We start from the raw sequence: 57,671 nt of genomic DNA, 5'->3' as shown, positions 1-57,671 counted from the left end.
ATGACCGGACTGGCAGCCGTGGGAGATCTGATTGCGATCGATATAGAGGGCGCGGAAACCGGCCAGGTCCTCACCCGTCGTCTCGTTCTGGCCACCGGTCGGTCCGGTTTGGGCGGTTTTGCCGTGCCCGATTTCCTCAGCGGCGTCGATCGCGCCTATTGGGCCCATTCTGCCGACGACATCGACTTCGACACGCTGAAAGGCAAGCGTGTCGCTGTCATCGGCGCTGGTGCCTCTTCCATGGACAATGCCGCAACGGCACTCGAGGCGGGAGCCGGCTCTGTTGACATGTTGATCCGGCGCAAGGAAATGCCGCGCATCAACAAGCTGACCGGCATTGGCAGCCCGGGTGTTGTACTCGGCATGCATCACTTGCCCGACGCCTGGAAGTGGAAATTCTTCGATTATACCGCCTCGACCCAGACACCGCCGCCGCGTTCATCGACACTCCGCGTGTCTCGCCACTCGAATGCTCGGTTCCTTCTCGACTGCGGCATAGCTGCAGTGAAGGAGGAGACAGGGACCCTGCTGGTGGAAACCACGCAGGGGCCGTTGCGCTACGACTTTCTGATCGCGGCAACCGGCTTTTCAAACGACTTCAGCGGCCGCCCGGAATTTGCGGCGATCGCCCCACATATCCGCACCTGGTCGGATGGCCGATATAGGCCGGATATGGGGCCGGCTCGTGCAGGCATGTCGGACGCGCCGGATCTCGGTCCGGCCTTCGAGTTTCACGAACGCGTCCCCGGCTCCTGCCCGATGCTGGCGCATATTCACTGCTTCAACGACGCCGCCATGCTGACCCATGGCAAGGTCTCCGGCGATATCCCGGCCGTCAGCGCCGGGGCTGACCGTCTGGTCCGCGGCATTGCCGCATCGCTGTTTGCCGAGGATGTCGAAACCCACTTCGCCAATCTGATCGCCTACGATACGCCCGAACTTCTGGGCGACGAATGGGTCGATTCAACACCCTTGCTGCAGAAGGAGGCCGCGTTGTGATCGACGCGATGGACAAGGCTGCCGGCCTTTCACCGGATGATACCCTTTTCGCCGTAAGGCGGTTTCGGCCCGAATTCGTGCAGGGGGCGGAAGAATGTCGCCTATCGGTGCTGCAGCCGGCAAACCATCAGGGGCTGGCGCCGAATTTGCGTGTTGCTCTTGCCCGTCGCATGGCCGCCCTGAACGCCGATCCGGCCCTGGTGGCCGAATATGATGTGCAGCTGGCTCAGCTTGGTCCGACCGAGCAGCTTCTGGCCTTGGCCCACGGCCAAACGGATTTGATTGAACCCCTGGCGACCATCGTCCGTCATGTTGACCTGATCACCCTGACGCCGAAAAAGGCGGAAGCGAGCCATATCACTCTCCTGGAGAAGGCTGGATTGAACAATCCTCAGATAGTCGCGCTCTCCGAGCTGATCGCCTTCATCAACTTCCAGACACGGGTGGCGACCGGCTTGCGCCTGATGAGGTCGGCATGATTTCCTCGGTGCGCCTGAAGCCGCTGAACTGGCAGCCATACATCGCGCCGGTCGAGCTATCCGAGGCCACGCCGGAACAGCTCAATGCGATGAAGGTTACACCCTCCGCCAAGAAAGTTTCGGAATATGTACGGACCCTTGTGCATGATCCGGAAAGCTATCTTGCCCGCACCATCTTGTTCAACGCGATCATGTACGTCGAGGGTGGGCTCGCCCGTCCCGATCGCGAGCTTGGCGCCTTGGGCGCCTCGATGGTCAATGGTTGCAAATTCTGTGCCGTTGTTCACGCCCGCCGACATGCGGAGTTGACCAAGAGCGACGATGTGGTCACCGCGCTGTACCTCGACGAACCCGAAAAGCTTGGGCCGCGCGATGCGGCAATCTACAGCTTTGCCCGCCGGCTGTCGGCGGCGCCTTCGGAAGCGACCGCAGACGATATCGCCACGCTGCGATCCGTCGGCATGAATGATGCCGAGATCATCGACCTTATCCACGCCATCTCGATCTTCGGCTGGGCAAACCGGCTGATGCACGTTCTCGGCCATGCGGAGACCGGGAAATGACATTGCGTATCATCACCACGCCCAGGCGTCTCCAATCAGAGCCAGCTGAACTGGTGGCTCATTAGGATAAGAGGGAACCAATGCAGATGAGTTCTTGGCTGCTCCGCAATCATCCAACTGTTCTGGCTGTTTGTCCCTCCTCTAGGAAATGAAGGACACCAATCAGAAATGCTCGAACTCAAAGACATAAGACTGTCCTATGGAACCACCCAGGTCCTGAACGGCGTCAATCTTTCGGTGAAACGCGGAGATGTGGTGTCGATCATCGGCCCTAGCGGCACCGGTAAGACCACGCTGCTGAAGTGCATCAACTACCTGGCCAGGCCCTCATCCGGGACCATCGCGTTCGATCAGATCCAGATGGACTATCAGCGAGCCGACAAGAATGCTGTCCAGGCGATCCGATTGCGGACAGCAATGGTCTTCCAGCAGTTCAACGTCTTCAAGAACATGACGGTCATTCAGAACGTCATGGATCCGCTCGTCGTGGTGCAGCGCAAATCCAAGGAAGAGGCTCAGGAAATCGCGCTCAGAGAGCTCGACCGGGTCGGCCTCTCCTCCAAGCGAGACAGCTATCCATCCCAGCTCTCGGGCGGCCAGTTGCAGCGTACAGGCATCGCACGTGCGCTGGCGGTTCGGCCGGATGTGATGCTCTTCGACGAGCCGACGTCATCGCTGGATCCTGAACTTGTTGGCGAAGTTCTGAAGGTGATTAGAGACGTCACGTCGTCTGGCATCACTTCGCTCCTTGTGACCCACGAGATGCAATTTGCAAAAAGCATCTCTAACCGCATCGTTTTCATGGATCGGGGCGTCGTTGCCGCCGATGGCAGCCCGGCTGAGATCTTCGATTCACCGTCCAGCCCAAGGCTTGCCCAGTTTCTCAGTTCTGAACACTCACTCCAATAAGAAGGGAACATAACAAATGTCTGCAATCAAATTCAGTTCTTCCCGTCGCCTCGCTCTAGCAGTAGCGGGCGGCATGGCAATCGCCCTCGTATGGGCGGGGTCCAGCTTTGGTGAGGGCGTCCGCACGATCAAGATCGCAACGTCGGCAGAATCCAAGCCGCTGGCGTGGGGGGCGATCGGCGTCGAACCACAAGGATATGAACCCGAACTCCTCAAAGCGATCAACGCAAAGCTGCCGCAGTACAAATTCGAAATGGAAGGTGTCTCGGACATCGCGCAGGAAACCGGCCTTGCCACCGGGAAGTACGACATCGCGGTCGGCGGCTACTACAAGTCGCCCGAGCGTGCCAAGCAGTTCATCATTCCGGAAAACCCGATGGGGGCCAGTCTGATGAAAATCTACAGCAAGAAAAACAGCGGCATCAAGGAAATGAAAGACCTGGTCGGCAAGAGGATCGTTCCGACCACGGCCGGCGGTGGAACCTACAAGTTCATTATGAATTGGCAGAAAGAGAACCCGCAATACAAACTTGACGTTACGGCATCGAGCGCCGGCATCCCTTATCCGAACCGCCTGGACGAAGTTCAGAACGGCAAGTTCGACGCATTGGTTCTACCGTCTAATCTCGGTGAACAGGCCGTCATCGACAACAAGAAGCTCGATATCGTCGCGTCCGATCCCGTTTACAGCAACAATACGTACATGCTGATTCACAAGTCGGATGAAAACAAGGTCCTGGCCGACGACGTCAACAAGGTGCTCAAGGAACTGAAGGACGACGGCACGATCGACAAGCTCTCGCAGAAGTGGTTCGGCGAGGACATCGTGAAATACATGAAATAACAGGACCGTCCTCACCGCATTTGGATAATCGGCGGCAAGGCTGAATTGCAAGAAGGAGTGTTTCAAAGTGGATGTTTCTGCTATGATTCCCGAGTTGCTCTCGGCATTGCCGCTGACGCTCGCCATCACGTTTACGGCCCTCATTGCTGGGTTCTGCCTAGCTCTCCTCGCGACAACTCTGCGGGTTCACAGGGTGCCAGTGATCAGCCACCTGGCGGACCTCTACGTATCGTATGCCCGCAGTGTTCCTGTCGTCCTCCAGTTGTTCGTCGCGTTCTACGGGCTTCCCTTGTTGGTGGTTCTGTTCGGCTCCGAAGATTTTTTCTCGCCGACGATCGCTGCGATCGTGGCATTGAGCTTTTACCACGGCGGCTACCTGTCGGAAGTCCTACGACCTGCATACCTGGCCGTCGATCGCGGCCAGCATGATGCGGCCGACAGTCTTGGATATACCTTCCGCCAGAAAATCACTCGCGTCGTCGGCCCGCAAGCAGTGCACTTTGCATTGCCCGGCTACGGGAACTCCGTGATCTACCTGATCCATAACGTCGCGCTGGTCATGTACATCGGGGCGGCGGACGTCATGGCGACTGCGCATTTGATCATGGAACGCGACTATAATCAGTACCAGTTCGAAACGTACCTCGTGCTGGCTGTCATCTATTCGGTGATGTGCCTGATTGCCTGGCTCATCGTGCGCTTCTTCGAGCTTCGCTCCCCCATGCAAGCACCAGAGGCAACGGCAAAAGCGCAGATCAAGAACGCGCTCATCGCGAGCGCCTGACGTAACGAGGGTATTCGATCATGTTTGATACCGACATTTTGCTCCAAGACTCGCAGGAAATTCTGGGCGCCGTACCCGTAACGCTTGCCATGGCGTTCACGATTTTCGTCCTGTCGACGATCGTCGGCAGCCTTTTTGCGCTCGTCGAATATAGGCGGATCCCGGTACTGAGGGAGCTTGTCGTGACCTATAAGGTCGTGTTCAAGGGCGTCCCGATGGTGATCGTTATTTTCCTCGCCTATTTCGGTCTTCCCCCGGCGCTCCAGTTTCTGTTTTCATTGGTCGGCATAGACTTCAACGCGCACGAAACGCCCAACTGGGTTATCCTTGTCATTGCGGTAACCGGCTGTGTCGCCGCGTTTCAGGCGGAGATCATCAAAGGAGCCCTCAACGCCTTTGACACCGGTCAGTCAGACGCGGCCTATTCGCTGGGCTATACGAAAGGCCAACTGTTTCGACGGGTGCTATTTCCCCAGGTGGCCCTAACGGCAATTCCCGACCTGACCACCTCGATGATGGTCATCATGAAGGCGCTTTCACTCGGATTTGCCATCGAGGTCGTCGATATATTCGCACAGTCCCAGCTGACCGCAGCGCTGAACTTCTACTACCTCGAAGCCTTCGTAATTGCCGTCGTGATCTACATGGTTATAGCCTATGTCGTCACACAGATCGCCGATCGGCTGGAGCAATCCCTCCGGGTGCGGACGTGAGGGCAATCATGTGGGACAGGATCGCCAAGCTTCGGATATCGAGCCGCACCTGGGAGGCAATTCTTTTGGGGATGAAAAGCTTGAGGCGAACCTCAAATAGCCGATGTAGGTACTGGTGATTTGACGCGATTCCGTGGATAGCGGTCCTCCGCCATCACCATCCCGCCCGACGACGCTACGATGTGCATGCTCGGACGGGTGGTCGGAATCGAACCGACACTCCTTTCGGAACTGGATTTTGAATCCAGCGCGTCTAGCAGTTTCACCACACCCGCAAGGTGCTATCTCATTGACCTCTTAACGCTCTCATACTGCACCTAGGTAGAAAGTGGCAGTTTGAGAATTAGGCGGCCGTCAACTCCTAACCTATTGAACTCTAATCCTATTGCCCTGCGTGCTGAAGCTAGACGCATCCTGATTTTGAGCGGCCAGTTGACGGCCGTCCAAAATGATTATTAAGTTCGGTCATAGAACGAATTAATCGGAGCTGCTGTTGAACGACTTGCCGCGCATTTCTCGTCAGTTCTCGCAGCGCTCCGTCATGGAGGCGATCGTGCAAGGCGGGCCGATCTCGCGCGCTTCAATCGCAAAGCAGACCGGCTTGTCCAAGCAGACAATCTCCGAGATCGTCAGGACACTCGAGCAGGAAGGCTGGGTGCAGGAGACAGGGCGCACGAGCGGACATGTCGGACGCACGGCTGTCACTTACGAACTCGTATTTGACGCGGCCTACATCGCGGCCGTCGACCTCGGCGGCGCCAAAGTCCGGGTCGCCCTCACCGATCTTGCCTGCCAGATATTTGCGGAGGAAACGGCGCCGACCGATCCTCGGGGCGGACAGTTCATCGTCGACCAGATCGTGGATCTCGCGTTTCAGGCGGCCGAGAGGCACCGAATCTCGCGCACAAAGATAAGGCTGGCGGTGATTGGTGTTCCCGGTGCGCCCGACAAGAAGACGGGCCGCGTCCTGCTTGCCCCGAATATTGCCGGCTTTGGCACGATGAATGTCGTTCGCGCTTTCGAGCAGGCATTCGGCTTTCATGTAGTGATCGAGAACGATGTCAATCTGGCGGTGCTCGGCGAGAACTGGCAGGGGTGCGGCCGCGGTATCGACAATCTCGCCTTCATAGCGCTGGGTACCGGTATCGGCAGCGGCCTCATGGTTGGAGGCAATCTGGTGCGGGGCGCCAGCAATGCAGCCGGCGAGATGGGCTTTTTGCCGATTGGCGCCGATCCTTTCGCGCCGACATCGTTGCGCGCCGGCGCTTTCGAGCGCGTGGTCGCAACCAACGCCATGGTTGAACGCTACGCAGCGCTGACGGGCAACATCGTCAACGTGCCGACGATTTTCCACAGTGCATTGGCGGGAGACAGGCATGCCGCGACGGTGCTCGACGAAACCGCGCGCTACCTCGCACAAGGCATCGTGGCCATAGCGGCAATTGCCAATCCGCAAAAGGTCGTCCTGGGCGGCTCGATCGGGCTGCGGCCGGAAATCCTGTTGCGCGTTAGGGACCTGCTGCCGCGCTGCTTCCCCTATCCTATCGCCGTTGAGGCCAGCGAACTCGGGTCGCGGGCAGCGCTCATCGGCGCTGCCGCGATCGGGCTCGGCCAGTTGCACAACACATTGTTCGGCGTCGACGCGCCCGACGGACGCATTTCGCTTCCCCCAGCCAGTTCGGCCGTGCTGCGCGAGGCCACGCTATGACCGCCCCAAACGACATCACCGCCCGCTTGCGCGCCGCCCTAGATTGCGACGCAGCGGTTGAGCTTCTGCTGGGGGCAATCGGCCGCGAAAGCATAACCGGTCACGAAGAAAACTTTGTCGCCTTCCTTGAAGACCGCATGCGCGTGCTTGGCTTGAGCGAAATTCGGCGTGCGGAATTCGCGCCCGGCCGGCCCAACGTCTGGGGTGAGCGCAAAAGTGCCGGCGCCGGCAAGCGGCTGCTCTTCATCGGCCACACCGATACGGTCCATGTCGAGGGCTGGCGCGAGCACTGGGCTGGCACCGCCAAGCAGGATCCGTTTGCCGCGCCAATGATCGACGGGCAGATCTGGGGCCGCGGCGCTGGCGACCTCAAGGCCGGCATCTGCTCCGCGCTGTCGGCACTCTCTCTGCTCGACACCGCCGACATCCAACTGGCCGGCGATGTTGCCTTTGCCTTCGTCGGCGACGAGGAGAGCGGCCAGCCTGGAACCGGCGTCTCCGCCGGCATCAAGGACTTCGTCGGCCGCATCGAGAGAGGCGAAGTCGTGGCGCCCGATTTCGTCGTCTATGTGGAGCCTACCCGCCTTTCGGTTTATCCGGCCCAAATTGGCTTCTTCATTAGCGACATCACCATCACCGGACGATCAGCCTATTTCGGCGTACCCGAACTCGGCAAGGATGCCTTGCGTGCAAGCCACGCCGTCATGAGCGCGCTGTGGAAGCATTCGGAAGATGTTGCAGCAAGAGCCGAGCACCCGCTGATTGGGCATGGCTTCCTGCTGATCACCGGCCTTGCGGGCGGCGGCTACATCGCGGTGCCCGAACGCTGCACGTTGTCGCTGATCCGCAAGCTGTTGCCCGGCGAGTCGCTGGACGAGGCCGCTGCCGAAATCGAGGCAGTGGTGCGCGGCGCCATCACAGATCCCGAAATCATGTTGGCGTTCGCCTATCCGGCAGGCCGCGATCATCCGCTTGGGGGTAACGCCGCCGAGATTGCAGCTGACAGGCCGGAGGTCGGCGCTCTTGCTGCCGCCATGGCCCGATCGATGGCTGGTCGCGGCGCCATCGAAGGCGCGCCATTCTGGTCAGAGTCATCATTTTTCACCAACCGGCTCGGCATCCCCGCCGTGTACTGCGCGCCAGGCGACATTCGCAACTGCCACACCTTCGACGAACACGTCGATGTCGAGGAATATCTGGCGGGCGTCGTAGGCTTCGCCCGGTTCATGGTGGAGTATTGCGGCGTTACGGAATGAAGGACAACTGAGAGCGAAAATGGGAGAACTATCATGCTGATAGACAGACTTGTTGCTACAGCACTTGCAGGCAGCCTGATGCTGTTGGCCGGCGGTGCCGGCGCACAGACAGTGGGACCAAGCGGCGAGACGGCGACACCCAGCGCCGAGGTTAGATTGTCGGATGCAGACCTGGCCGCAGTAAAGGAGAAGGGCTACAAGGCGGCGCTGCTGTGGCACACCTCCTCCGACTTCACCAATGCGGTCACGTCCGGTGCCAAGGATGAATTTGCCCGTGCCGGCATTCAAATCGTCGCCACCACCGACGCGGGCTTTGACGCCGCGCGCCAGCGCAGCGACATCGAAACCGCGCTCGCGGCGAAGCCAAACGTCATCCTGTCGCTGCCCCTCGATCCGGTCACTTCGGCCGAGGCGTTCCGTCAGGCGCTCACCGACGGCACCAAGCTGGTATTCCTTTCGAATCTGCCGAAAGGCTACAAGCACGGAGCCGACTATGCCGCCATCGTCACTGACGACCTGTTCCAGATGGGCAAGCAGGCGGCCGATGCACTGGCCAAGGCGCTCGATGGCAAGGGCAAGGTCGGCTACATCTTCCACGACGCCAGTTACTATGTGACGAACCAGCGCGACCAGGCTTTCAAGACAACGATCGAGAAGGATTATCCCGGTATCAAGATCGTCGCCGAGCAGGGGATCTCCGATCCGGCGCGGGCAGAAGAGCTGGCCAACGCGATGCTCGTGCAGCATCCCGATCTTGACGGCATCTACGTCACCTGGGCCGAACCGGCCGACGGGGTGCTGTCGGCCTTGCGGGCAAGCGGAAACACCAAGACCAAGATCGTCACGCTCGACCTCGCCGAACCGGTGGCGCTCGATATGGTCAAGGGCGGTAATGTGACCGCACTGGTGGCCGACAAGGCCTATGAGCTCGGTCGCGCCATGGCCGCTGTCGGCGTCAAGGCGCTGCTCGGCCAGGAGACCCCGGCCTTCGTCGTTGCCCCGGCGCTTACCGTGACCAAGCAGAACGTTGCGCAGGGCTGGAAGGATTCGTTGAACCGCGACGCGCCGCAATCGGTGCTCGACGCGGCCAAATGACAGGGCAATGCCCGGCGGCCAATCAGGGCCGCCGACATCCTAAAAACAAGGCGAACTGACATGCGCACAGCAATTGGAATGTTGTCGGCACTTGTAGCGCTCGTCGCCGCCAACGCCTTCGCAGCCGAGGGCACCACCACGGGACCGAACGGGGAAAAGCCGACGCCGGCAAAGAGCGTCGTGCTCACACCAGCTGAGGAGCAGCAGATCAAGGACGGCAAATACACCGCCGCGCTGGTCTGGCATGAGATGAGCGAATACACCAACGCGGTGAACAGCGGCGCCCAGGACGAGTTGAAGCGGCTCGGCATCACGGTCGTCGCTCAGACCGACGCCGGCTTTGATGCAGCCCGGCAGAAATCCGACGTCGAGACAGTACTCGCCAAAAGGCCCTCTATTATACTGTCCCTACCAGTCGATCCCGCAAGTGCGGCCACCGTCTATGATCCTGCGCGCCAGGCCGGCGTGAAATTGGGTTTCGTCGACAATTCGCCGGCAGGCTATGTTCACGACAAGGACTATGTGACCATCGTTTCGGACGACCTTTTCCAGATGGGCAACAAGGCCGGGATCGCAATGGCCGACGCGCTCGGCAAGCAGGGCAAGGTCGGCTACATCTTTCACGATGCCGATTTCTACGTCACCAACCAGCGTGACGGAGCATTCAAGCACACGATCGAGCAGGACTATCCCGACATGAAGATCGTGGCCGAGGCCGGAATGGCCGACCCCGCGCGCAGCGAGGAAATCGCGCAGGCGATGATCACACAGCACCCAGACCTCGACGGTATCTACGTTACCTGGGCTGAGCCGGCGCTTAGCGTGCTGTCCACATTGCGGGCGGCCGGCAACAGCCACACCAAAATCGTCACGCTCGACCTGAACGAACCGGCGGCACTGGACATGGTGAAAGGCGGCAACGTTGCGGCACTCATCGCAGACGAAGCCTACGATATCGGCGTGACGCTGGCGCGCGCCACGGCCGCCTCGTTGATCGGCAAGAAGGCCGCGCCGTTCATCGTGGTCGATTCCCTCGCCGTCACGAAGGACACTGTCAAGGACGGGTGGAAGCGGTCGCTCAACAAGGACGTGCCCGCGACCATCGCGGCCGCCATGAAATAGCGGCAGACAATGGCGGCCCGCCGGAGGAAGTGAGAATGTCGAGTATCAACACAAGCCCCGGCCGGGCAGCGAGCTTGGTCAGCCGCTTCAACCTGCAGCAATATGTCGTCTATCTCGGATTTCTGGCGATCTTTCTGTTCTTCGCGATCGTACTAAAGGACAGCGGTTTTCTCACCGTCCGCAACCTGTCGAACATCGTGCTGCAGACGGCACCCGTGACGATCATGGCGATCGGCCTTGTCTTTGTCATGTCGGCTGGCGAGATTGATCTTTCGATAGGTTCGATCGTTGCCGTGGCAGCCCTTGCCGCCGCGGTGGCGATAAACGCCTACGGCTTGTTGGCCGGGGTGCTGGCTGGCCTCGGCGCCGGCCTGCTGATCGGCCTGCTCAACGGCGCCCTCGTGGCTTACGTCAAGTTGCCTTCATTCCTGGTAACGCTGGCGACGCTCGGGCTGTTTGCCGGCGTATCTCGCTCGATGACCGATTTGCGGTCGATCCCGGTCATCAACAACGCCTTCACCGGTTTCTTCGGCTCGGGTTCTTTGCTGGGTGTTCCGTCTTTGATCTGGTGGACGGTAATTGCCGTTGCGATCGCGCATCTCATCTTTCGCGAGACGCGCTTCGGCGCCCATGTGCTGGCCACCGGCGACAACAGCCGTGCCGCCAGTGTTTCCGGCATCAGCGTGGCGCAGATAAGGCTTGCCGTTCTGACCATAAGCGGCGGGCTCGCCGGCCTTGCCGGGCTGCTCTATGCCGGCCGGCTGCAGGCCGCGAAATATACGCTCGGCGAAACCGACCTTATGACGGTGATAGCGGCCGTCATTGTCGGCGGAACCCTGCTTAACGGCGGCAAGGGATCGATTGTCGGTGCGCTGGTCGGCTCGCTGATGATGGGCATGCTGAACAACGGCCTCATCCTGATGGGCCTGTCCGTCTCCGACCAGATGATCGTGCGCGGCTTGATCATTCTTGCGGCGGTCGCCGTATCGCTGCGCGAAAAGTCCCGTTGAAGGAGTTTTGTCATGTTCCTCGATGTTCTGCGGCGCCGCAATCCGAGCTTTATAGAAAGCGCCATGCGCCTGCACCAGGAAGGAAAGCTGCCGGCTAATTCCTATGTGCTCGACCTCGATGCCGTCGAAAGCAACGCCCGGGTCCTGAAGCGCGAGGCCGACCGGTTCGGCCTGAAGATTTTCGCCATGACCAAGCAGGTCGGCCGCGCCAGTTCGTTCTGCCATGCGCTCAAGCGTGGCGGCATCGATCAGGCCGTTGCCGTCGACATGGCCTGCGCGCGGGCAACGCACAGAGCCGGCCTGAGGCTCGGTCATCTTGGCCACCTGCAGCAGATCGCAAGGCACGAGGCCAATGCGGCGGCCAAAACGTTCAGGCCGGACTATTGGACCGTCTTCAACGACACCAAGGCTGAAGAAGCCGCTGCCGGCGCAAGGCTCGCCGGGTACACGCAAAACCTGCTTGCCCGCATCCGCGCCGATGGTGACGTTTTCTACCGCGGCCACGAAGGTGGTTTTGAGGCGGCCGATATCGCCGCGGTCGCCGAAAAACTGGATGGTCTCGACGGCGCACGGTTCGCTGGCATCACCACCTTCCCGGCGCTGTTGTTCGACCAGGCCACGCGAACGGTCCTGCCGACACACAATCTGGCGACACTGGGCAGAGCTGCCGAAGCGCTCGCCAAGTCCGGCCGCAGCAACATAGAGGTGAACGCGCCCGGCACAACGTCGAGTGTCCTGCTTGGCGCGCTGGCCGAAGCCGGCGCCACGCAATGTGAACCGGGCAATGGCTTGGCCGGCACCACCGCGCTGCACGTCATGGAGGATCTGCCGGAGCTCCCTGCCGTTCTGTATTTGACCGAGGTCTCGCATTTGTCTGGGGGTAAAGCCTACTGCCTGGGTGGCGGCTTCTATATCGATCCGATCTTTCCGGACTACGAGGTGAAGGCAATCGTGTCCGCAGAACCCACCACGGCCGCTGCCGCGCTCAGAAGCGTCGAGGTGCCGCCGCCTGCGGCAATCGACTATTACGCAATGATCGACGCTAGCGGCGCCAATGCGCCACGCCCCGGCGACACGGCGGTGTTTGGCTTTCGCGGCCAGGCATTCGTGACCCGCGCCTACGTGGTCGGCATCTCCGGTGTCTCAAAGGGGGCGCCCCAAGTCGAAACGATCGAAAATGGTTTTGGCGAAACCGCTGCCTGGCCTGTCTAGGAGCAAGTGATGAACGCGACCACGACCGGCACGCCCCCTGTTTTGCAGCTGCGCGACATCCGCAAGAATTTCGGCGGCCTCACCGCAATCGAAAATTTCTCGCTCGAGCTCTATCCTGGCGAGATAATGGCGTTGGTCGGCGATAACGGTGCCGGCAAGTCGACGCTGGTCAAGATCGTGACGGGGGTGCATGCTCCGACATCCGGGACGATCATCATCGAGGGGCAGGCGGTGGCAATGTCGAGCGCCACCATGGCGCGCGCACACGGCGTTGAGGTGGTCTATCAGGACCTGGCGCTCGCCGATCAGCAGACCGTCTACATGAACATGTTTCTTGGCCGCGAGCCGGTGAACCGCTTCGGCCTGCTCGACCGACGCCGGATGATCGACGACACCGAAAAGCTGGTGAAGGATCTCGACGTTCGCATCCCATCGGCTCACGCCACCATCCGCGATCTTTCGGGCGGCCAGCGCCAGGGCGTGGCGATCGCGCGCGCCACGCACTGGGCAAGCAAGCTGATCCTGCTCGACGAGCCAACCGCCGCGCTCGGTGTTGCCGAGACCGCCAAGGTCGAGACGATTGTTCTGTCGCTGAAGCAGCGCAATATCGGCGTGCTGATCATCAGCCACAGCCTCGACCAGGTGTTCAGGCTCTCAGATCGGATCTGTGTTCTGCGACGTGGCAAACAGATCGGCGTGCGCAAGACCAGCGAGACCGACAAGAACGAGATCGTCGCCATGATCACCGGGCTTCAGCACTAGCCCGGTCCGACAAGCGCGCCGTTCAGATATTGCGTTACCCGAGCAGCGAGTGGCAAGACTTGAGATCCACGATCAGGCCTCGGCCACAGAATGTCGCCAGCATCAATCTAGGGCGCGCAGATGGCGGATGGGGCGGCCACCGGCAATCCGGTCGGCCGCTGTGGCAATGGAATTGGCGTCGATGCCGAAGTGGCGGTAAAGATCACCGATTGTCCCCGACTGGCCAAAATGCTCGACGCCGAGACTGCGCGTGCGATGGCCGTACACCGAACCCAGCCAGCCGAGTACCGCCGGATGGCCGTCGGTGACAGTGACGATCGCGCAATGCGCAGGGAGATCGGCAAACAGCCTTTCGATATGACTCCTGGCATGGACGAGGCCGCGTTCGCGTGCCCGGCTCGCGGCAGTCCAGCCTGCGTTCAAGCGATCGGCCGAAGTCACGGCCAAAAGACCGACATCGCGACGGTCCTCCGCCATCATGCCCACCGCCTCGATGGCCTCCGGCGCAACCGCGCCGGTATAGGCAACGATCACTTCGGCATTGGGACCCGGACGCCGCAGCCAATAGCCACCATCGACAATGTCCTGCTCGAGCTGTGGCATCATGGGACGAATGATCTGCTCGACCGGGCGCGTCGAGAGCCGCAGATAGACCGAACCGCCGGTCTCGTCGCGCAGCCAGGTGCGCTCCGACTGCACGGCGTCGCCGTCGCGCTGCATATAATCCAGCGCAAAGCGCATGATGACGCCCAACTCGTCGACGAAAGCCGGCTCGTAGGCGGCAAGCCCGTCTTGCGCTATGCCGATCAACGGAGTGGCGATCGACTGATGCGCCCCACCTTCCGGCGCCAATGTGACCCCGGATGGCGTCGCGACCAGCAGGAAGCGCGCATCCTGATAGCAGGCGTAATTGAGCGCATCGAGACCGCGCTGGATGAACGGATCGTAGAGCGTGCCGATCGGCAGCAGCCGTTTCCCGAAAATCGAATGCGACAGCCCAAGTGCCGACAGCAGAATGAACAAATTGTTCTCGGCGATGCCGAGTTCGATGTGCTGGCCGGAGGGGCCGAATTCCCATTTCTGCGCCGAGGCGATGCGTTCGCTGCGGAAAGTGTCGGCGAGTGACTGACGCGCGAACAGGCCGCGCCGGTTGACCCAGGGGCCGAGATTGGTCGAAACCGTGACATCGGGCGATGCCGTCACAATCGCGTCGGCGAGCGGTCCGCCAGCCCGCGCAATCTCGTCCAGAATTCTGCCGAAGCCGACCTGCGTGGAGACGCTGCCTTTGGCTTCCGCAACGAGACGACCAGGGATCACGATGCGCTTGGCGTGCCGGCGCCGCTGGCCCTTTGCCGCGAACGGAACGGCGTCGAGGAACCGTTGCAGCTCCAGATCCCCAACAGCCAATCCCTCGAAGGCGTCCCACTCCCGCCCGTCGCCGACCGACATCGAGGCACGAAGGACCGCCATCTGATCCCTGGTCATCAGGCCGGCGTGGTTGTCCTTGTGGCCGGCGAGCGGCAGGCCGAAGCCCTTGATCGTATATGCAATGAAGCATGTCGGTCGATCGTTGCCGCGTGCCGTCCCGAAGGCCTCGATCAGGCATGGCAGGTCGTGGCCGCCGAGATTGGTCATCAGCGCGGCGAGCTCGGCATCGGAGCGCCGGTCGAGAAGCGATGCCAGGCCCGGCTTGTCTCCGATGTCGGCGATCAGGCGCTTGCGCCAGGCGCCGCCGCCTTGAAACGTCAGCGCCGAATAGAGCTGGTTCGAGCAGCCCTCGATCCAGGCCTTTAGCGCCTCGCCGCCGGCCTCGGTGAAGGAGGCTTCGAGCAGCGAGCCATATTTCAGGATCACGACGTCCCAGCCGAAATTCCGGAAAATGTTTTCGAAGCGTTCCCAAAGGCCTTCGCGAACCACGGCATCGAGGCTCTGTCGGTTGTAGTCGACGATCCACCAGCAGTTGCGCAGGCCGTGTTTCCACCCTTCGAGCAGCGCCTCGAAGATGTTGCCTTCGTCCATCTCGGCATCGCCGATCAGCACCACCATGCGGCCTTCGGGCATGCTTTCGTCGCGGGTGCTGAGGTAATCCTGCACAAGGGAGGCAAACAGCGTCTGCGCGACGCCGAGGCCAACTGAGCCGGTGGAGAAATCGACGTCGTCGACATCCTTGGTCCGCGACGGATAGCTTTGTGCGCCACCGAAGGCGCGAAACCCTTCGAGCTTCTCCCTCGTCTGATTGCCCAGAAGATACTGGATGGCGTGAAACACTGGCGAGGCATGCGGCTTCACCGCGACCCGGTCGTGTGGCCTCAGCACCGAGAAATAGAGCGCGGTCATGATCGTCACCAGCGACGCCGAGGATGCCTGGTGTCCGCCAACCTTCAAGCCGTCCGTATTATCCCGCAGGTGATTGGCGTTATGGATCATCCATGTCGACAGCCAGAGCACCTTTTTCTCCAGTGCCGAAAGTGCCTCCAGTTTTTGTTTGTCCATGCTGCAAGACTCCCGTTTGCGATGTCGCAATCATAGGGCTGAGCAAGAACCGATTATCGCTAAACTTGCATGAGATTGGCAGCTGCGTTAGCTGGTTCCGCCAATATCAGCCAAATGGATTAACGTTCGATGCCAAAAAGTCGACTGGACACTATCGACCGAAAGATCATTGCCGCGCTGCAGGTCGATGGCAGGATGACGGCCCAGCAGCTTGCCGAGCGGGTCGGCCTTTCGGCCTCGCCCTGCGCCCGCCGGGTCCGCCTGATGGAGGATATGGGCGTGATCACCGGCTATGCCGCCCTGATTGACCAGGACATGGTCGATCTGCCGATCTCGGTGTTTGCCTCAATCAAGCTTGAGCGCCAGCGCGAGAACGAGCTGAAGCGGTTCAACGCGGCGATCGCGCGCTGGCCGGAGGTGGTCGATTGCTATCTGATGACCGGCCAGCGCGACTATCTGCTGCGTGTCGTGGTGCGCGACCTGCACGCCTATGAGCGCTTCCTGAAGGAAAAGCTGACCCGGCTCGACGGCGTCGCCTCCATCGAATCCAGCTTCGCGCTTGCCCAGATCAAGCGATCGAACCGGCTGCCGGTAGAGGCATGACCTTTGCGTGTTCGCAGGTCATTCACTCAATTGCATGGTTGCCGCACGTTCTGGGAGGCATGATTTCAGCCGGTCGCGAGTGGCGCTGTGGAGCCTTGATCAAAGTTTTGGCCGATAGAGATGGCTACGCCCCGGCGGATGATTTCCGGTGAGGCCAGCTGCCCGATTGCACTTTCGGCCCAAAGCACAGGCTCCGTTATGCGGTAGAATTGTCGCGTCGCGATCAAGGCTGACGGGCTGACATCAACCATCAGACCGATGATCGTCATATCATCATGTGCGAGCGCAGGCCCAAGCTGCTTCGGACTCCAGCCAATCGATGCGAGGCGGTCGAACCAGTACTCCTCGCACACGATTGTCAGATTGCTGATATGTCGCTGGATACAGAATTCCAAAATTCCGCAGTAGATCACGCCGGCTGCCTGGCAAGGTCGGCCGGGCTCACGAAGATCCCGCGCCACGAAGAACCTGGTCCATTCAAAGATATTGGGTCGGCGCGGAACGCCGCCCTGGGCGAGTTGCGGAAAGGTTTCGCTCATCAGATGAGGCCGAAGGCTCGGCACGAAACGGGATCCGGCAACGACGCCTCTTCCTGGCTGGATGCCGAGCAGATGAATCGCTTCTGGAGTATCAAACGCGTCGATCTCGCGACCGTCGGGGCGTCTCAGGTCCTGCCATCCACGTTCATCGACATAGATTTCATGCCGCAGGCGGAAGTAGCTGTCGAGATCCCCGCGATAGGCAAAGCTGTTTGACGCGTCGACGACATGGACCTGAATCATTGCGGTTCCTCGAGATGGAACCCCATCCGACCACGCGACGATTGCCCATGAAATACCCAGATCTGAGGATGGATCAAAGTTCGATTTCGTGCCTGCGAAATGCCTCGACGATCGCGTGCACAACATTGGCGGTGCTGAGCTTCTGCTTGATGTTGCGCAGGTGGGTAGTCACGGTGTTTTCCGAGATGCCAAGTATTCGGGAAACCTCCCATGCGGTCTTTCCTCCCGCGACCCACTGCAGGATTTCACGTTCTCGCTGGGAAAGCTTTTGTCTCGGCCGCCGGCGCGAGTTGCCAACGAGTCGTTCGGCAGCCGAGTAGGCATGGCGCGCAAGGGCATGAATGGTGCATCGCACCGCCGGCGCCAAGTCAATTTCGCTTCCAGCAACCGTTACGCAGGCCGGATCGCCAAACGCATCCTGGATTGGGATGCAGATTCCGTCGCAAAGCCCAAATTCTCTCGCCTCATCCATCACCTTCCTGGCATTGCTGTTCGTCAAGCCGTGATTGGCGTCCCTCCAAAGGAACGGCCCGATCGCGCCACGGCACAAAGCAACGCAAGGATCGTGGCGGTAGTGTCCGACAGCCCTGTAGTGGTCGTACCATTCCTGCGGCCAACCGTTGACAAGGATGTGTCCATCCAGCGATCCGGTGTCCTGGCGTGGCAATTCGGTGACGAGACAGGCTGCGTAGCCGTGACGTTCGATGCTCTTGCGCAGTTGCCGAATGATCTCGGAGGCGCTGGTTGCACGGTCAATCTGCGCGGTTGCTTCAAAGATTTGTATTAGCTGATCCTGTAAGACGCTCCCGTGAACCGCCGCCATTGTAGGCCCTTTCAATGTACTGAGACAAAGAAAACAATAAATAACTTAGGTCCGACCGCAACGTCCGGCATGACTTTTGACTACTATAGTAGGTGGCACTAAAGGGCGCATTCTGACTGCCTCGCTGCATGAGGCTGAGGTCGGTTTTTGCTCGCAATCTGAGGTTGCTGCGCCAAGGCACGGGCCTGTCGCAGGAGCAGCTCGCGGACCTTGCCGGCCTTGATCGCAACTATGTCGGCAAGCTCGAGCGGGAGGAAAACTCACCGACCGTCGATACGCTGGAGGTGCTGGCGCTGGCATTGCAAGTTGACGTGGAGCAGCTCATCCGTCGAAACTCGCCATGATTGCACCGGCCAGCAGGCCGCCGGGAGCATCAGCATTTCCTCTTGCGCCGCTCACGCGGCGCCACAGGACCATCGCCCCTTGGGGCTCGGGCGTTTTTGCCGGGCCGTTTCGTCAGCGCCTCGATGTCGACGCTCAATGCGGTGGCAAGCTTTGCGAGCGACAGGAGTGTGGGATTGCGACGGCCGGCCTCGAGACCACTCAGATAGGCGCGCGTGAATCCTGAACGGAACGACAGTTCCTCTTGAGAGAGGGCCTGTGCGCGCCGAATCCTCTGTACGTTGAGGCCGACAACCATCCGTAGGTCCATGACGGCATGGTCGTCGCTGCGTACACTTTAGGACGACACACTATAGTGAACATTCGTCATTGACAGGCGCTGCTATTGCTGCTTTTCTCATCATATTAAGGAACACCATTCCGAAATAAGGAACGCCAATGACAGGAAATCTTTCGTTGGAACGTGGGCTTGCGGTTCTCAATCTCCTCAAGGAAGCGGACGAGGCGGTCGGGGTGCGCGAACTCGCGCGCAGGCTTGAGCAAAGTGCTCCCGCCGTGCAGCGAATTCTGAACACGCTGGCAGAGCAGGGCTATGTCGAGCAGTCGCCAGACTCGCGGCGCTACCGCCTCGGACACTCTGTTCTGGCGCTTGCGCGGAAGGTCTTGGGTAGAGACCGCCTGGTTGGTTTGGCTGAAATCGAACTGCAGGCGTTGGCCGCCGAAGGTTGCTTCAATGCATTCCTGGGCATCAGGCGGGGCAGCTGCGGAATTTATCTCCTGACCGTGCAAAGCAAGAGTCCGGTCGTCATTCGCTCGTCACCCGGTGAAACTTTCCCCCTGCACTCCACCGCCTTGGGCAAGGCACTCCTGATGGAGCTGAGCGGCGAAGCAGTCATTGGGATTCTTGGACGCGGTCCGCTGGAGCAGGTTGCCATACGCACCGTCACGGACCCGCACAAGCTCGTGGCTCAGATCAGGGCGTCCGAGCCCATCGGTTACACAACATCCCTGGACGAGAATTTTACCGGGCTGATTGCGGTCGGCGCACCGCTTCGCGATGCATCAGGCACAATCATCGCGGCGATAAGTGCGGCCTACCCCCGGTCAGTGGGGCCGCATGTGGAGATCGCCGAGATTGGAGAGGCAGTAATGGCGGCTGCGGCGCGCATTTCCGCCGGCCTCGGCTTTCTGGAAGCAAACCAGGCTCGGGATTCCCATCATGCTGCTTAACGAAGCGCGCCTGAAACAATGCATGACGGCAGCCGGGCTTGATGCAGTTATAGCGACGGCGCCGGAAAACGTGACCTATATGAGCGGCTTCTGGGCTCTGCCGCAGTGGATCCGTCGTGGTCCGCAGGCCTATGTCGTGTGGCCGGCTCCTAACAACGGCGCGCCTGAAATCATCGCCAGCACCAGCACCCTTGACCTCGTTGCTGATCAGGAACTCTGGGTAAGCAAGGTGCGGCGCTATGGCGATTTTTATGCCGATGTCGCTCCGTCGACCAGCGCGGATCGCGCGAATATGCAACACCTCCAGCTTCGGGCGCTGCCGCGGCATAGCGATGCAATCGGGGCTTTGGTTGCCGCATTGGAGGAAGCCAAGCTCGCCCGTGGGCGGATCGGCATTGACGAGGCGGGACTCGCGCCAGGATATCAGGAAGCCCTCAAAGCCCATTTTCCCAATGCGTCGTGGATGCCAGCCACGGCGTTGCTTCGCGAGGTTCGTGCGGTAAAGACGACAGATGAAATCGAACGGCTTGGCCAAGTTGCCAAAATTGCCGAACGCTCCATTGAAGCAGCGCTCGCGGTTGCTCAAGAAGGTGCTACCGAAGCAGACGTGGCGCGCGCTTTCCATGTCAAAACGGTTGAGGAAGGCGCCCTGCCCGTATTGGGATGCATCGGCTTTGGCGAGCGCAGCGCGCTCATGAACGTCCAGCCGTCTGACCGCAGGTTGCGCGCTGGAGAAATCATCCGCTTCGACGTCGGTGGCCGGTTTCGGCACTACCGCGCCGACATTGCCCGCATCGCTACGCTGGGCGAGCCGCCGCCGCAGGCGCATCGGCTACAGCAGGCGCTGCTGCGCGGCGTTCAGCATGCCTGCGACATTATCCGGCCCGGCATGCCGGCAGCACAGCTCTTCGAGACGGTGGTGCGTGTGGTTCAGAGCGAAGGAATTGCCCACTACGAGCGCGATCACGTCGGCCATGGCATCGGCCTTGATGGTTACGATGCGCCGACGCTCTCGGCGCGCAGTACAGACATTCTTGAAGAAGGAATGGTGCTGTGCGTGGAGACCCCCTACTACGAAATCGGCCGCTGGGGACTCCAGGTGGAGGACATGGTAGTTGTTCGCCAGCGCGGAGTGGAGCGGCTGACGCACACGCACGATGCAATCACCCGGGTGCCGTTATGAGCCGCGCGGCCGGTTTTTCCTGTATTCGATGCGGCGCCTTGTTCCGGATCGATACCAAAATCGACTCACGCGGCTGCCCGATATGCTGTGCGGAAGCACCGGCCAATCTTAAGGTCATCTACGATCCATCCGGAGCTACATCGGCCGCTTCCGCAGCGGCTGCCGCCCTGCCCTCGCTCTGGCGCTATGCCGACATGCTTCCTTGTGGACTCAGCGATGCAATCTCCTTGGGCGAGGGCCTGACGCCGTTGCTGAGCGCCGAGAATCTGGGAAAGCAGCTCGGCGTCCCCAAGCTTCTTATCAAGGACGAGGGCGCAAACCCTACCTGGTCCCACAAGGACCGCTTCTCGACGGTGGCGGTGTCGATGGCACGTTCGAGTGGCGCACGCGTGGTGGCGACTGCTTCGTCGGGGAACGCCGGGGCCTCACTCGCCGCCTATGCTGCACGGGCGGGCCTGAAATGCGTCGTTGTCACATTCTCAGGCACCGCCGGCGCAATGCTGGCGCAGATCCGCAAATACGGCGCAAGCGTCGTATCCCTGGCCGACAAGTCCCATCGCTGGCCATTGCTTGCCGCTGGTACCGAGCGCCTCGGATGGTTTGCGACGTCGCCGTTTCACAGCCCCGTGGTGGGCAGTCATCCTGTCGGGATCGAGGGCTACAAGACCCTGGCCTACGAGATCGTCGAACAGATGCACGGAGGCGTGCCGGACTGGTGCGCCTTGCCTGTTTGCTATGGCGACGCGCTTGCCGGGCTCTGGGCGGGATTCAAGGATCTTCTCAGCCAAGGCAAGATCGATCGGTTGCCGAGACTCTTGGCGGCGGAAGTGCACGGATCTTTGGCCAAAGCGCTTGCCGGCAAGGCCGATCTGGTCGCCGAGGTTCCCGCGGGCTTCGACACGCTGGCCATCTCGATCGGGACCACGCGAAGCACGTTTCAGGCGCTCAATGCGCTGCGTGAATCTGGCGGCATGGCAATGCCGGTCGGCAACTTCGGCCTGATAGCCTTGCAGCAGCAGCTTGCGGCCACCGAGGGAGTGTTTGCCGAGCTTGCCTCGGTGACGCCATTTGCGGCTATTGAATCCTTGAGACGGGAGGGCATGATCGCGCGTTCGGACAGCGTCGTTGCCATCGTGACGGCGAGCGGCCTCAAGGATTTGGATCGTTCAACCGGCGCGGGCCAAGCACAACCATCGTTTCGGTCAGTTGCCGAAGCGTGGGAATACCTTGCCGAGGACAGCGACTATTTCACGCCCTCTCATGAACAACGCGCGACCAAGATGTCCTGAAGAGAAGATAGAGACGATCATGAACAGATGCGATTTCTGATCGACTGATGATCCCGTCCGCCACCGGACGACATTGCGACTTCCAAAAGCTTTCCACGAGAGGCAAATTCAACTCGCTTAGCGAGTGGAACCTCGATTCAAACATGAAAGGGGAATTTTCATGCTTCGCAAAACGCTCATCGGCTGGCTCGCAGCCATCGGTGTCGCAATGGCAACTCAGACGACGATGGCCGAGGAAACGCTCAGGGTCGGCGTCACGCCAACCGGGGTGCCGTTCACGTTTGTCGACACCGCAACCCGAAAGCCGACTGGCGCGATGGTCGATCTGGCAAGTGCGATTGCCGCAAACCTTGGTACGACCGCTGACTTCCAGGTAAACGCTTTTCCAGCCCTGATCCCGGCATTGACGACCGACAAGATCAATCTGATTTCCGCCAGCATGTTCATAACGGACAAACGAAAGCAGGTGATCGATTTCAGCACGCCGGTTTACGCCTATGGCGAGGCGATGTTTGTTGCTGCCGGCGATAGCAAAAACTACACGATCGAAGAGCTGAGAGGTGAGACCGTGGGGGCGCAGATCGGCTCGACCTACGCCGACGCCCTGGAAGCGCTTGGTGTCTTCGGTCAAGTCAAGCTCTACGACTCAATCGCTGACATGATGCGCGATGTGGTCCTGGGCCGCATCAAGGCCGGCTTTGGTGACGCCCCGATCGTCGCATATCAGCTTTCAAAGAACCCCGAACTGGGAGTTCGCCTCGTCGACGGCTATCGGCCGATGAAGCAAGGCGAAGTCGCGTTAGCGGTCGCCAAGGAAAATCCACTGCTTCTCGAAAAGGTGAATGCCTCCATCGCCAAGCTGAAGGAAAGCGGCGAATTAAGCCGAATATTTGCCAAATATGGCCTTTGAGGCCAACCCGCACTGACCTCGACAGAAGCGCCGGCTGGCAGGACCAAAGGATCGCATCGGAATGACCGGCTTTGACGGCCGGGGTACGTGCCAAGAGGAAGCCGGCCATGACCAAATTCATCGCGCATGCAACGGAATATCTGCCGCTTCTTCTTAACGGCGTTTGGCTGACCGTCATGATAACTCTTCTTGCGCTGTGTCTTGCGACGGCGCTCGGCCTTGTCTGGGCGCTGTTCAGGACATCGGGGATACGTTGTCTCGCCGTGCCGACGCGGCTCCTTGTCGACTTCGTGCGCGGCATACCACTGTTGGTGGTTCTCTTTTATATCTACTTTGTGGCGCCCGAGATCGGCATCAACCTGACTGCGCTCCAGGCTGGCACGATCGGGCTGGGGCTGGCTCACTCCTGCTATCTCGGGGAAACTTTCCGGGCTGGCATCGAGGCGGTCGATAAGGGTCAGGTCGAAGCGGCAAAATCGATCGGAATGAAGCGTCCGTTGATGATGCGCCGCGTCGTGCTGCCGCAGGCATTCAAGATTATCCTGCCGCCTTACGCCAACAACATGGTCATGCTGCTAAAGGACTCCTCGCTTGTGTCGGTGATTTCGGTTCAGGAGCTGACCATGCAGGGCAAGATGCTCGCGTCCTCCACATTCGACAACATGACAGTATTTACCTTGGTGGCACTGCTCTATCTGTGCCTGACGGTTCCGCTGAACCTGTTTATGCGTAGAGTCGAAAGCTATCTTGGGGCGGCGGGATGATCACCTTTGACAACGTGCACAAGTCCTTCGGTGCCCACGAAGTCCTCAAGGGGATCAACGCCGAGATCGCCAAAGGACAGGTCGTATGTCTGATTGGGCCGTCGGGTTCCGGCAAATCGACGCTTCTACGATGTGTGAACGGGCTTGAAAATTATCAGCGCGGTCGCATCAGTATCGATGGCACCGTGGTCGATGCCGATTCGCCCCAGGTTCACGCCATCTGCACCCGCGTTTCCATGGTTTTCCAACGTTTCAACCTGTTTCCGCACCGCACAGCCCTGGAAAATGTCATGGAAGGGCCGCTCTACGTGCTGAAGGAAAATAGGAACCAGGTCCGGGAGCGGGCCACGGCATTGCTCAATCGCGTCGGGTTGGCCGACAAGACGAATGCCTATCCCGCGTCATTGTCGGGGGGTCAACAGCAGCGCGTGGCCATCGCCCGTGCCCTGGCGATGCGCCCACAGGCCATTCTTTTCGACGAGCCCACCTCCGCACTTGACCCGGAAACGGTCGGCGAGGTCCTGCAGGTCATGCGCGCGCTCGCAGACGAGAACATGACCATGCTCGTGGTTACACACGAAATTCAGTTCGCCCGCGAGGTTTCCGATAGCGTCCTCTTTCTCGACGGCGGCCGGATTGTTGAGCAAGGCCCGGCCAAGGAGTTGCTTCGACATCCGAAACACGAACGCACTAGGGATTTTCTTCACCGGGTCATGCACCCTGTGTGACTGCTGGCCGATGTTGGTTGTCGCCTAGCCTGAGTTCGGACCTGTCACTGCGTAGGGGACAGGCCGTCCGCTCCCCGCGAGGACGGCGTTTAAAGTTCTGCGGTTCCAAGGGAATCTCGTCCATGCCGTCTCTTCGGCCGGACGAATTTGCGTGAGAACAGTTGGTTCAAGAGGAATGGAGATTGGCCAATCCTTCAAACCGGCGAGCCAGTCGGGGTTGTAGACTGTATCGGAATGACGATGCCCTTCATCTGGCATTATCACGACGGTGGAGGCTTCCGGATTTTGCCTGGCGAACCAGGCGCCGACCAAGGCTGCGGCGCCGCTGGTCGGCCCCATGAAGAGCCCGTGATCGCGAAACAGCCCATGCGCCATCGCGTAAGCCGGCAATGCGCCCACCCAATGAATATCGTCGATCATCTCATGACGAACATTGTCCGGCAAAACGCTGTTGCCGAGCCCGCGCAGCATGCGACGTCCGACAGGCTGGCCAAAGAGCATGCTTCTGTGGGTATCGACAGCAATCATCCTGAGATCAGGAAAGAGCTCACGAAGGAAGCCTCCGGTTCCACAAAGCGATCCCCCAGTGCCCACGCAGCCGACGAGGCAATCGATGCGGCCGAATGATCGAACAACGAGGTCCGCCAGGCGCGCGTAAGCAAGGCGGTTTTCCGGACTGTCGTATTGCTGAGGCCAATACGTGCCCGGGCTATCTTGCAGCGTCTGCTGAAGATACTGGAGCCGACCGCGCTGATTGCCGTCTCCTTGAGGATCGTCGATGGCCATGACTTTGGCACCAAGTTGTTCCAGTCGCCGCCTGAGTTTCAGGTCGATGAGGCTGGAGGCCGTGACAAGTGTAAGCGCATAGCCACGAGCCGCAGCCAGCATGGCGATGGCGAGGCCGAATGTGCCCGACGTCGTTTCGATGATGTGACCTTCCCGCCTGAGGCGCCCTGACGCTTCCGCCTGATCGACCATGAATCGGGCGGGCATCAGCTTCATAAGGGAAAAGCAGGCGGCGTTGAGGTTAGGTGCGAGTTGGGCAAAACGCGGCGTCTCGTAGGCGCGTAAATAGTCTTGCGCCGCGCTCACTGGATTAGCCCCGTTTCGGCGTTAAGGGCAAACGTATGGACGCCTTGGAGGCCTGCGCCGCTCACCTGCCTTGCGAGCTCAGCAGCGCGCATGGCCGCCCTGGGTGCGTTGGCATCCAGAAGGACGCCGATCAACGTGCCACTGTGGGCCACCTGCACACCGCACGCGTCATGCGCCCGCGCTATATCCAAAACGGTGTTGAACGATGCCTTCGGCAGGTGCTTTTGACTGATACTGGCGCTGATGGTTGCGACACGTCCAAGCAGGCGGGGATCTTGTTGCCGGATGGAGCGGTTCGCCAGTCCCCGCAGAACACGGAACAGCCCGATTTCCTCACAATCGTAGCGTGCCCGTGGCATGCTCAGCGTATCGATCGGCCGGGCACTGCCGTCCCTGAAACCCACCAAGAGAAGGGGCGGGAACTCGCCACCGAATTGTTCGATCGTACGGCCTTCCCGGTGGGCGAAGAGGATAGGTTGGTCGCCATAGGCAATGGCGTCGCTTGCGCCTTCGGCGGCCACCGCCAGTCGGGCAATCGTTGACTGGCGCAGCGTGAGGCCCGCTGCAGCTGCCACCGCACGAATCGCCGCAATGACGTCTGCGGTCGAGGACCCATAGCCATGCCCTATCATGATAGGGCTTTCGATCGTGAGTTCTCCACCTCCTTCAGCCATTCCGATATGCTCGAGCGTGAGGGCTGCCGCGCGAGCCGCCTTGGTCCGGTTTGCAGGCCGCGGTCGAATCCCATTTTGCTCATGCGGCCAGAAAGTCGCTAGCGACTCTTGCGACGTGAGCGGCAGGGTTACGAGTCCGCGACAAAGCCTTCCGTTTTCCCCTTCAAAGACGCCTTGGAGGAATTCCCCATGGTGGGCGTGCGCTCGTCCGACGCCTACCGCCAGAGGCAGCCTGATAGTCTCGTTGATGTTGTCCGAGCTTGTCCGATGGCCAGATCTCGTCATCCCCGTCTTTGTCACCACGTCATCTCCTCACCTGGAATTGACAGATGATGCGTATGACTGATCCATGCTGTCACTCGCCAAATCTTGGTAGTGCCAAAGGCAAGCGCATCATGCAAAGATAAGGGCAAGATCGCCCCACAAATTGCGCGTCCAATACTGGACTAGATACATCAGCACGCGCCGAGGGCGGTTGGCCATGCGGACAACCGTTCCGAAACAATTGCACCACGCACCGTGTCTTCATTATTGTTCTTATAAGGAGGTTGGACTGCTCACCCTGTGTCAATACTGAGATTTGGCGATAGCCCGCAGCGGCCAAAAGCGCACCGGGTTCAGAGTGCGTTGGGCTCTGGCAAAGCCTCTGTCGGCTGCCATGAACCGTGCCAGCATCGGTGCATCGGTGCGATCAGCTTTGCCGGATCAGTGATTGTCTCGCCGCTTTCACGGCCAAGCACATCGGCATTATCCAGACTCTATGAGGGTGGCCAAAATCCAACGCTCGGCACCTTTAATAAACTGCCGCTCAGAGGTGGACAGCGGCTGTTTGTCTTGTTCACCCGAACGGGCAAGGAGGGCCATTTCGCGACCTTTGCGGTCGGATAGCAGGAAGTCGCGATTTTGAAACAAAGCGGCCCTCCGGTATGTCGGGCACTGCGCCGGCAATGCCATGTTCAAGGTGTTCGTCGGCAGCAGCGAGGCACGGCAGCTCGGGGACCCTTGCGCCGACCGGTTCGTGCGCAGTTCCAGTCAGGTCACGGCTGGACATTGACGAAGAAGGTTGCGCCTGTGCCTGTCCTTGGTTGCGGGTCCTGATCCTGACGGCCATTGGCGCGGATGACCGTTACCGAATAGCGGTAGCCGGCGGCAACGGGCCGGTTCAAGATAACGGCGGTGATCGGATAATCAATCCGCACCTGGGCAGCGAGCGTATCGGCGTTCAATTCAGCCGTGCCGCCTGCCTCGAATTCCACGAGGATCGCGACGATGCGCTCGCTCTCACGTCCGGCGATCGGTTCGAACAAGCCAGCAACGGCCTTAGCCGTGACCAGCCGGAAATAGTCGACGGAACTACCGTCGAAGATGTGATTCCACACCGCCTCCGGATCCACATTCACGCGCACGCCGCTGAGATCGAAGGCTATGTCCGGCGCCAGCGCGAAGGGCCCCGATGAGGTGACAAACAGTTCAACCGCTTCCCCCGGCGCCACATTTTCCTTCGGCAACGTACCCGGTGCGATCGAAGCCGCGATCGCCTCGCCGCCCGTGCCGATCGCCGCGTCGAGGGTTTGGATATCGACCGGGCTCTCGATAGCATTGGTCAGCACGACGCGGAGCGTTCCGGTCTCGGCGATGGCGATATAGGAAAAGATGTCGCCCTCGAGATCGTCGAATCTGGCCTCGAACGGAATGATCTCCGTGCGCCCGTTGGGGACATCCACCTCGACCTTGCCGATGAACAGAGCGGCGGTGGTCTGATGCATCGCATCGAACAGAAGGCGGAAGTCGGGCAACGGCATGGACAGCGTGTCTTTCAGCGCGCCGTGCAGCACTGTCGCGATATCCGGCCGCTGTTCGTGAACCGAACCCGATTGCGTCGGCCGGTCAACGAAGAAGCGCATATCGCTGGTCGGCAAAGGCTGGAAGTCGATGCTCGACGCGCCGAACTGTGGAAGGGCCAGAAGCTGGTCGCGTGCATCCTTTAGCCGCTTGGGATCGATGAACGGCGCGACGACATAGTCAAGGATCATCGTCGTGTCCGATCCATCGGGCTTTGAGGTGACACGAACGGTGGCGAAGGGCGTGAAGGGCGGATCGCGTCGCCGCGCAATCTTGTAACGGTCGGGAAAGATATAGATGATCGACCGGCGTGAAGCGTCCTGGAGATAGGTGTAGAAATTGTCTTTCCAGGCAAGCGCATGGCGGATCAACTGGCTTGCGCCTCCCGCGGACGCCGCGACTCCCTGAAAGATATAACCATGCAGGGCGGGCGAGAAGGAAAACGGCTCGGGCGTAATCGTCTGTTCCAGCTCACGCCGCACGGCCGTGTATGTCCGTTGCGATCGACGCAAGTCGACGGTTGCGACAGGCTCGGACTGCCGCTCGATGTTCGAGCGCCTGTCGGTGAGCGATACGCGCAAGGCCGATGGCGCATCGGTGCCAGCGGGAATGGGAACAATGAGCGCGGAAAGCTGGCGCGCAGAATCGAGGTCGCAGAAGCCGTAGAGACGCTTGCCGCTGTCGGCATCGACGACATCGATCCAGGTGCGCGAAGCCGAGGCATTCACGCCACCCGGCGGGAGGTCAGGCGACGGGGCGAAGAAATCGTCGGAATAGTCCGCCCAATTGTCGATTGCGAGGGTAATAGTCGAACCGTCCGACTGGTCCTCGACACCGAGGATGGACAGCCGCGGTATCGGCAGCGCATCCACGATGGGAATCGGCGGTTGCCGCACAAGCGTACCGATGGCGAGCCGGACGGACGGAATGACCGCCTTCACGAAGCCCGCCTCATGCGCGGCAATCATCGAATTCGCCACGATGCCCGGCTGCAGGGTGGCGAGGCTCGTTTTCGAGGTGGCATTTGCCGAAATTATCTTGTCGCGTATGCTGTCCGGTTCGAATGTCAGGATCTTGTTCGGCGGCCACACGACCGAAATTCTCTTCGGCAGGAAGGGGCCGAGCGGCCTGTCATTGCCCGTGCCGGACCCGCCTCCCCCATGCGGCCTTGGCGGAGGATCGGGAATTTCCACGTCAATCACGCGACGAATAGTGAGGCGGGCGGCTCGCTCCTGCTCGGTCAGCGCGCGATAAACCTCGTCACGCTCCATCAGCGTGGCAAAGGTCAACTTGGCCCAGACGTGATCGCTCTCGCGAGTGACATCGGTGAACTCCAGCGTCTTACGCGCGCCGGACGGCGGTGCCATCAGGAAGCTTAGCTCGATCAGCACTCTGTGCTGATATTCCGTGGCGTCGGGCGCCTGCGCCAAGACCGAAGCAGCCGGGAAAGCCTCGAGGCCGACCGTCAGAGTCGAGGTAGCGTCCTGCTGCGAAAGCGCAATCTGAAAGCGCTGCCCGCCCTCGACATTGTCGGTGCCGAGCCGATAGACCGGAACATACAGTTTGCGGCTGTCGTCGGAGAGGAGCGTGTAGACAAGCTGATCGGTCGGCTCTTCTTGCGGGCTGCGCCCAACCGCCACGACCGCGTCTTCAAGGCCGGCCGGAGACGACTCTCTGCGGCGATCCAGGATCTTTGGCAGCACTTCGCGGACCGGCTGCGCCGCGCGCGCTGCCACCGGGCGTGCCCGCTCTTGGCGCTTTAACCGCGAGCTTTTGACGACCAATGGTTCATCGGCGGGCGCGACCGACCAGCGCGATCCTATGGCGGCGGAGCCGCGATAACGCAGACCCGCCGTGAACGGCGTGGATGCGAACCACCGGAAAGTCCTCGTCGGTTCTGCCGGCGTGAAGGCCAATGTCGTGACATTGTCGGGGATATCGTCGAGTCCGATCGGCAGCACGCTGAGCGCCCGGATCTGCGCGTCATCGTCGAAGATGCAGGTGATCTGGATCTGAGTTGGGCCATAGGAGGGAAAGGATGCGAGATCGAACCGCGCGTCAGTGCCGTCCACCGTATTGAGACGAAGCGTACCGGAGCCGTCCCGCGCGGTTGCAACGGCTTCGATGCGGACCGCGTCGTACCCGCGCGGGATGGCCACGGCGGTGGAAAGCCGTCCGCTGTCGAGCACGAACGGCGTCGTATGCTCTTTTCCCCCGGCCGTGTAGGTGCAGAGGCCGCTGACGATGGCCAGTTGAACGAGGGCCGGCGTTGCCTCGACCCGCGTCAGTTCAAAGGGAAACATATCCGGGCCGAGGCGCAGCGGACTTCCGCTCGCCTGCGTTTCCGGCCCGTCGACCTGGGTGACACCGTTCTCGTCCTTCAACACCGCGAAAGTCGAAAAGCGATAGACGAGGGGCTCACCGGGCGACAGCATGACATCGATGTCGACGATATCGCTTGTGCCGCCGAGTTCGGCCGTCACGATCCGCGGCTGCGGCCGCAAGGGCGGGCGTGGTGCAAACACCATCGTGATGCCGAGCGCTTCTACCCCGGTACGCGATGCCGGCAGGTTGAATAGCACAGAAACACGCGACTGGCCGACCGGCGGTAGCGTGCTCATGTCGCGACGAATAACGACCGACCCGATGCCGAGACGCTCGGCCTGCTCCTGCGCCGCCGACAGCAGGTCGACGGGCAGCAGCATGCGCCGCGCGGCAAGGAAAGGCTGCGACAACGACCAGACGAGATCGACGTCTCCGGGTTGCCTCTCCAAGCGGATGACGGGAGAATCCCCGAGCAACCGGGCGGGAATGAAGCGCCCGAAACGCGCGATGATTCGGTCCGTCATGGTTTCGGCGAAACTCTTCGCCATGCCGGCGTCGACGATGCCGTCGATACCAATGGGCAGAGCCGCGAGGTCGCGGCTGAAATGGTCGGCAATCAGCGATCGCGGCACGGCACCGGTCGCATCCGCCAGGACGAGAAGCCCCTCCAGCAACCGGGATCCGCTGAAATGCACGACCACCGGCACGCGCGGCGACACGCCCATGGTCTGGGCTTCGGCGATGGCGGGGAGACTGTCCCGGGTCTGCAGCATGGCCTCCAGCATTTGCCCCGCGCCGATGTCGAGTTCCATAAGAAGTCGGGCGCTGCCCAGCCCGTTCGACACGAGAGCAATCGGCTCAAGCAAGCTGGCGAAAGGTTGCAAGACCGGCGATGGAGTGAACCTGAAAACCCAGTCGGTCAGCACGACCGGTGAGATGGATGCGTCGGCATTGATTTCTCGAGCGCGCTCGAGAGCCGGGTCGGTAGCGTATTCGGCAACAATGCCGCAAGACAGCACTGCTCGCGACTGGCTTTCCTTGAGGCTGCGAATGAGATCGAGCCTGAAGGCCAGCTCACCGGTGCTCGATGAGCCTACCGTGCCGCCAGCCGGCTCAACCCGAAACGGACCGCCGCCAAAGCCCTGGAAGATGCGTCCCCTGTCAAAAGAAACGGGCCGGTCCCAATCTGCACTGTCGATGAGCGCCATTCCGGCCTCCTGCCAGGGCAATTCCGGGAAAGGTGCGCAGCGGTTTTCCATCCGGAACTGCATAAGAACTAAAGGATCGGAGAATGTGCGCTGCGCTCCGGTTCTCGAAATCCATCTTTCTCGGTTCGACCTGACCCGACTCTCAACACATGTTGTGACGAGATCGCACGCGCAACGTCAGCCGCCGGTGCGTGCCAGACCGTGCGACTATAGGCGCTGCGACAGATGCCGGCTGCACCATCCGGTGCTCCCGCGGCCAGCAGCCGCAATTGGGCAAGCGCCTCCAGCAGTTTCGTCACACCGCATTCGACCGCATGGTCGACCGCTTCCGCCAGATAGATGAGAGAGGGATAGAAGGGCGTGAGAGACGACAGCCGCGCTGGATCCTGTCCCGCCCACTGCAATCCGCCGACGATTGTCTGGATAGCCGCATCGTGGCCCGGAAACGAGTTTGTGCCGAGAAGCGCCAGCAGCGCCGCCACATTGGCATTGACGCAGCAGTCGACGATATTGGCGAAGGGTTTCGCCGGCTCGGCCCGTGAGGATGCGGGAGGGATCCAGGTGAAGAAGCTGCCTTCCGCTACCCATGGCGGCAGAACGGGCAACATGGCGGCTTTCACCCGGCAGGGCAGAATGGCGTCGCAGACAATGCGCAGCGTCGCTGCGCGGCCGATCCGCCCATGACGCAGCAGTTCGCACAGGATGATCGCGGTATCGTCTACATCAGCAGGCACGCCCGTTGCCCAGGCAGGCCTGTCGTCGTCGGGCCAGAACGAAAAAGCATTGGGCGGGCGAGCCGAACGGCAAGCGGTGAGCCAATCGAGACCACGGCCGACGATCTTGTCGCGTTCTGGAGACGGTGGCGCGTTGCGCAGCCTGCGCAGCACGATCGCCGCCGTGAAACAATTGAAGTCGGAGACGGCCTGCCCGTCTGGCGAGACGATTACCGAGGGGAACGCGCCGTCGGCACGCTGCAAGCTTCCCAGCGCGCTGAATTCGCTCCCATTCATGGCGACACCGGGCGAAAGCCGATCGAGAGGCTCGGGCCTGCACCGGTACGAAGCGTGATGCCGACAAGACCATGGAACGTCGTCCATTTTTCCCGGTCCGCTATGGGGGCGGTGGCCTCAAGATAATTGTGGGCACCGCTCCATGCGACGCCGGCTGCCTGAACGAAGCGCTGACGGATACGCGAATCCGCCCCCCAGAGCGAACGAGCGAAGAAAAAGAGGGTCACGCAAACTTGGCCGGACGCTTGCGCCAAGCTGACCCCGACCGACGGACCCGGCAGGCGTCCGCGGATCTCATGGCTGTACAGGTTCTCGATGAAGTCCAGAACCTCGCGGGCGCTTTTGGCAAGGCCGGCAGGCTCGAGAACCGCCGCCAGTTCCGCCGGCAACAGCGATGGCAGCTTCAGGTAAAGTTCGATACCCCTTGCCGAGCAGCCGATCATGCGAGGAATCGCGGGCCGGTCGGGCAGGCGCGGAAGCCGAAGCGGCAGCAAGCCGGGATCGCCATTGGGAGCAATCTGCGCATAGAGCTTGGCCCGCCTCGCGCCGCCGCCGAAGCGAAGGCCGATCCATGCGCCGTAGGCAGGCGGTGTATCGGCCTGGACAATACTGCGGACCAACGCGAGAGTTTCCTCCCCCAAGGCATTAGCGTCGATCGATCCGATCAGGCTGATGGCAAGCTCGAGCCGCTGCCTGGTCGTCAGGTTGCGCGCGCCGGCTTCCACCGTCACGCGCAACGTCTCGTCGGCCGTCGAAACGGCGAACTCGACGGGAAAGCCGTCGCCCGTCAGCTTGCTGCCGCCGAAGGCGTCCGGACCTTCGGCGTAGAGCCGCGAAGCGAGAATCGCAGCGATCACATCCGGCATGTCGGGGGCAACATCGCGATAGCAGGCGAGCACATGCCTGATCGCCGCGTCGATGCTCGAATGAGTAGACGGCGCGGCCTGCTCGTTCGCGCGGCGGGCGGCCATGCTAGGCAAGCGCGATCTCCACCGTTGCTAGACCGCCCTCGACCAATTCCACGCTGGCGCCGCCGAGCCCATTGCCGCGGCGGGCCTCCAGCGAATAGCTTCCCCCCCTCAGGCCGTTCAGCCGAAAGGAGCCGTCGCCGGAGGTGATGGCGGCCATGTCGCGATGGGGCTGCGAGCTTTGCGTGATCGCAACCGTCGCACCGGCGACCGGCCCACCCTTTTCATCCCGGACCATGCCGATGATCGATCCCTTCGCCATGCCCCGCCCTCCTAGGCCGCCTCGCCGGACCAGTTCAGGATGTTCTGGTGAACTTCGCCGGTGATGCGGGTGCCGCCATTGTTGACCGAGGTTCCGAAAGTGTGGATCGCCACGCCATAGCGATAGCCTTCGCTGGTCATTTCCCAGACCGGCGAGCCGCTCTGTCCGCCATATGTGTCGATCTCATAGGTGAGCTGTTTTTCGAAGACGTCTTTCACCGTCCGGCTGTGGAACCATTGAGTGCCGTCGACATGGGCCGGACCGCCGTCGCCCGGATATCCAGACAGGTTCAGCGTGACGTTGCGCAGGTAATCGTCCGGCCGGTTGGCATAGCCGAACCAGCCAAGCTGATCGCCGAGGCGTTTGTCGGCGGGCAGGATGATCGCACCATAGTCGAAATCGGAATTTCCGTCACGTGTCCATCCGGTCACGCTGCGCATGTCGGTGGCGACGACCGTGCCGAACGGACGGTTGTCGGCATCGCGGCCCGGAGCCACTTCGATCTGGCTGACCCAACCACCCTCGTCCGACATGTAGACGCAATGCCCCGCCGTCAACAGCAGCCGCGGCCCGACCAACCAGCCGGTTCCGACATATTGGGCCCCGGTATTGGCTGTAATCAGGAGCGAGCAGATGCAGCGCCACGGGTAAAGCTGATTGTTGGTGACGCGCACACGGTCGTCGCTTCCAAGAATGACCTCGTAAAGCTTGGTGCTGACCAGTTGAGCTCGCGCCGCCGCCCGCTCGATCGCGTTGCCATAGCTGCCCCAGTAGGCGTCGATGGGCTTCAGGTTGACGACGCCCGGGGCTGGAACCGTCTCCGGCCGCTCCGAGCGCGGCGCAGCCATCTTCTCGATTGTCGGCGCCTGCGAGCGGCCCTGGGCCCCGAAATACGACTTGAACTCCTTCGACTCCGTCAGCGGCGCGCGATTGGAGTCCGACTGATGCATGTTGACCGCGCCGATGAGGGTCGCGGTGGGAGACGGAGCTGACTCGGATTGCTTCCTTCTCAATTTCGTGGATTCGCGCAAGCGATCAAGAACATAGGCTTCCTTCTGCACGGCGACATAACGTTCAAATGCTTCCTTCTTGGCCGCTTCGCTGTTTGCAGCTTCTCCACCGGTCGAGGGCGCGGTGGTTCCCGTCGTTCCCGTGCCGCCGCTCGGCGCGCCGGTTCCCGTCGTTCCGGTTCCCGCGCCCGTCGTCGTTCCGGTTCCGCTGCCGCTTCCCGCTCCTCCGGTGCCAGTTCCTCCGGTGCCTGTTGCGGGATATGTTGTGCCCGGCCCGGTTCCCGGCGCGTTGGGAGTGGAGCCGTTGCTTGGAGTGGTTCCACCCGTGCCGCCAGGCGAAACCTGGTCCGCCAAGGCGTCCAGAAAATCGTCGAAGGCGGAGACCACTTTCTGCTTCTGCGTCTCGACGGCGGAGACTGCGACTACGACGGGCGCCGCCGCTGCTTCGGCAGGCTTCTGATAGCCGTAGCTCTTTCCTTCGCGCGCCGGCTTCGCTTCCTTGGCCTGTAAGGTAGCACTTGTTGCACTGCTCATAGCACTCTCCTTCGTAATGTCTCGTGGGCCATGTATTCGCCCAAGAACACTGTTGTGGTTGCAGGGTTGACAGGTGGAAGCCGGCGTACCGAGTTATCGACGCCCAGAACGGTGATCTGCATCGTGTAGGTGTTCTGACTGCGATCCGTGCGGCCAAAGCGGATACGCCGCGAGTCCACCTCGGTTGGCTGGAACTTGATCTGCTGCGTGCGCTTCTTCGTCGAGTTTTTCTCCTGATAGCTCAAATCGACAATGACCAGGCGGATCTGCGAGGCATCATAATTTGGGTAGAGTTCGATAATCAGCGGCTCGTCGAACGGGTCGTTCACGGTGATGAGAGGAATGTTGGTGCGCAGGGGAGCGATTTCCTTCGTGCTCCCATCCTTGAGGCGGTGAACCCAGCGATAGGTGAACCAGCGCTGCTCCGGATCGCTGAGACGCAGCTTCCAACTCTTGGGGACATCGCCGGGCGTGACGGTGATCATGGTGTCGCGCGACCACTGGCCGGGATGCTCGTAGTGCAGAAACACATCGGTGGAATCGACCATGTCGGGATCGATGTCCCCCGGCACGATCCGAATTTCATAGAATCCAAAATCGCGGAACGGATTGACCAGCAGCGTGCGGTCTAGGGACGACACCGGCGGCAGGTCGTAGCTAAGCTTCTCGCCATCCCAACCGGAGAGCGGGTTGAAATGATATTGCAACGAGAGCGTGTAACTCAAGTCGAACTTCGGGTTCAGGAAGAACGATGCCTTGTCCTGGTTGGCGCCGCCGGGCCTGAAGCTGATGTCCTTGTGCTTGATGCCGACCGGGTCCGTTGCGCGGCCGTATTCGATGGCGACATCGGCCTTCATCAGACCGATCGGATCGAAGACGGAAGGCGCGTCGATCTGAATAGCGAGTTCCCGGAAGAAGGGGCTGTCGAGATCGACCTCTATGAAATGCGGCGGTCCGTCGAGATCGTCGGCAAGCAGCCCGATCAATCCTTGTGGCGCAAAGCTGCGCTGTTCCGCCGATTGGCGATTGTATTGCAGAGTCACGGTCTTGTCTTCGATCTGCTCGATCTTCTGGAGCCGGAACGCGAGCTTCACGCCGAGCGGCGGCTGCTGCGGGATCGTCGGCGCCGTGGTGCCGGGCTTGGGTGCGGCAGCGCCGCCCGAAGCCGGAGGCGGCGTGGCGCCACCTGAAGCTGGAGGCGCCGTTCCCCCTCCACCCGAGGCTGGAGGCGCTGAACCGCCACCCGAAGCTGGAGGCGTTGTGCCGCCGCCGGAAGCCGGAGGTGCTGAACCACCGCCATCGGAGGCCGGCGGCGTGGCGCCGCCATTGGAAGGAGCGGCCGCGCGCGAAAGCGTTCCGCGAATTGTCACCGCCCGCCCTTCGGCTGAAGCGCCGCGCACCAGCGCATAGCGATCCTCGGGACTGCCGGATCGGCCGGCGGCCCGCGCCACACTGAAGCCCATGGGCGTGACCGACGTGACTTGCGCATCGGCGCCGACGATGCCCACGGCGACATCGGCGCGGCGCTGCGTGAGATCCTGGTTGAGGCTCGCCGCGCCATCATTGCCCTCGTAGCTCGCATGGCTCTCGACCGTCACGCGCCTTGGCGAACCGAGCGTATTCCCGAGCCAGCCGCGCAAGGCGTCGGCGCCATGCGCGCCATCGCCGCTGACGCCCGGCTGACCCGTACTCGTTTCAAACCGCGAATCCAGCGGAGTGGTGCGGTTGGCCAGGTAGCCGCCATAGGCGGCCGAGGGCGGCGACACGGACCAGCCCTGCGCGCGCGGTTTGTCAAAATCGAAATAGAGCCGGAATTCCTGCTGGCCGCCGGGCGTGGGACGATAGGTCGCTTCGACCTGGACGGTGGCGCCCGCCGCGAGGGTGAGCGTCGCCTGCCGGTCATCTGACAGCGCTTCCTGTGTTCCGTTGATGAACACGATGGGGGGCTCGCTTGCACCGAGAAATAGCAGCGTCACCTCGTCGCTGTCGGCGCGCTGCGTCATCTGCACGTCATAACCCGGGGTTTCCGGATCGATCGTGCGGGTGAACTGCGCCGGGGCTCGTCCGGCCGCTTCGAGAAAGGCATAGGCCCACACTTCGCGCGTTTCATAGCGCATTGGCATGACGGTCGACTCGCTTGCCATCTCGCCGCCGGCCGGACGCGGCGAACTCCCACCGGACGGCGCGCTGCCGCCAGCCGGCGCTCCTCCGGCGGGTGGCGATGCACCACCGCTGGCAGGCACCGCGCCACCGCCGGCTGGCGCTGCTCCGCCGCTGGCGTGCGGTGCGCCACCGCTGGCTGGTGCCGCCCCGCCGCTGGCGTGCGATGCGCCGCCGCTGGCTGGTGCCGCCCCGCCACCGGCAGGCACCGCCGATCCGCCGCCAGCAGGGGAAGCCGATCCGCCACCGCCAGCGGGTGCCGCGCCGCCTCCCGCGGGAGAACCTCCGCCACCAGCGGGCGAAGCGCTGCCGCCCCCTGACGGCGCTGCACCGCCACCACCGGACGGCGGCGTGCCGCCAGCCGGTGGCTTTCGATCGAAGGTGACGGGAGCCAGTGTCGGCTGGAACCATTGCTGCAGCAGATTCTGCTTGAAGAAATCGAGCGCCCATTTCTCCTTGTCGTCCTGGTCGGCGGCGCTGGAGAAATTGATGACTTTGATGTCGATGACGCCGTCCTGCTTCAGCTTCTCGAAAGCCATGTCGATGCCCGCCTCGAGATAGACGGGAACGCCATAGATGACGGCGCCGGCGGTCAGGTCGACGCTGAAGTTCAGGCGATCGTAGATCCGCTTGAAATTCGCGGTTATCTTGACATCCAGCGCCGGCCGCAGCGCGGTGTATTTGAGGTCGTAGATGACGCCGACGGGCGTGGCGCCCTGCCTGAATGCCTGGTCGAGGATGGTCGACCCCTCCTCGCTGAGCGTCAGGCTGAAGATCGCCGTATTGTTGCCGCCGAGCGATGGCTTGGTTGCGCCGAGCACCGCCTCCACCGCCACGAAGGCGCCGGCCGGTGACGGCGTCGCCATGGTGCCGCCGCTTCCCTGGACATTGAGCGCGATTACCTGCACCTTGCCGTCATCGAAGGGAACAGGGGTGAGCCGAGGCGTGCCATTGCTGAAGCGTGCTACCGCACCGATGATCTTGCGTTCCACCTCCGGATCGAGACGCAGTTCGACCTCCATCATGAGGAAGCCGCCACCCTTTACGCCCGCGCCCGCCACCGCCGGCCGGTAGCGGATGAGCGTGAATTGCGGCACGCCCTCGCGCTCGGCAAGAACGACCGGCGCCGGCAGGTACCAGAATTGCGCCGGGTCGGCATGATCGGCGAATACCGTAACGCCTTCGACCGTAACCGTCTTGCTTCCCATCATCAGCATGGCTCAGCTCCCGGCATTACACGCTCCTCAACCCGCCGGCAGCGCCAGCCGATCAAGGCCGAGGCTCCCCAGGTCCCGCTCGAGGACGAGGCCGTTGGACAAGACAAGCGTGGCCAGGCAGCCGTAGCTCGAGTGGTCGGGCGAAACGTAGTCGAACTCGAAGAAGCCGATGTCGCGCGGCTTGGTGAAAACCAGCCGGTCCTGAAAGCTCAACCCTGCATCGTTGTCGCGGTATGAGAGCTGCGCTTCGACGCGCTCGATGCCGCGCGCGGTAAAATCGATGTCCGGTGGCGTAACCGTCACCACCTTGTGCCCGACCATGTCGGTGCGCAGCGCGATGGTCGATCCGGTTGTCATCGAGTTGGGAATGGTGATGACGCGATTGTCCTTCAGTATGATCGTGGCCGCGTAGCTCACGAGACGCTGGCTCGCATCGGCGAGATTAACCGAGAACGCCTTGGGATTGCGGTCCGTCGGCGTGTCATAGAAGGTGAGCGTCTGCTGTTCGTCGATGCCGTTCGCGGCATCGACATAGCGCAGGTCAACGAGAATCATGGCGACGAGGCGCCAGTCCACGGCAGGCGCGACCTGTAGCGTCCGCTTCTGCGGATGAGGATCGCGCACAATCAGGCGCTCCTGGTCGGTCGGCGCCCAGTCGAGGACGATGTCCCTGTGGTCGGCCGCCATGAACGTCATCTTCAGGTCGTAGCGGTCCAGGGTGCTGTCGAGGCGGAACCGTTTCCAGGTGACTTCCGGCTTGTCCTGGGTGAGCAGGAAGCTCTCGGCGAGATCGATGCGGTTCACCGGATCGTTGTAGCGCACCTCGACGGCAACCTGCGGAAAGCGATCCCAGGGAAGCAGGCTCGCCCCGATCTGGATATCGTCGATGAAATAGAGGCCGTCGCTGCGCGGCGAGACTTCGAACTCGTCGCCGATGGTTGTCAGCGTGCCGGTATTGACGACGCCGGGCCGCTCACCAGAGTCGACATCGTGGAACGTGACCCGATACTCATAGGGGATGCCGCGGACCATCTTGCCGCCGTCCAGGAGGCTGTTCCATTCCTGGCTGCCGTCCAGTTGATCCTTGCTCAGCCGGATGGTTCGCGGCTGGCCATCATAGGTCAGCGTCAGGTTCACCGAATCGACTTCATCGTGCTCGAAGTTGACGAGTGAGTAGGCCTTGATCTTCCGCTTATCGAACCATGGATCGTCGAGCGTCACCTCCTGAATGAAGCGACCGGCATCAATCTGCCCCTGCGCGTCGCGCAACATCTTGCCCAACCCCTTCAGCGTCGCCTGCGGGTAGATGCTGCGCTTCACCGTCACGCGCTCGTTCATCTGCAGACTGGCGCGCTTCTGGTCGATGCGCTGCAGGTCCTTCTTCACATAACTGAACTTGGCGACGCCGCCCCAGCCGCCGGTCGCGCCCAGAAGCGCCAGGCGCTCCGCCGTATCGGTGAAGCGATCCCAGCCGTCTTTTTCCTCCTTCATCGGTTCAAGACTGGGCTTGAAGAAATTCTCCAGCACCATGTCCTTGAACTGATCGATTGCCTGATCGCGCCGCCCGACCCAGGAGCCCGCGTCCTCGCCCTCCGGAAGGAATGAATCGACATCGATCTGCACCACCTGGGTCTCGACCAGCTTGTCGACGACCTTGTCGATCTCGGTGGACGCGAACAGGATATCGGTCGTGAAACTCTCCTCCATGTGGGTTTGCACCCGGTTCCAATCGGCCGAAATCTTGACCGAGAAGGCGGGGCGCAGGGCGAAGAAGTCCAGCTGATAGACGACTCCGATTGGCATCAGCTCGCTGTGCAATATGGAGTTCTCGACCAGTTCGACGCCTTCCTGATCGAGTTCGACACTGAAGATCGCCTGGTTGTTTCCATAGAGCGAAGGCTTCGAGGGATGCGTGATGCGTACGACGAAACGCTGTTGCTGCTCCGTATCCCACAACGGCTTGCCCTGCTCGTCCGTGGCGCGGCCGAGCATGATCAGGCGCACGCTCCCCCCTTCGAGGATAACGGGCGCCAGTTGGATGGGCCCCTCTCCGGGATACAAGCCGCGGAGTTCCGCTGCGATGTCGTCCATCACGCCATCATCCAGACCCAGGTCGACCTGGAACGTCAGGAAGCCCCCGTTTCCCGCTCCGCCGCGAAACTTGAGCAATTGGATCTGCGGCACTTTCACGCCTGTGGCAGTGTCCAGCACCATCGAGAGATGCGGCTCCGCCGGCAGGAAATAGAACGCACGGTTGTTCGCGTGATCCGGAAAGACCGCCACGCCGCGGACGATGTGGAATGGAGGCTTGAGATAAAGCATGAAGGTCTCACTCGCGGCGTAAGCGTCAGGCGGCGGGGTCGAGAATCAGGGCAAGCTCGCTGGTAGACGTTGGCGGAACATCCTTCTTCTGCCCGGTCGCCAGGTAGTAGCTGACGGCGTAAGTGTAATCGTCCTGCTCCTTGTTCTTGACCTCCACCTTCCATGTGGTGTTGGCCTTGTTGCTGGCACTGAAGACGAAATCCTTGGCTTGTGAGACATCGCTGGCGAGATCGTCGTAATTCAGCGACACGCGCGCCAATTTCACCTGCTCCCAGTTGATCAGGTCAGCGATGATCTGCACTTCGAGGAATGCTTCCGCCGGCGGCGGCAGCACGATGGTTCCGGACGCAGCGTCCGTCACCGGCACCGTGTCCGTCGTGCCGTCCTTGTAAGCGATCATGGCCTTGTAGGTGACCTTGCCCGCCTTTTCGTCGATGACCGGGAAGGTCCAGTCGAAAAAGGGACTGGCCGCCGTCAGCGCCTGGCTTTTGGTCTGCGTATAGGTATGCGCGGCGTCTGTGTATTCGAGATCGACAAAGACGGTCTGTATCCTGTTGGCGAAGTCGCCGACGCCACGCACCGAAACCGTCTTGCGCGCATCGAACACATCGTTGATGAACAGCCTCTGCGATCGGCCCTGACGTTCGGCGCCCTGGTATTCGCGGCCATCCTTCATGAAATACTTGATGCGGTATTTGTAGTTGTTCCGCATCGGCTGGAAAATGACGCGCTGGATCTTGAATGTAGGCGCTGCCTGGGTGAGGTTGAACTGCTCCTCGAGTCCTTCCACACCGCCCGCGTCATCCTCGTAGGTCAGCACGACGGCGGCGCGGTCGAGTTCGGTCCAGTTGATGTCGCCGGCCGTGGCTTCGATGGAAAGCACGCCCACATCGTCGACCCCGATGGTGAGGTTGCCTTCGTTCGTCTCGATTTCGGGTGACTGGTACTGCCGGCTCTCGCCGCGGTAATTGACCTGGTAACTGTAGGTGTATTTCCAGTCGTCGCCTTCGACATAAGCCGCGAACTTCCCGACATCCTCTTCCTTGTTCATGACGACTTCGCCGTCGGGCTCGCCTTCCGCGAGATTGGCCATGGGCCGGCCCTTGTAAATTAGCTTCACTTCGACTGAGTGGATCGGCAGTCCTTTGAAATCGGCGTTGACGAAAGTGTTGATGCGCAGCGTCTTGAAGAACGGGTCATCGAGATCGATCACGCGGGCATAGTCGCTCCACTTGACCGGCGCGCCGTTGCCATCCTTGAGGTTGGTGATGTTGGGCAGGACGCCGCGAGGCGCCACGCGCCACTCGACAGTCTGCGACTCCTTGTAGTTGATGTAGATATTGGTGATCTTGGTGTTCGAGATGTCGCGCGTGACATCCTCGATCCCGTCGGGCAATTTGCGCTGATCGTCGGGAACCGGCGCGATGGCATCGATCATGTTGCGTTCGATGGATTTTTCCAGCGTGCGGTATGCCCAGTCGCGGATCGGCCCCCTGATCTTTTCATCGGTCACCCCGCCCCACTCGAAATCGATGTGCATCGATTCCGAATTGATCGTCTGTTCCCGGACGGTCTCCCTGTAGGAATCCTCCGACCACAGGTTCCAGTCGGTGTCGATGGTCTGATAGAAGGTGTAGAACTTCGATGCGTTGAAATAGCCGTTGACGTTAATCGCCGGCAGTTGCGCCCAAAACCACAGCTCATAGGCGATAGCGACGGCGCCTCCCTGGCCCTGCATGGCCTGCTCGAAGAAAGTGGCACCCTCGGGTGGCAGTTCCAGCGCGAATGTCGAGATGTTGTTGCCGAAGAGCGATGGCGTTCCGCCGCTGGGAACTTCCCTTTCGACGAGGCCTTGGGGATAGAGCAATGACGTCGTTCCCTTGGTATAGGTGAAAGCACCGATGACGACGTCCGGTACCGGCTGGATTCCGAGGCGATTGGCCTCGGCAGCCACCTGTTCGGCCAGCTTCTGCTTGACCTTGATCAGGACCTCGTCTTCGACCACGAACTCGACGTCAAAAAGAAGGAAGCCGCCGCCTTTCTTGCCGTCGGGCCTATCGACCGGGAACCTGTATTTATAGAAAGCGAACGACAATCTGCCGTCGGGGCCGCGACGGTAACGTGGTTGTTGCGCCAGCGGATAGAAGACATTGAAATTGTCCGAATCGCCAAAGACCGTCATGCCCTCGATCTCTTGTACCTTGTCAATCTGCAGCATCTTCACCTCCTGGGAGCATTCGGTTCGACTCCGCTGCTACTAGCGTGCCGAGATCGCGAAACGCACGGACTGGCTCTTCAATTATTTGCTCGAGTTCAACCGCGATATCGGCGTCGCCACCCGTCCGGTGAGCGGGCGACTGCCTGATCGTTGCCGCGATCAGCGCGAAAAGCTTGCTGTGCAGCGTCTGGGGAATCTTTCCGTCAGGCGCACCGTCGACTTCGATCGCGATGCTGGCCCTGCCATCCCGGATGGCGTCATCAAGCTGCTCCGCGAGGTCTTCGCTGTCGAGGCGCAATCCATCCATGAGAGCGGCCGGCGCGCGGAACCGCGCCCTGCCTTTTATCGGCATGCGATGGCCCGCGAGATATTCCACGGCGAGAAAGCCAGCTTGCTCCCGCACACCGGCGCGGGCAGATGCGAGCCACTCGGCTTCGAGGGCGAGATCGAAGACCGCGGCATAGGGCGGATAACCCGATGTCACGCTGCTTGCGGCGATTTCAAAGGTCCCGCGGCCGTCACCGATCAGGGCGTTGCAAAGCGGCGCGGTGATCGGCGCAAACGACAGCCGGGTCTGTGCCGCATCCGGCTGGCCCGAACGGGCCGCTATTTCCTGGCGCAGCGCCTCGATATCTTCATTGGTAGCGCCCCATCGCGCCGAGAAAATTAGATAGGCCGTCGAACCGAGATCGGTGAAGCTCAGGATCGGCTTTCCCGCGTCATCCCTCTGCACATCTGCGCTCTGCGGCAGATAGTGCCAAGACTTCATGTCGGCATCCGCCGCGAAGCAGTGGAACCCACGGAAATCGAAACCAAAATGCTGCATCGCTGCACCACAAGCCACTCCGTCGATGAGTATTTCGACAGGGTTGTTGAAATCGCTAGAACTGGCAAAATGGAAATATCAGTAACATGGCGGTTGTCTGTCGCCATTACCGTCTGTTTAATTCCGAGATTGCCCTCAGGTCGCCTTCTTGCTGACGATAAAACTCGCCAAACAAGCATAAAGCTAAAACTACGCAATGTGACCATAACATGAAGCCATATTATGAGCAATCAGAAATATAACTCGAACTGTGTCGAAAACTAACATGGGCTATTAATTAAAATATAACTCAATTTTCGTTTGGACTGTCGTAAGTTTATACATTATCTCTTATGACAATTTGCAGAAATCGTCTCGGAAAAATTGACACGAGCTGGCGCTGTTCGCGGCAATTGAACTTCGCCGACAGTGGACAAAGGTTGTTGCGTCCGAGGTGGATGACGAAAGCGGCTCTTTTTCCGACATCTGATTGCTTAGTGTCCCGGGCCGCTCCGATCAGGCGGACGATAAACGCCCGAGGCATTGCGCGCCCTTTGAGCGTTTCTCCGAAGGGCTTGAGGATCACATGTCCGAGGAGGGGATGACGCTACACTGCGGGCGGTCATCTGGTGGAGCCGCTACGCGAAGTTCTTTGAGTATGAGGGCAAAGCGGCCAATTCAACCTCGAGTGCTCGCCTGAACGGGCGAGGAGGAACTTCTGATTGGCTGCTTTGTCCTCCCTTCCGGACCTTCATCCCAAAGGGCCGTAGATCTCTGTTGGGTCATGGCCGTGAATTGGCCCGGAGCAAGCGAGCTTCTGCTTAGGGTGGGAACCGATATTCCGCTTAGGGTAAAGCCACCAGGACAGCTTCAGGCGGGGCCATCACCTTCAGCACCGCTTCTCGTCGTGCTGCTGGCTGGAGACGCCCCTCGTTGACGGCCACGGCCGGCCTTCGCCTTACGGCTGCGCCAACCGCGATCCGAACCGACGAAGGCTTCCAGCATGTGCGGAATCAGGGCAGCGGTGTCCACGGGTTCATAGAGCCGGCTGTGCTCGGCCGCATACTGATCGAGTTCCTCCTTGAGAGGCTCCGGCAGGATGATCGTCATGCGGACGACACCAACCTTCGGCAGCCGACCGAGCCTCAGATCTGGCATTGTTCACCTCCTGCGTGTGAGACAAAGACATGTTGACTGTTCAGATAATCAGCATAGGCGACGAGATCGCGATGAACGGCGGCAGGCAGTTCGACGGTGATCTTGACCGGACCGTCATCGGGAATGGCGGAAAGTTTCAGCTTGGTCATGATGGATCCTTTGACGTGCCGTAAGGCACAAGAAGAAGGTCGCGATTGACAATCACGCGAACCGGAAAACCGGGCCGCACCGTGAGCGTCGGCTGCACGTTGAGCTGATTGCGCACGAGCTGCTGGCCAATATCGGAGGCCGAGTCCTGCGAGCTTTCGCGGATGGCCTTGGCGATTTCGCTTTCGTCGTCGCTAGACCCAAGCGATGTCCCAATGCCCAGCAATGTCGAGAGCGCGGCGGCCCGAAACATCTGGCCCCAATGATGGTCAACCTCGTCTTCAAGGCCAGAAAACCCTTGCGTGTCAGCGCCCTGCTGCCGCTCCAGCACGATCGATGTGCCATCGGGCATGATCAGCCGGTTCCACACCAGCAGCAGGCGCGACTGACCGAACGCGACCTGGCTGTCGTACTGGCCGATCAGTCGTGCACCCTGCGGGATCAGAAGGTATGAGCCCGTTGGGCTGTCGTAGACATTTTCCGTGACCTGAGCGGTGATGGCGCCGGGCAGGTCGGAATGAATGCCGGTGATGAGGGCTGCCGGAATGACGGTACCAGCCTGCACGATGTGGGGCGAGGCCTTCTCGGCGAGCCGATCGGGGCTGACGGTGCGCCGATCCGGTCCGGCATTGACGAAAGCGAGCTTGCGGTCCTGCATGTTTTGAGCGGGGCCTGGATCGATCGGTGGCTCCTCGATCGGCGGTGTCGGGCCGGACAAAGTGTTCGCGACCGTGTTTGCATCCTGTCTTACCGGATGCACCCGCGCGCTGGTGTCGGTGAACAGTTTTGCCACGCGTGCGGCCTCGATCTCGGCCAGTCGGCGCTGCTCCTCCGGATCTGCGCGCGGTCCACTGACGTTGGACGCCCTAATCGGCTGGCCACGCTCCTGCGCACGCAAGATCGGCCGGCCCAAATCGCCAGGCAGCGCGGGGCCGAGTTGCGGAACACCGGCATAGTCCTTCGGCAGCTTCTGTAGCCCGTCGGCCGTTGAGCGGTTTTCGGTGGTGAAGAGCTCGGGCGGCTGTTCGGTTCCGCGCTGTCTGGTGTCGAGCGCCCAAATCAACGTGCCGAGGATCGCCGCGCTGGCAACTCCACCAACGCCTATCAGCACCTTGCGCGACAGTCGCGTGACCCTGGCCGGTTCGGGCCGAAGGCGCAGTTCCGCTCGAATGTCCTGGTTGGGTGCATTTGCAGGGTCGCTCATCGGAACAGCCTCGTGCTGGGCGAGGTTCGTTTGCCGTCCGTGCGCACGATGCGGACGCGCTTTTCGCTTGTTTTGTCGCCGAGCCTCAATTCAGCGGCGGCAAACAGCCGATCAACGACGTAGTAGTTCTGGCGAGCACGGTAGTTGACCAGCTCCGAGCCGCCCGACGGGCCGATGACAAAGAGCGGCGGCATTTCCCCCTGCCCTATGCCCGACGGGAACTCGATGTAGACCTTTGCACCGTCGTCGAAGGCGCGAAGCGGCCGCCAGGGTGCGGCATCGCCCTCGATGCGGTAGCGGAAATTCAGTTTCTGGATGTCGACGCCGGACGCGACCGGCTTTGCGGCGGAAGCCTGCGCGTTCTGGCGCCGCAGCGCAATCAGCTGGTCCTGCGGGTATTGCCAGGAGACCGACGCCATGTAGGTCTTTTCGGTCGAGCGGAGCTCGAGATGATAGGTGCGGCGGTCGCTGTTTATGATGAGGTTGGTCTGCAGATCCGGCCGTGTCGGCTTCACAAGAATATGGACCTGCTGGCGCTCCCCTGTCCCACTTTGCGTATCGCCGATGATCCAGCGCACTGTGTCACCTGCGGCGACTGGCCCGGAGCCGACAAGCTGCTCGCCGGGCTGCAAGGCGATGTCGGTGACCTGGCCGGGTGCGGCGTAGATCTGGTAGAGCGCGCCCTCACTCCAGGGATAGAGCTGGATGGCATTGACGAAACCGCCGCGAACCGGCTGCATGCGTGCGGCCTCATTGGCCTGGCTGATCCGCTGCTTCGGATCGGCTGGCTCCGGCTTCACCTTCGTGGCCTCTACTGGTTTCAACTGACCAGGCAGTGGAAGCGGTTTCGGCACTTCCACCACTTTGACCGGACCAGGCGGCTCGACCCTGCGCACCGCAGGCACCGCATCGTCGTAGGCGATTTCCGGCGGAATGTATTTTTTCGAAGCACAGCCGGCGAGCGCCGTTGCTGACAGCAGTGCCAGGGCAAACATACGCGCCCTGGGCCCATTGCGCATGGCCGGTCTCGCCAATGTTCGTGCCGCAGACATCATGAAAGCTCCTTCGACCAGTTGATGGCATTGACGTAGACGCCGAGCGGATTGGCTTTCAGCCGGTCGGCGTCGCGGGTTGGCTGGATCACGACTGTGAGGATTGCGGTCCAGCGCTCGGTGCCGGCCAAGGTGCCGTTCTCGTAGCGGCGCTCGATCCAGGCGACGCGGAAGGAATCCGGCGAAGCACGGATGACGCTGGAAACCTCGATGGCCATCTGGAGTTTGCCCACTTTGGCAAAAGGGTCGTTCAAGCGAGCATAATCATTGAGGGAAATGGCGCCCCGGTCTGTGGTGTAGTCGTAGGCGCGCAGCCAGTTTTGGCGGACGATGACCGGGTCGGCCGGAATGCTTCTGACCTCTTCGATGAAGCGGGCCAGATGCCAGGCGATCTGCGGATCAGTCGGCCGATAGTCGGCAACGGCCGGAGCGACAACCTGCGCTTCGCCGAACTTGTCGACTTCCACCACCCAGGGAACCACTGAGCCGCGCGTCGACTGCCAGACCAATGCGGATGCAAAACCGCCGGCCAGGACGAGAGAGCCGAAGGCCATCAGCCGCCAATTTTTCGCCTGGACGCGAGCCGAGCCGATGCGCTCGTCCCAAATCTGGGCTGCACGCTGATATGGCGTCTCGGGGTGAGGCGTTTTTGCGTAACGAACAAAAGGGCGTCTTAAGGGGGTCATCGGCGATCGTCCTGATCGAGGGAAACATTCATCGAGCCGCCCCCATCATCACTTGAGTGGACCGAATGGGCGGCGATACTGGCGCCGTGGCTCATGGCCTGGCTGCGCTTCATGCGTTTTGCCCATGCGGGCGGGGCGTCGGAACTGGTTTCGGAGGTCGACCAGTCACCGGAGGAAGCCGTTCCCGACGATCGTTCTCCACTCGTCGCAGCCCAAGCTGCCAAGCGGCCGGCCTCGTAGCTATCGGACAGAGCTGAAGCGGCGCGCGACATTGCTTGCTTGACGGGTTGAACGGCAGCGCTGGCACCAGCCTTTGCGACACCCGCCATGCCGGCGGCGACTGAGCCTGCACCACCTCTTCCAGACGTGGCTGCGCCAAGTTCCCAGGCGGCCGAAGTGCTGCCGGCCAGGTGCGCGCCGCCGCGTGCGGCTGCTGCCGACATACGCCCGCCTGCACTGAGCCCGCCTGCTGCGCCGCTCGATCCGGCGCGGGCACCCATAGCGCCGGCCACGCCAAGGCCGCCAGCGACCAGGCTCGTGCCAACAGCGGCACCTGCGCCCAGTTGCGGGGCACCGGAGACCAGCCCCGTCGCAATGCCGGGACCGAAGATCGACAATCCCATCAGCGACAGAGCGCCCAGGACAAGCGACAGCGCATCCGTGATTGTGGGCTGTTCGGCGCCGAAGCCTTGGGTGAACTCGCCGAACAGGCCCGAGCCGATGCCGACGATGACGGCAAGGACCAGGATCTTCACGCCGGAGGCAACGATGTTGCCGAGCACTTTTTCGGCAAGGAAGGCGGTCCGGTTGAACAGCGCAAAGGGGAGCAGCACAAACCCGGCAAGCGTCGTCAGCTTGAATTCGACCAGCGTGACGAAGATCTGGACGGCCAGAAGAAAGAACGCAATCAGTACGATCGCCCAGGCGATCATAAGCACTGCGATCTGGACGAAATTCTCGAAGAACGAGACGTAGCCCATCAGTTGGCTGGCGGCTTCGAGGATCGGATTGCCGGCATCGATGCCGACTTGTGCGACGCGGCCCGGCTGCAGCAATGCCGAGCCTGAAAGTGCCGAGCCTCCAGCCTTCAGGCCGAGCCCGGAAAAGCTCTCGAAGACGATGCCGGCCAGACTATTGAAGTTGCCGATGATGAAGGCAAAGAAGCCGATATAGAGCGTCTTCTTCACCAGTCGGTGCAGCACGTCTTCATCAGCACCCCATGCCCAGAACAGGCCGGCCAGTGTGATGTCGATCACAATCAGGGTCGAAGTGAGAAACGCAACTTCCCCACCGAGCAGACCAAAGCCGGAATCGATGTAGCGAGTGAAAGTCTCGAGGAAGCGGTCGATGACGCCGGTGTCGTTCATGGCGCCACCGTTTCGGGATAGGGCCGGTCGTCCGCGAAAGGCGGCGTTGGCGGTTGGAGCGGCGGCAGCCGGGTCGGGTCCTTTTCGGTCGGCGGAGCCACGTTTGGCATGATCGGGCGGGATGGCCGCAGGAAGCGTCGGCGGCCTTCCGCCCAGGCTTTCCTGCAGGCGTCGTCATCGATCGCCGCCATGCCGATGTCCCGGCATCGGGCAAGCTCGACGCTTGCCGGCTCGCCGCCCGAATATGCGGAGCGCGGGGAGGACGCGTCCTGCGAGCCGCCGCCGCGCAGCGCCATGGAGGCGGCGGTCATGGCGGCGCCAAGGGCAAGAACGGCTGTTATCCGGGCGGCGATCTTGAGATCCATGCGGTCTTCGCCTCAGTCGTGGAACATTTTTACGGATGACGCACTGTAGCTGCTGCCCGTCATGAAACGGCTGAACTGTTCCCGCGCCTGCTCCTGTGCGGCCGCCCTTCTCGCTTGCTCAAGAGCCTCGGCTCGTCCTTGTGCGGCCAGCATCGCAGTGAGATCGGCAACTTGCTTGGCTTGCACGGCGAGGAGCTGGTTGCCGGCTTGCGTCGCCTGCAGCACGCCGACAGCCGACTGGCTGGCGCTGACCAGCGCACTCGTCTGCTCCTGTGTCTCTGCGATGTTGTCTACTGCGACGGCGCCGGTCTTCAGCGAATGCTCGAAGGCAGACACCGAGGTCTGCCAGCGCTGACGCGCACCCTCGACAAGCTGCTGGCTGGAGAGATCCGAACCGAAATTCGTGTAAGTGGAGGCAAACTGGCTCTCGATATCCTGGACGCTATAGGCCAGCTTCTCGGCTTCGCCGAGCAAGCTCTTCATCTCGGAAAAATTGCCCTCGATCTGGCCAAGCAGCGAGGTTGGCAGCGAAGTGAGATTCTTCGCCTGGTTGATCAGCATCTGCGCTTCGTTTTGCAGCGAGGTGATCTGGTTGTGGATCTGCTCCAGCGCACGCGATGCCGAAAGCAGGTTCTCGGCGTAGTTCTTTGGGTCGAACACGATCAGTGCCGATGCTGGTGCCGATGATAGCGCCGTCGCGACGACGATTGCGCCGGCTGCCGCCATGCGACGGATACGGCGACCTGCAAGAACGGAATTCATGAGGGAAGCTCCTTTGTGGATCGGTCGATCACGTTGGTGAGACCTGGGATGAGGTCGGCCGCCCAGGAGAGACCGCGCTCCGCTAGCCAGGCCTCGAGGAAATGCTCTCGGCCGGCCTCGGCGATTGTCCGGTCGATCGCGGCCTGGTCTGATTTGGACGATGTGGCGCAGAGCGCCAGCGCGATCGGACCGAGTCCCAGTTCGAACAGACGGTTGCCGCGGCGGCTTTGACAGTAATAGTCGCGCTTCGGTATCGCCCGGGCGATGATCTCGATCTGACGATCGTTGAGACCAAAGCGTCGATAGATCTCGGCGATCTGCGGCTCGATAGCGCGCTCGTTCGGCAAGAACAGCCGCGTTGGGCAGCTTTCGACGATTGCCGGCGCGATTGGCGATCCGGCGATGTCCGAAAGCGACTGCGTGGCGAAGACCACGCTGGCGTTCTTCTTTCTCAGCGTCTTCAGCCATTCGCGCAGCTGGTCGGCGAAACCGCCATCGTCGAGCGCCAGCCAGCCCTCGTCGATGAGCAGCAGTGTCGGCCGGCCGTCCATCCTCTGCTCGATGCGGTGGAAAAGATAGGCGAGCACGGCGGGCGCTGCACCTGTGCCGATCAGGCCTTCGGTTTCGAACGCCTGGACCGAAGCCTCGCCCAGCCGCTCGTGTTCGGCATCGAGCAGGCCGCCATAAGGGCCACCGATGCAGTAGGGAAGGAGCGCCTGCTTCAGCGGCGAAGATTGCAGCAATACGGACAGGCCAGTCAGCGTCCGTTCGTGGACGGGCGCAGAAGCCAGCGACGTCAGCGCCGACCACAGATGTTCCTTGACCTGCGGCGTGATGGGCACGCCTTCGCGCAGTAGAATGTCGAAAAGCCAGTCGGCCGCCCAGGCCCGCTCCGGCGTATGATGGATGCGAGCAAGCGGCTGCAGCGACACGGTGTCAACGTCGTCCGACAGATCGGTCAAAGTGAGCAAGGGCAACGGATCGTCAGACCCTTGCCCGCTTGCGGTATCGCTTCCGAGATTGTGCCAGTCACCATTCATGGCGAGTATGGCCGCGCGGATTGAGCCGCCGAAATCAAAGGCAAAGACCTGGCTGTTTTCGTAGCGCCGGAACTGCAGCGCGATCATCGCCAACAGGACCGACTTGCCAGCGCCCGTCGGGCCGATGACGAGGGTGTGGCCGACGTCGCCGACATGCAGGCTGAACCGGAACGGTGTGGCGCCCTCCGTTCTGGCGAAGAACAGCGGCGGCGCTCCAAGATGCTCGTTCTCGATCGGACCTGCCCAGACCGCGGAGAGCGGAATCGTGTGCGCGAGGTTGAGCGTGGAAAGCGGCGGCTGGCGAATATTGGCATAGACATGGCCAGGAATACCGCCCAGCCAAGCTTCGACAGCGTTGACGCCTTCGGCGATACAGGTGAAGTCCCTGCCCTGAATGATCTTTTCGACCAGACGCAGCTTTTCGTCGGCGATCGACGGATCGGCATCCCAGACCGAAACGGTGGCGGTGACGTAGGCTTCGCCGATCTGGTCAGAGCCCAGGTCCTGGAGCGCCGCGTCCGCATCGGCCGCCTTGTTGGCGGCGTCCGTGTCGACGAGAACGGATGCCTCGTTGGTCATCACCTCTTTGAGGATCGCGGCGACGGATTTCCGCTTCGCGAACCACTGACGGCGTATCTTCGTCACCAACTTGGTCGCGTCGGTCTTGTCCAGCATGATCGCCCGCGTCGACCAGCGGTAGGGGAAGGCAAGGCGATTAAGATCGTCGAGAATCCCCGGGAAGGTCATCGTCGGAAACCCGGTGATGGTGAGTGTGCGCAGATGCGCATCGCCAAGCCTCGGCTCTAACCCGCCGGCCAACGGCTGATCGACAAGCAGAGCATCGAGATGCATCGGCGTTTCTGGCACGCGAACGCGATGCCGCTTGGTCGAAATGGTTGAGTGTAAGTAACTCAGCGTCTCTCCGTCATCGAGCCAGTCAGCTTCGGGAACGAAGCCCTCGATGAGGTTGAGCACGCGGTCGGTGCGGTCGACAAAAATCTTCAGGAGCTCCCAAGGATCGACGCCGGTCCTTTCCCGGCCTTCGTAGAGCCAACTCTCCATGCGCGACGCTTCCTCGGCCGGAGGCAGCCACACTAAGGTGAGGAAGTAGCTGCTTTCAAACAGCACACCGGAGTCTTCGAACTGTTCGCGACGCTCGATGTCGAGAAGTGCGGATGCGCAATCCGGGAACCGGCTGTCTGGGTAGCCGCTGGCAGGATTGCGCTGGGCTTCGACAAAAAGTGCCCAGCCGGAGCCGAGCCGGCGCAGCGCGCCGTTGAGCCGCGCGGTCGTGCCGACGAGCTCCGCCGGCGTGGCGGAGTCCAGATCCGGCCCGCGAAAACGCGCCATCCGTTGAAAACTGCCGTCCTTGTTGAGCACCACGCCCGGCGCTACCAGGGCAGCCCACGGCAGATAATCGACGAGGCCGGCACTCTTCTTTCGGTATTCCGCGAGGTTCATCATGGCGAAACCTCAACATCCGAAATGCGTGGGATAGCGCAGGTGGCGGCGAACCACATCGACGAATTGCGCATCGCGCTTTGCCGCCCAGACGGCCACGAGATGTCCGACCGCCCAGATGATGAGCCCCGCGATCCACAAGCGAAGCCCCAATCCAATCGCGCCGGCGAGCGTGCCGTTTGCGATGGCGACCGCACGCGGCGCGCCGCCGAGCAGGATCGGTTCGGTGAGCGCGCGATGCACCGGCGCGAAAAAGCCACGGATCTCCTCATCCATCAGATCAGAGCTCCGCCACCGAAGGAGAAAAAGGACAGAAAGAACGAACTTGCCGCGAAAGCGATCGACAGCCCGAAGACGATCTGGATCAGCCGGCGAAATCCGCCTGACGTGTCGCCGAAGGCGAGCGACAAACCGGTGATGATGATGATGATCACCGCCACGATCTTGGCGACTGGCCCCTCGATTGACTCAAGGATTTGCTGAAGCGGCTCCTCCCAGGGCATGGAGGAACCGGCAGCATGGGCGGGCGCAATCGTAATGATCGCGGCGGTCGCCGCATACGACAGCTCCACGGCAAGTTTGCGGATAGCCGATGAATTGAAGCGGATCTGGGTCATTCTGAAGCTCCATAGGGAGAGTGGCGATTCACGGTCGTTGTGGTCTCGAAATTTGCTTCCAGGGTGCGGTAGTCGCCGGTGGCCGGATCGAGCCCGTCGACCAGGGCGATCTCGACGAGCCGGCGCGCTGAGCCGCGGCCAGCGAGAACTGCGATGAGATCTATGGTTTCGCCAATCAGTGCGCGCGGAACCGTAATGACCACCTCCTGCACGAGCTGCTCCAGTCGCCGCAGTGCGCCAATGGCAGAATTGGCGTGGATGGTGCCGATGCCGCCGGGATGGCCAGTGCCCCAGGCCTTCAACAGATCGAGCGCTTCCGCACCGCGTACCTCGCCGATCGGAATGCGATCGGGCCGAAGGCGTAACGACGACTTCACCAGATCGGAAAGCGAGGCGACACCGTCCTTGGTGCGCAGCGCCACAAGATTGGGCGCAGCACACTGCAGCTCTCGCGTATCCTCGATCAGCACGACGCGGTCGGCGGTTTTAGCGACCTCCGCCAGCAACGCGTTCACGAGCGTGGTCTTGCCCGTCGACGTGCCGCCGGCCACCAGCACGTTCTTGCGTGTCTTCACGGCAAGCTGCAGGACGCCAGCCTGGGCTTCGGTCATGATGCCGGCGGCGACATAGTCTTGAAGCGTGAACACCGCGACTGCCGGCTTGCGGATGGCGAAGGTTGGCGCCGTGACAACAGGCGGCAACAGACCCTCGAACCGTTCGCCGGTCCCGGGCAGTTCGGCCGAAACGCGCGGCGAGCCCGAATGCACCTCCGCACCGACATGGTGCGCGACCAGCCTGACGATCCGTTCGCCGTCGGCCGCGATCAGTATTTCATTGCTTGCAACGAGTCCTTCGCTGAGACGATCAACCCACAGGCGACCGTCGGGATTGAGCATCACCTCGACAATGGCTGGATCGTCAAGGAAGTCTGCGATGGCCGGGCCGAGGGCGGTTCGCAGCATGCGCGTGCCGCGCGACACCGCTCCCTTGCTGGCATGATGGTTGGTCGCCATGCGGGGTCCCCGTTTCTCGCCACGAACTGATTCGTGGCGCGGTCGGGGATCATTAGAAAAGGCAGGAGCGCGGGCCTTGCAACAAGCAAAACCGGCGATCGTGGAATGACGTGCAGAGACTTGCGAAATGCGGTGCGTCGACCGCGATAGCTCAGCAACCCGGTGCCCGACTGGCTATCTCCGCTCCAGCAGAACAGCCGGCTGTATCTAGGGCCGCAAGCGAAGCCCGATTGGGAAGTCATTATTGGCAGCGACGTTCCAAGGATCGGCTCGACGTGCATGTTTTGCCGTCCGGCGAGGCGTTCTCGGTGGGTATGACCATGCCGGGGTGGAGGCTCTGGTTCGGCGATTGGCAGCCCTTTCGCCGGCCGTTGTCGGATTGGAGTCGACAGGCAGCTTCGAGAGACTGGCGGTCGCCGCCTTGGCAGGCAACGGCCTGGCAATTGTCATGATCAATCCGGCGCGGGTGTAGGCGAGGCTAGCAGGTATGTTGAAGAGCCTAGAGAACTATGGTGGAAATTGCCAGAAAGGTAGATTTTTGGAGTTTCTCGTGTCCCTGAATATCAAAAATCCGGCCACCGTTGCTCTCGCCGATGAACTCGCACGCCGCCAGGGTATCAGTAAGACAGCAGCAATCCATCAAGCGCTTGCATCGCTTGGGCTTTGGAGAGACCGCTCAGGAGCGTCTGCTGGCAGAATTGCGCGCCATCCGAGAAAGAGTGGCACGATTGCCTGAACTGGATGCTCGCAGCGACGAGGAGATCATCGGGTATGACGAGCATGGAATCCCTAACTGATGGTGATCGATACCTCAGCTGTTGTAGCGATCCTTCGGAGCGAGCCTGAGGCAGCAAGGCTGGAACGAGCGCTGGTCTCCGACCCAATCCGACTGGTCCCGGCAACCGGGGTGCCCGAGGCACGCATGGTGCTGGTCAGCAGGCGCGGCGAACACGCATTGGCCGAGATCGATCTTTGGCTGCGCAAAATCGAGGCCGACATCATTCCTGTCGACTCCGAATTGGTTGATCTGGCGACCCAGGCTTGGCTGACCTACGGCAAAGGCCACCACCCGGCGGCGCTGAATTTTGCCGATTTCCTGTCCTATGCTTTGGCAAAGCGTGCAGACGAACCGCTGCTTTTCATCGGCAAAGACTTCTTCCAAACGAATATCGAACCGGCATGAGCACGAGACTCTAGGATCACCGGCTGTCTCCAGCTTGAACCCTGTAATAGCGCCAATTAGTTTCGATCCTGTCGGCTGGGCCTGCATCAAGGGGTGTCGTGCCAATTGGTCCCAAAGCAGAGCAAGCTGGCGTCTTTCGTCCCTCCGATCTGGCGCTGCTGGGCCGCGTCTTCGATCGGTTGGAAGTTGAGGGCCAATCCAGCCGGCAAACATGTTGCTCAGACATTCACGGCCGCGACGCTGGTTGTGCGAACAAATGATGGGCCTCGTCGAAAACGGCCCTTGGGAGGACCCGAAGCTCGCTTGCTTCGTAGGGGAGATGCTCGAGATACTGCGACGTCAGCCGGGCAACCACTTGCGCTTGGGCCAGGTCGCGACGGCGCTTGATTGGCTCGCGATCAGCTCGTTTTGAGACCCAGAATTTGTGAGCGGCAAAAATACGCGGATCGGGTGCCACGAGCCGTAACGGTCCGCCTTTTTCATCGATGGCGATTGCTTCGAAAGCAGGGGCATTTTCCAACCATGCCAGGCCGGCGATCTCGGCGGCCACCAATTCGTCGTCAGCCTTCCCGATAGTTCCCCGGCTCGGCTTCCACGCCGGGTTTGCGAGCGGTTTGATCAGATCGACGAGATATCCGTCGCGGTTCACCGCGCGGAATGTGGCGGATGAACGCTCGAAAGACCGATCGACCTTGCGCAAAAGGTTGATGAGCGCTCCATCTTCGACGTTGGCGCCAGACATGATCCTGAGGGACTGGCGGGAGTCCATGAGGAGATCGATATCTTGCGTCGATGTGATTCCGGGATCCACGAACACTCCGGCCGCCGCCTCATAGGCGTAGATCGCATTCGTGCCTGCAATACGAATGCCTTCCCCGAGAAGACCGGCGTTATCGATTGCTCTGATAATTCTTGCGGCGATCAGGGGAACACGCCCAAGCCGGAGCGCGCGATTGACAGCAGATTGGCGCTCCATCTGCTCCTGTCGCGCAGAGAGCGTTTCTTGGGCGGACGCGCGAGCTGCTTCCCAATCCGCCTTAACAGCTTCGCTCGCCGGCGAGCGCCGACCCTCTGCCTTTTGGTGTCGTACGCCAGCGGCGTCGTAGTAGCTTCGCATCAAATGGTCGATGCCGTTCACGGTGTGCCAGACGAGGGATCCCCGAAAGCTCTTCGCCTTCCTTTGGGCCTCTTGGAGCGCAATGAAACGTTGGTCGGAATTGACTTTTTCCCGACGCTGATCGTTATTTAATTCAACAAAATCAATCAATTCAACAGTTACCATACGTTTAGCTCAGAGCTGTTGCAAGGCACAATAGGCGGCGGAGCGCCCGATTGCAACAGCTCTCACGTGATTCCACTGCGACTG

Annotated in this window: 50 protein-coding genes, 1 tRNA gene and 3 pseudogenes (1 of these 54 running past the window's edge); 24 read left to right on the top strand and 30 right to left on the bottom strand. The window is 61.3% G+C overall.

The annotated features are described in order from the left end of the window. The 7 genes from NKJ23_RS04425 to NKJ23_RS04395 all read left to right on the top strand — a co-directional run. On the top strand, positions 1–999 hold the 3' portion of the coding sequence (locus NKJ23_RS04425; RefSeq protein WP_352678504.1) for an NAD(P)-binding domain-containing protein. The gene continues 471 nt to the left of window position 1, outside the view; only the last 999 of its 1,470 coding nucleotides appear in the window; its start codon lies beyond the left edge, outside the window; its stop codon occupies positions 997–999. After that, complete coding sequence (locus tag NKJ23_RS04420) at positions 996–1,478, top strand: CMD domain-containing protein (protein ID WP_352678501.1); 483 nt, start codon at positions 996–998, stop codon at positions 1,476–1,478. Before NKJ23_RS04425 ends, NKJ23_RS04420 begins: the two co-directional genes overlap by 4 nt. Next, positions 1,475–2,041, top strand: a complete 567-nt coding sequence (locus NKJ23_RS04415) for a peroxidase-related enzyme (protein ID WP_023679365.1) — start codon at positions 1,475–1,477, stop codon at positions 2,039–2,041. The genes NKJ23_RS04420 and NKJ23_RS04415 overlap by 4 nt, the downstream gene beginning before the upstream one ends. Positions 2,042–2,209: 168 nt before the next feature. After that, entirely contained in the window at positions 2,210–2,950 is a 741-nt protein-coding gene (locus NKJ23_RS04410; RefSeq protein ID WP_023762690.1) for an amino acid ABC transporter ATP-binding protein, read from the top strand. 16 nt (positions 2,951–2,966) lie between these two features. Continuing rightward, positions 2,967–3,794, top strand: a complete 828-nt coding sequence (locus NKJ23_RS04405) for a transporter substrate-binding domain-containing protein (protein WP_352678499.1) — start codon at positions 2,967–2,969, stop codon at positions 3,792–3,794. Between the two features lie 67 nt (positions 3,795–3,861). Continuing rightward, entirely contained in the window at positions 3,862–4,578 is a 717-nt protein-coding gene (locus tag NKJ23_RS04400) for an amino acid ABC transporter permease (protein WP_352678496.1), read from the top strand. 20 nt (positions 4,579–4,598) lie between these two features. Continuing rightward, positions 4,599–5,291 carry an amino acid ABC transporter permease gene (locus tag NKJ23_RS04395; protein WP_352678493.1) on the top strand — a complete coding sequence of 231 codons (693 nt, stop codon included), beginning with the start codon at positions 4,599–4,601 and terminating at the stop codon, positions 5,289–5,291. 193 nt (positions 5,292–5,484) lie between these two features. Here NKJ23_RS04395 and NKJ23_RS04390 read toward each other — a convergent pair. Further along, positions 5,485–5,566 (bottom strand) — tRNA-Leu (locus NKJ23_RS04390). Between the two features lie 218 nt (positions 5,567–5,784). Here NKJ23_RS04390 and NKJ23_RS04385 point away from each other — a divergent pair. The 7 genes from NKJ23_RS04385 to NKJ23_RS04355 are packed head-to-tail and all read left to right on the top strand — an operon-like array spanning position 5,785 to position 13,456. Further along, positions 5,785–6,999, top strand: a complete 1,215-nt coding sequence (locus NKJ23_RS04385; RefSeq protein ID WP_352678490.1) for an ROK family transcriptional regulator — start codon at positions 5,785–5,787, stop codon at positions 6,997–6,999. Next, the gene (locus NKJ23_RS04380; RefSeq protein WP_352678487.1) at positions 6,996–8,255 is read left to right on the top strand and encodes a M20 family metallopeptidase; all 1,260 of its coding nucleotides are present in this window, start codon (positions 6,996–6,998) and stop codon (positions 8,253–8,255) included. The genes NKJ23_RS04385 and NKJ23_RS04380 overlap by 4 nt, the downstream gene beginning before the upstream one ends. A 33-nt stretch (positions 8,256–8,288) precedes the next feature. Continuing rightward, complete coding sequence (locus tag NKJ23_RS04375; RefSeq protein ID WP_352678484.1) at positions 8,289–9,350, top strand: substrate-binding domain-containing protein; 1,062 nt, start codon at positions 8,289–8,291, stop codon at positions 9,348–9,350. A 60-nt stretch (positions 9,351–9,410) separates the two neighbouring features. Further along, complete coding sequence (locus NKJ23_RS04370; protein ID WP_352678481.1) at positions 9,411–10,472, top strand: substrate-binding domain-containing protein; 1,062 nt, start codon at positions 9,411–9,413, stop codon at positions 10,470–10,472. Positions 10,473–10,507: 35 nt separating this feature from the next. Continuing rightward, the gene (locus NKJ23_RS04365) at positions 10,508–11,482 is read left to right on the top strand and encodes an ABC transporter permease (protein ID WP_352678478.1); all 975 of its coding nucleotides are present in this window, start codon (positions 10,508–10,510) and stop codon (positions 11,480–11,482) included. Positions 11,483–11,494: 12 nt separating this feature from the next. Then, positions 11,495–12,694: an alanine racemase gene (locus NKJ23_RS04360; protein WP_352678476.1), complete on the top strand. Its 1,200-nt coding sequence runs from the start codon at positions 11,495–11,497 to the stop codon at positions 12,692–12,694. A 9-nt stretch (positions 12,695–12,703) separates the two neighbouring features. Further along, positions 12,704–13,456 (top strand): ATP-binding cassette domain-containing protein, encoded by a 753-nt coding sequence (locus tag NKJ23_RS04355; protein ID WP_352678473.1) that lies wholly within the window; start codon positions 12,704–12,706, stop codon positions 13,454–13,456. Positions 13,457–13,558: 102 nt separating this feature from the next. Here NKJ23_RS04355 and NKJ23_RS04350 read toward each other — a convergent pair whose 3' ends face one another. After that, positions 13,559–15,949, bottom strand: a complete 2,391-nt coding sequence (locus NKJ23_RS04350) for a thiamine pyrophosphate-binding protein (protein ID WP_352678470.1) — start codon at positions 15,947–15,949, stop codon at positions 13,559–13,561. A gap of 129 nt (positions 15,950–16,078) precedes the next feature. Here NKJ23_RS04350 and NKJ23_RS04345 point away from each other — a divergent pair, with 129 nt between their 5' ends. Further along, on the top strand, positions 16,079–16,552 hold the full coding sequence (locus NKJ23_RS04345) for an Lrp/AsnC family transcriptional regulator (protein ID WP_352678467.1): 474 nt from the start codon (positions 16,079–16,081) through the stop codon (positions 16,550–16,552). Positions 16,553–16,617: 65 nt separating this feature from the next. Here the strand turns inward: NKJ23_RS04345 and NKJ23_RS04340 are convergent, their stop codons facing one another. After that, positions 16,618–17,334, bottom strand: a complete 717-nt coding sequence (locus NKJ23_RS04340; protein WP_352678464.1) for an acyl-homoserine-lactone synthase — start codon at positions 17,332–17,334, stop codon at positions 16,618–16,620. A gap of 73 nt (positions 17,335–17,407) precedes the next feature. Beyond that, a complete protein-coding gene (locus tag NKJ23_RS04335; protein WP_352678461.1) occupies positions 17,408–18,157 on the bottom strand; it encodes an autoinducer binding domain-containing protein in 750 nt (249 codons plus the stop codon). A 128-nt stretch (positions 18,158–18,285) separates the two neighbouring features. On the opposite strand from NKJ23_RS04335, the gene NKJ23_RS04330 reads away from it, so the two are divergent. Further along, positions 18,286–18,501 (top strand): helix-turn-helix domain-containing protein, encoded by a 216-nt coding sequence (locus tag NKJ23_RS04330; protein WP_023679380.1) that lies wholly within the window; start codon positions 18,286–18,288, stop codon positions 18,499–18,501. A gap of 29 nt (positions 18,502–18,530) precedes the next feature. Here NKJ23_RS04330 and NKJ23_RS04325 read toward each other — a convergent pair whose 3' ends face one another. Further along, a complete protein-coding gene (locus tag NKJ23_RS04325; protein ID WP_352678458.1) occupies positions 18,531–18,797 on the bottom strand; it encodes a helix-turn-helix domain-containing protein in 267 nt (88 codons plus the stop codon). A gap of 140 nt (positions 18,798–18,937) precedes the next feature. Between NKJ23_RS04325 and NKJ23_RS04320 the strand changes: the two genes are divergently transcribed. From NKJ23_RS04320 to NKJ23_RS04295, 6 genes are all read left to right on the top strand, one after another. Continuing rightward, positions 18,938–19,729: an IclR family transcriptional regulator gene (locus NKJ23_RS04320; protein WP_352678455.1), complete on the top strand. Its 792-nt coding sequence runs from the start codon at positions 18,938–18,940 to the stop codon at positions 19,727–19,729. After that, a complete protein-coding gene (locus tag NKJ23_RS04315; RefSeq protein ID WP_352678452.1) occupies positions 19,719–20,912 on the top strand; it encodes a M24 family metallopeptidase in 1,194 nt (397 codons plus the stop codon). The genes NKJ23_RS04320 and NKJ23_RS04315 overlap by 11 nt, the downstream gene beginning before the upstream one ends. Next, positions 20,909–22,201: a threonine synthase gene (locus NKJ23_RS04310; RefSeq protein WP_352678450.1), complete on the top strand. Its 1,293-nt coding sequence runs from the start codon at positions 20,909–20,911 to the stop codon at positions 22,199–22,201. Before NKJ23_RS04315 ends, NKJ23_RS04310 begins: the two co-directional genes overlap by 4 nt. A gap of 160 nt (positions 22,202–22,361) precedes the next feature. Continuing rightward, positions 22,362–23,111 carry a substrate-binding periplasmic protein gene (locus NKJ23_RS04305; RefSeq protein ID WP_352678447.1) on the top strand — a complete coding sequence of 250 codons (750 nt, stop codon included), beginning with the start codon at positions 22,362–22,364 and terminating at the stop codon, positions 23,109–23,111. Positions 23,112–23,218: 107 nt separating this feature from the next. Beyond that, a complete protein-coding gene (locus NKJ23_RS04300; protein WP_352678444.1) occupies positions 23,219–23,875 on the top strand; it encodes an amino acid ABC transporter permease in 657 nt (218 codons plus the stop codon). Next, complete coding sequence (locus NKJ23_RS04295) at positions 23,872–24,603, top strand: amino acid ABC transporter ATP-binding protein (RefSeq protein ID WP_352678441.1); 732 nt, start codon at positions 23,872–23,874, stop codon at positions 24,601–24,603. Before NKJ23_RS04300 ends, NKJ23_RS04295 begins: the two co-directional genes overlap by 4 nt. Positions 24,604–24,627: 24 nt before the next feature. Here the strand turns inward: NKJ23_RS04295 and NKJ23_RS04290 are convergent, their stop codons facing one another. The 24 genes and pseudogenes from NKJ23_RS04290 to trbB form a co-directional block, all read right to left on the bottom strand. After that, positions 24,628–25,695 carry a cysteine synthase family protein gene (locus tag NKJ23_RS04290; protein ID WP_352678438.1) on the bottom strand — a complete coding sequence of 356 codons (1,068 nt, stop codon included), beginning with the start codon at positions 25,693–25,695 and terminating at the stop codon, positions 24,628–24,630. Then, the gene (locus NKJ23_RS04285; protein ID WP_352678435.1) at positions 25,692–26,369 is read right to left on the bottom strand and encodes a GHMP family kinase ATP-binding protein; all 678 of its coding nucleotides are present in this window, start codon (positions 26,367–26,369) and stop codon (positions 25,692–25,694) included. The genes NKJ23_RS04290 and NKJ23_RS04285 overlap by 4 nt, the downstream gene beginning before the upstream one ends. A 567-nt stretch (positions 26,370–26,936) precedes the next feature. Further along, positions 26,937–27,115 (bottom strand): annotated as a pseudogene (locus NKJ23_RS04280) (DUF2274 domain-containing protein); the annotation flags it as partial. 291 nt (positions 27,116–27,406) lie between these two features. Continuing rightward, a complete protein-coding gene (locus tag NKJ23_RS04275; protein ID WP_352678433.1) occupies positions 27,407–31,744 on the bottom strand; it encodes a hypothetical protein in 4,338 nt (1,445 codons plus the stop codon). Positions 31,745–31,812: 68 nt separating this feature from the next. Beyond that, positions 31,813–32,754: a prenyltransferase/squalene oxidase repeat-containing protein gene (locus tag NKJ23_RS04270; protein ID WP_352678430.1), complete on the bottom strand. Its 942-nt coding sequence runs from the start codon at positions 32,752–32,754 to the stop codon at positions 31,813–31,815. Next, positions 32,751–33,734 carry a hypothetical protein gene (locus NKJ23_RS04265; protein WP_352678427.1) on the bottom strand — a complete coding sequence of 328 codons (984 nt, stop codon included), beginning with the start codon at positions 33,732–33,734 and terminating at the stop codon, positions 32,751–32,753. Before NKJ23_RS04265 ends, NKJ23_RS04270 begins: the two co-directional genes overlap by 4 nt. Then, positions 33,727–33,984 (bottom strand): carboxypeptidase-like regulatory domain-containing protein, encoded by a 258-nt coding sequence (locus tag NKJ23_RS04260; RefSeq protein ID WP_352678424.1) that lies wholly within the window; start codon positions 33,982–33,984, stop codon positions 33,727–33,729. The genes NKJ23_RS04265 and NKJ23_RS04260 overlap by 8 nt, the downstream gene beginning before the upstream one ends. A gap of 11 nt (positions 33,985–33,995) precedes the next feature. Beyond that, positions 33,996–35,528 carry a trypsin-like serine peptidase gene (locus NKJ23_RS04255; RefSeq protein ID WP_352678421.1) on the bottom strand — a complete coding sequence of 511 codons (1,533 nt, stop codon included), beginning with the start codon at positions 35,526–35,528 and terminating at the stop codon, positions 33,996–33,998. Then, positions 35,525–38,905 (bottom strand): hypothetical protein, encoded by a 3,381-nt coding sequence (locus NKJ23_RS04250; protein ID WP_352678418.1) that lies wholly within the window; start codon positions 38,903–38,905, stop codon positions 35,525–35,527. The genes NKJ23_RS04255 and NKJ23_RS04250 overlap by 4 nt, the downstream gene beginning before the upstream one ends. A 27-nt stretch (positions 38,906–38,932) precedes the next feature. Continuing rightward, positions 38,933–41,227: a hypothetical protein gene (locus NKJ23_RS04245; protein ID WP_352678415.1), complete on the bottom strand. Its 2,295-nt coding sequence runs from the start codon at positions 41,225–41,227 to the stop codon at positions 38,933–38,935. A 25-nt stretch (positions 41,228–41,252) separates the two neighbouring features. Next, positions 41,253–43,445 carry a hypothetical protein gene (locus NKJ23_RS04240; RefSeq protein ID WP_352678412.1) on the bottom strand — a complete coding sequence of 731 codons (2,193 nt, stop codon included), beginning with the start codon at positions 43,443–43,445 and terminating at the stop codon, positions 41,253–41,255. Next, complete coding sequence (locus NKJ23_RS04235) at positions 43,432–44,271, bottom strand: hypothetical protein (protein WP_352678410.1); 840 nt, start codon at positions 44,269–44,271, stop codon at positions 43,432–43,434. The genes NKJ23_RS04240 and NKJ23_RS04235 overlap by 14 nt, the downstream gene beginning before the upstream one ends. Positions 44,272–45,120: 849 nt before the next feature. Continuing rightward, on the bottom strand, positions 45,121–45,408 hold the full coding sequence (locus NKJ23_RS04230; protein ID WP_352678408.1) for a DUF2274 domain-containing protein: 288 nt from the start codon (positions 45,406–45,408) through the stop codon (positions 45,121–45,123). A gap of 41 nt (positions 45,409–45,449) precedes the next feature. Next, positions 45,450–45,557: pseudogene (locus NKJ23_RS04225) on the bottom strand (DUF2274 domain-containing protein); the annotation flags it as partial. After that, the gene (locus NKJ23_RS04220) at positions 45,554–46,759 is read right to left on the bottom strand and encodes a TraB/TrbI/VirB10 family type IV secretion system protein (protein WP_352678405.1); all 1,206 of its coding nucleotides are present in this window, start codon (positions 46,757–46,759) and stop codon (positions 45,554–45,556) included. The gene NKJ23_RS04220 and the pseudogene NKJ23_RS04225, both read right to left, overlap by 4 nt. Beyond that, on the bottom strand, positions 46,756–47,778 hold the full coding sequence (gene trbG, locus NKJ23_RS04215) for a P-type conjugative transfer protein TrbG (RefSeq protein WP_352678402.1): 1,023 nt from the start codon (positions 47,776–47,778) through the stop codon (positions 46,756–46,758). The genes NKJ23_RS04220 and trbG overlap by 4 nt, the downstream gene beginning before the upstream one ends. Before the next feature lie 32 nt (positions 47,779–47,810). Then, a complete protein-coding gene (gene trbF, locus NKJ23_RS04210) occupies positions 47,811–48,497 on the bottom strand; it encodes a conjugal transfer protein TrbF (protein WP_352576715.1) in 687 nt (228 codons plus the stop codon). Next, complete coding sequence (trbL, locus tag NKJ23_RS04205) at positions 48,494–49,864, bottom strand: P-type conjugative transfer protein TrbL (protein ID WP_352678399.1); 1,371 nt, start codon at positions 49,862–49,864, stop codon at positions 48,494–48,496. Before trbL ends, trbF begins: the two co-directional genes overlap by 4 nt. After that, positions 49,861–50,229, bottom strand: coding sequence for a putative entry exclusion protein TrbK-alt (gene trbK-alt / locus NKJ23_RS04200; protein ID WP_352678397.1), 369 nt, complete (start codon positions 50,227–50,229; stop codon positions 49,861–49,863). The genes trbL and trbK-alt overlap by 4 nt, the downstream gene beginning before the upstream one ends. 12 nt (positions 50,230–50,241) lie before the next feature. Continuing rightward, positions 50,242–50,991, bottom strand: a complete 750-nt coding sequence (trbJ, locus tag NKJ23_RS04195) for a P-type conjugative transfer protein TrbJ (protein ID WP_502900265.1) — start codon at positions 50,989–50,991, stop codon at positions 50,242–50,244. After that, positions 50,988–53,495 carry a conjugal transfer protein TrbE gene (gene trbE / locus NKJ23_RS04190; protein ID WP_352678395.1) on the bottom strand — a complete coding sequence of 836 codons (2,508 nt, stop codon included), beginning with the start codon at positions 53,493–53,495 and terminating at the stop codon, positions 50,988–50,990. The genes trbJ and trbE overlap by 4 nt, the downstream gene beginning before the upstream one ends. Positions 53,496–53,504: 9 nt before the next feature. After that, positions 53,505–53,768 carry a VirB3 family type IV secretion system protein gene (locus NKJ23_RS04185; RefSeq protein WP_023679160.1) on the bottom strand — a complete coding sequence of 88 codons (264 nt, stop codon included), beginning with the start codon at positions 53,766–53,768 and terminating at the stop codon, positions 53,505–53,507. Then, a complete protein-coding gene (locus NKJ23_RS04180) occupies positions 53,768–54,109 on the bottom strand; it encodes a TrbC/VirB2 family type IV secretion system protein (protein ID WP_352624541.1) in 342 nt (113 codons plus the stop codon). The genes NKJ23_RS04185 and NKJ23_RS04180 overlap by 1 nt, the downstream gene beginning before the upstream one ends. Beyond that, positions 54,106–55,122, bottom strand: a complete 1,017-nt coding sequence (gene trbB / locus NKJ23_RS04175) for a P-type conjugative transfer ATPase TrbB (RefSeq protein ID WP_352678393.1) — start codon at positions 55,120–55,122, stop codon at positions 54,106–54,108. The genes NKJ23_RS04180 and trbB overlap by 4 nt, the downstream gene beginning before the upstream one ends. A 487-nt stretch (positions 55,123–55,609) precedes the next feature. On the opposite strand from trbB, the pseudogene NKJ23_RS04170 reads away from it, so the two are divergent. Both NKJ23_RS04170 and NKJ23_RS04165 read left to right on the top strand, forming a co-directional pair. Further along, positions 55,610–55,919 (top strand): annotated as a pseudogene (locus NKJ23_RS04170) (type II toxin-antitoxin system VapB family antitoxin). Beyond that, complete coding sequence (locus NKJ23_RS04165) at positions 55,919–56,305, top strand: type II toxin-antitoxin system VapC family toxin (protein WP_352678391.1); 387 nt, start codon at positions 55,919–55,921, stop codon at positions 56,303–56,305. The pseudogene NKJ23_RS04170 and the gene NKJ23_RS04165 overlap by 1 nt, the downstream one beginning before the upstream one ends. Positions 56,306–56,531: 226 nt before the next feature. Here the strand turns inward: NKJ23_RS04165 and NKJ23_RS04160 are convergent, their stop codons facing one another. Continuing rightward, on the bottom strand, positions 56,532–57,587 hold the full coding sequence (locus tag NKJ23_RS04160; protein ID WP_352678389.1) for a GSU2403 family nucleotidyltransferase fold protein: 1,056 nt from the start codon (positions 57,585–57,587) through the stop codon (positions 56,532–56,534). Positions 57,588–57,671 lie beyond the last annotated feature (84 nt).

Source organism: Mesorhizobium sp. M0184, from assembly GCF_040322215.1.
In the GTDB taxonomy this organism is placed as follows: domain Bacteria; phylum Pseudomonadota; class Alphaproteobacteria; order Rhizobiales; family Rhizobiaceae; genus Mesorhizobium.
This window is presented reverse-complemented; position numbering and strand designations above follow the sequence as displayed.

Coding starts and splice junctions, on each gene's coding strand:
- NKJ23_RS04415 (WP_023679365.1), top strand. CDS start 1,475: ATGATTTCCTCGGTGCGCCTGAAGCCGCTGAACTGGCAGCCATACATC.
- NKJ23_RS04410 (WP_023762690.1), top strand. CDS start 2,210: ATGCTCGAACTCAAAGACATAAGACTGTCCTATGGAACCACCCAGGTC.
- NKJ23_RS04405 (WP_352678499.1), top strand. CDS start 2,967: ATGTCTGCAATCAAATTCAGTTCTTCCCGTCGCCTCGCTCTAGCAGTA.
- NKJ23_RS04395 (WP_352678493.1), top strand. CDS start 4,599: ATGTTTGATACCGACATTTTGCTCCAAGACTCGCAGGAAATTCTGGGC.
- NKJ23_RS04380 (WP_352678487.1), top strand. CDS start 6,996: ATGACCGCCCCAAACGACATCACCGCCCGCTTGCGCGCCGCCCTAGAT.
- NKJ23_RS04375 (WP_352678484.1), top strand. CDS start 8,289: ATGCTGATAGACAGACTTGTTGCTACAGCACTTGCAGGCAGCCTGATG.
- NKJ23_RS04370 (WP_352678481.1), top strand. CDS start 9,411: ATGCGCACAGCAATTGGAATGTTGTCGGCACTTGTAGCGCTCGTCGCC.
- NKJ23_RS04365 (WP_352678478.1), top strand. CDS start 10,508: ATGTCGAGTATCAACACAAGCCCCGGCCGGGCAGCGAGCTTGGTCAGC.
- NKJ23_RS04360 (WP_352678476.1), top strand. CDS start 11,495: ATGTTCCTCGATGTTCTGCGGCGCCGCAATCCGAGCTTTATAGAAAGC.
- NKJ23_RS04355 (WP_352678473.1), top strand. CDS start 12,704: ATGAACGCGACCACGACCGGCACGCCCCCTGTTTTGCAGCTGCGCGAC.
- NKJ23_RS04350 (WP_352678470.1), bottom strand. CDS start 15,949: ATGGACAAACAAAAACTGGAGGCACTTTCGGCACTGGAGAAAAAGGTG.
- NKJ23_RS04345 (WP_352678467.1), top strand. CDS start 16,079: ATGCCAAAAAGTCGACTGGACACTATCGACCGAAAGATCATTGCCGCG.
- NKJ23_RS04340 (WP_352678464.1), bottom strand. CDS start 17,334: ATGATTCAGGTCCATGTCGTCGACGCGTCAAACAGCTTTGCCTATCGC.
- NKJ23_RS04335 (WP_352678461.1), bottom strand. CDS start 18,157: ATGGCGGCGGTTCACGGGAGCGTCTTACAGGATCAGCTAATACAAATC.
- NKJ23_RS04330 (WP_023679380.1), top strand. CDS start 18,286: ATGAGGCTGAGGTCGGTTTTTGCTCGCAATCTGAGGTTGCTGCGCCAA.
- NKJ23_RS04325 (WP_352678458.1), bottom strand. CDS start 18,797: ATGGTTGTCGGCCTCAACGTACAGAGGATTCGGCGCGCACAGGCCCTC.
- NKJ23_RS04320 (WP_352678455.1), top strand. CDS start 18,938: ATGACAGGAAATCTTTCGTTGGAACGTGGGCTTGCGGTTCTCAATCTC.
- NKJ23_RS04315 (WP_352678452.1), top strand. CDS start 19,719: ATGCTGCTTAACGAAGCGCGCCTGAAACAATGCATGACGGCAGCCGGG.
- NKJ23_RS04310 (WP_352678450.1), top strand. CDS start 20,909: ATGAGCCGCGCGGCCGGTTTTTCCTGTATTCGATGCGGCGCCTTGTTC.
- NKJ23_RS04305 (WP_352678447.1), top strand. CDS start 22,362: ATGCTTCGCAAAACGCTCATCGGCTGGCTCGCAGCCATCGGTGTCGCA.
- NKJ23_RS04300 (WP_352678444.1), top strand. CDS start 23,219: ATGACCAAATTCATCGCGCATGCAACGGAATATCTGCCGCTTCTTCTT.
- NKJ23_RS04295 (WP_352678441.1), top strand. CDS start 23,872: ATGATCACCTTTGACAACGTGCACAAGTCCTTCGGTGCCCACGAAGTC.
- NKJ23_RS04285 (WP_352678435.1), bottom strand. CDS start 26,369: ATGGCTGAAGGAGGTGGAGAACTCACGATCGAAAGCCCTATCATGATA.
- NKJ23_RS04275 (WP_352678433.1), bottom strand. CDS start 31,744: ATGGCGCTCATCGACAGTGCAGATTGGGACCGGCCCGTTTCTTTTGAC.
- NKJ23_RS04270 (WP_352678430.1), bottom strand. CDS start 32,754: ATGAATGGGAGCGAATTCAGCGCGCTGGGAAGCTTGCAGCGTGCCGAC.
- NKJ23_RS04260 (WP_352678424.1), bottom strand. CDS start 33,984: ATGGCGAAGGGATCGATCATCGGCATGGTCCGGGATGAAAAGGGTGGG.
- NKJ23_RS04255 (WP_352678421.1), bottom strand. CDS start 35,528: ATGAGCAGTGCAACAAGTGCTACCTTACAGGCCAAGGAAGCGAAGCCG.
- NKJ23_RS04250 (WP_352678418.1), bottom strand. CDS start 38,905: ATGCTGATGATGGGAAGCAAGACGGTTACGGTCGAAGGCGTTACGGTA.
- NKJ23_RS04245 (WP_352678415.1), bottom strand. CDS start 41,227: ATGCTTTATCTCAAGCCTCCATTCCACATCGTCCGCGGCGTGGCGGTC.
- NKJ23_RS04240 (WP_352678412.1), bottom strand. CDS start 43,445: ATGCTGCAGATTGACAAGGTACAAGAGATCGAGGGCATGACGGTCTTT.
- NKJ23_RS04235 (WP_352678410.1), bottom strand. CDS start 44,271: ATGCAGCATTTTGGTTTCGATTTCCGTGGGTTCCACTGCTTCGCGGCG.
- NKJ23_RS04230 (WP_352678408.1), bottom strand. CDS start 45,408: ATGCCAGATCTGAGGCTCGGTCGGCTGCCGAAGGTTGGTGTCGTCCGC.
- NKJ23_RS04220 (WP_352678405.1), bottom strand. CDS start 46,759: ATGAGCGACCCTGCAAATGCACCCAACCAGGACATTCGAGCGGAACTG.
- trbG (WP_352678402.1), bottom strand. CDS start 47,778: ATGCGCAATGGGCCCAGGGCGCGTATGTTTGCCCTGGCACTGCTGTCA.
- trbF (WP_352576715.1), bottom strand. CDS start 48,497: ATGACCCCCTTAAGACGCCCTTTTGTTCGTTACGCAAAAACGCCTCAC.
- trbL (WP_352678399.1), bottom strand. CDS start 49,864: ATGAACGACACCGGCGTCATCGACCGCTTCCTCGAGACTTTCACTCGC.
- trbK-alt (WP_352678397.1), bottom strand. CDS start 50,229: ATGGATCTCAAGATCGCCGCCCGGATAACAGCCGTTCTTGCCCTTGGC.
- trbJ (WP_502900265.1), bottom strand. CDS start 50,991: ATGAATTCCGTTCTTGCAGGTCGCCGTATCCGTCGCATGGCGGCAGCC.
- trbE (WP_352678395.1), bottom strand. CDS start 53,495: ATGATGAACCTCGCGGAATACCGAAAGAAGAGTGCCGGCCTCGTCGAT.
- NKJ23_RS04185 (WP_023679160.1), bottom strand. CDS start 53,768: ATGGATGAGGAGATCCGTGGCTTTTTCGCGCCGGTGCATCGCGCGCTC.
- NKJ23_RS04180 (WP_352624541.1), bottom strand. CDS start 54,109: ATGACCCAGATCCGCTTCAATTCATCGGCTATCCGCAAACTTGCCGTG.
- trbB (WP_352678393.1), bottom strand. CDS start 55,122: ATGGCGACCAACCATCATGCCAGCAAGGGAGCGGTGTCGCGCGGCACG.
- NKJ23_RS04165 (WP_352678391.1), top strand. CDS start 55,919: ATGGTGATCGATACCTCAGCTGTTGTAGCGATCCTTCGGAGCGAGCCT.
- NKJ23_RS04160 (WP_352678389.1), bottom strand. CDS start 57,587: ATGGTAACTGTTGAATTGATTGATTTTGTTGAATTAAATAACGATCAG.